This is a genomic window from Solimonas flava DSM 18980 (assembly GCF_000426685.1).
In the GTDB taxonomy this organism is placed as follows: Bacteria; Pseudomonadota; Gammaproteobacteria; order Nevskiales; family Nevskiaceae; genus Solimonas; species Solimonas flava.
The window spans coordinates 1-57,671 of the sequence record NZ_AUFV01000019.1; the positions used below are offsets into that span (position 1 = coordinate 1).

A 57,671-nucleotide genomic window follows, 5' to 3' on the forward strand; every position below is an offset into this window, starting at 1 on the left:
CGCACAGACGAGAGAACACAGATGGCCATGAACGTAGGAAGCGGCAGCGGCTCCGGCGATCCGGAAGTGGTGGTGGACGTCAACACCACACCGCTGATCGACGTGATGCTGGTGCTGCTGGTGATGCTGATCATCACCATCCCGGTGCAGACGCACGCGGTGAAGCTGGACATGCCGCAGGCGACGCCGCCGATGGAGAACGTGCAGCCGCCGCCGGTGGTGGAACTGGAAATCGACTTCGACGGCACGTACATCTGGAACGGCGAAGCGATCAGCCGCGAGCTGCTGAAGTCACGCTTCGTACAGGCCACGCAGCAGGATCTGCAGCCCGAGTTCCACATTCGCCCGAACCGGCTGTCCGAGTACCAGTACGTGGCCGCGGTGCTGGCCGACGCCCAGCGTCTGGGCGTCACCAACATCGGCCTGGTCGGCAACGAACTGCTGATGTGAAGACGCCGGCAAGCGGCGCCACGTCGCACCGTCAACAAGGTTCACGTCGAGCGCGAGTCCGCCGTACGGCCGGGCGCTTTTCGTCGGGTTCGAGAAGGGATTGATCATGAGCGGTACACGCCATTGCAGATTCTCTCTGAGCGCTTCTCTGGCGCTCGCCATCGGCATGATGGCGGCGCTCGGTCACGCGGCAGACAAGCCGAGTCTGCGCCCTGAAGTCAGCAAGCCCCTGCAGGAAGCGCAGACGGCTCTGCAGGCCAAGGACTATGCGACGGCGCTGGCCAAGATCGACGAAGCCGGGAAGATCGCGAAACTGACGCCGTACGAGCGCTACATCATTTCCAGACTGCAGGCGGTTTCCGCAACCGGCGCCGGCGATCTCGAAACGGCGCTCGCGGCTTACGAAAGCGCGCTGGCGTCGTCGCAGATGACGGATGCCGAAAAGCTGCAGGCCTACGATGCCGCGGCCAAGATTGCGTACGCCGAAAAGAAGTACGAAAAGGCGAGCGAGTACATCGGCGAATACCGGCGTCTCGGCGGGACGAGCGCGCAAACGCTGGCCCTGCTGCCGCAAGCGCTCTATTTGTCGAATGACTTCGCCGGGGCCCAAAAGGAACTCGTGGCGCTGATCGCCGAGCTGGAAAAAGCAGGGCAGACGCCGACCGAGGTGCAGCTGCAACTGCTGCTCAGCTGCGCGAACAAGCTGGGTGACAGCGCCGGTTATCTGCCGGCGCTGCAGAAGCTTGCGCAGTACTACCCGAAGGAAACGTACTGGAAGGATCTGATCCTGCGTACGGCGGGAAAGCCGGGCTTTTCGGAGCAGCTGATGCTGGACGTCTACCGGCTGATGAAGGCGACCGGCGCACTCGACAAGGCCGATGACTTCATGGAGGCCGCGCAGTACGCACTGAAAGCCGGTTTCCCCGGCGAGGCCGATCAGTACGTCAAACTCGGATACGAGCGGGGCCTGTTGGGCCAGGGGGAGGACGCCGACCGGCATCGGCAGCTACGCGACACGGTTGCCCGCAAGATCAAGGAAGACCAGAAGCAGCTCGCGGAAGGTGAAAAGGCGGCGGCCGCGCTGGCTACGGGCGATGCACTGGTCGCGACCGGGCTGAACTACGTCGGCTATCAGCAGTACGACAAAGGCATCTCGCTGATGCGCCGGGGCATCGACAAGGGCGGCTTGAAGCGGGCCGATGATGCGAGGCTGCATCTGGGGTATGCCTTGATGCTGGCCGGCAAACCTGCCGAAGCGGGCGAGCTTTTCAAATCGGTTTCGGGCGACGATGGCAGCGCCGATCTTGCCCGGCTGTGGATGCTCGTTCGCATCCCGACCTGAATCGCCGCTCATGCCGCGGGCCGCCCCTCGTCGCGGCATCGCCGAGACCGCATTCGGCTGCCGGGATAAAGTGAAAACGGAAAGTCAGCATTGAAGACTTTTTGAAAAAGTCCGGATAAAAGAAAAATACCGGACGGCGATTCTCCCGGCGCGCCGCCGCCGTCACCGTTCGATGCGGACGTAGCGCGGCGCGATCATGCCTGTTCTGAAAGGTGCTGCACGGTGCATGCCGCGCTTTCGCCTGTGTCGTTTGCGCGCACAGAACCCCAGCATGCGACTCCGATCCATCAGCCTGTTCGTTACGGGTGCTCCATCGGGATGCGCTGCACGAGAGCAGCGCATCTTTTGCATTGAGAAGAGCGATTTCAGGGCGATTTCTGCGGATTGACGTGAAAATTCCCGATATCGAAACGGGCACGGAACTTGCTCTTAGTCTTCGGTCTGCAACGCAGCGGTACATCTTCCGGGTGGTTTTGCTGTGGGAGTGGTCATGGACGTGATGTCCAAGGGGATGCTCGAGGTCGATGAAGATCGGCAATCCACGGGGGTGGATGCCGAGCCCTTGTCGGTCCGGACAGCGATCGAGCGCTATCACGGCGCCTTGATCCAGTTTCTGCGCCGTCGCTTGCGCTGTCCCGATGATGCCCAGGATGTGGCGCAGGAGGCCTATATGCGGATGATGCGCTACGAGGGCGCGCGCGACATCCGCTCGCCGTCGTCGATGCTGTTCCGGATCGCGACGAATGTTGCCAATGACCTGGAGCGCGCCGAGCATGCCCGGCACGTTTCTGCGCAGTGCACGCTCGACGACGTGGAGCTGGTATCGGACCGCCCTTCGCCGGAGCGCGAACTCGTGGCGCGGCAGGATCTGGCCTTGCTCTACGAGGCGATCGTCGAACTGCCGCCGAAGTGTCAGCAGGTCTTTCTGCTGAGTCGCGTCAAACACATGACCTATCCCGAAATCGCCCGGCATTGCGGCATTTCGGTGAAGATGGTGGAGAAGCACATCAGCCGCGCGCTGGCATTTTGTGCGAAGAAGGTAGGGGGAGACGGGAGCACTCCGTCATAGTCTCATGGTAGATGACGAAAAGAACGGAACGATGGATCGGGCTCTAGACGAGGCCGCCGGCTGGCATGCGCGCATGTCGGCAGGCGACTGCTGTGCGCAGGAAAAAAACGACTTCGAACGCTGGCTCGGGGCGAGCGAGGCGCACGCGCGCGCGTACGCGCGCGTACGCGGCGTGGCGGCTGCGCTCGACGAGCTGGGCGGCGCCGACGCGCGCCTCCAGGCGCTGGCCGAGCAAGCCTACCGGGATGCCGGACGCGAGCCGCGCGTGCGCCACCGCCGGCGCATGTTCCTGGCCATGGCGGCGAGCGTGGTTGCGGTGGTCGGCTTGGCTGTTCTTCTCCGCCAGGAGAGGCCGCAGGACGTCGATCTCGTGCGCTACGAGGCGCCACCGTATGAACGCCGTGACATCAATCTGGCGGACGGCTCTCTGGTCAGACTGGACGCCGACAGCATCTTGACCGCCCGGCTATCGGGAGGGGAGCGGCGAATCGACATGCTGAAGGGGCGCGCCGTGTTCGACGTGTATCACGACGCTGCGCACCCGTTCGTCGTGCATTCCGGCGGCGCGAGAGTGACGGCGCTCGGCACGATCTTCGAGGTCAGCCGCACTTCCAGCGAAATCGTGGTGACGCTGGAGCAAGGTTCGGTTCTGGTGGCCGAAGAGGAGCAGGCGACGGGTCAGGGCGAGCGTCTGGCGCCCGGCGAGCAGATCAGGATTCCGTCCGGAGCCGCACCGGTTTCGTGGACACGCCTGAATGTCGATGCCGGACAGGTGACGAACTGGTCGCGCGGCCGTCTGATCTTCCGCAACGCGCCCTTGCGCGAGGTTCTTGCGGAACTCAACCGCTATTCGCCGAAGAAGATCAGGGTCGGCAACTCGTCGCTCGACAGCGTCCCCGTCAGCGGCAGTTTCGTGACCGGCAACAGCGACATCGTCGCACCGGCGCTGGCGGCTGTGCTGCCCGTTGATGCGGTCGACCATGGCAACGAGTTCATCCTCATCGAACGTCGCCGCTAGTTTTCCCGCCAGTTCATCGATACACGCGGCGGGCGCGTGCGGGTCCGGGTCTGGACCAGGCCGCCGGGACCCGCTGCCGTCCGCGACCGATGCGGCACCTGCGTTCCGCCTTTCCCTCCGCCACTTCCGGCGCGCTTGCCGGCAGTGCGGACGAGCAGCATCTCCGGCGTACCGGCGTGGCGTGCGGTTCGCACGCGAGGCAGGCGTCGCGCTGGCGCTAGCCTGTGTGCTGGTCGCTGCAGCCGCGCCCGCTCGCGAAAGCGGAGCGCTGGTCGCGTTTGATATCCGGGCGCAGAAGCTGGTCGACGCGCTCAATGTCTTTGCAGAACAGAGCGGTCTTCAGGTTGTCTACGAAGACGCCCAGCTCGAGCCGCTGGTCGCGCCGGAAGTCGTTGGCTCCATGTCGCCCGAACAGGCTCTGCGACGCCTGCTTGGAGCCGCGCCGATCGAATGGCGGACGCTTGGCAGCCACACGGTCGTCGTGCGGCTGCGCGCGGCGCAGCCCGAGCCGCCGGCCACGGACGCCGAGCGCCGCGGCAGCGGCATGGAAACCATCATCGTCCTGAGCCGGGCGGAGCGGGCCGAGGCCCGGGCGCGGTCCGACGTTGTCAGCGATTCGGCATTCGGATTCGGCAAGACGCTGTCCGAAACGCCGCGCTCGATCTCGGTCATCGACGGCAAGACCATCGATCTGTTCCGCGTCGCGTCGGTCGAGGACATGGCCAGGCTGGTGCCCGGCACGTATACGACGACCCGCTTCGGCATCCAGGGCGGCATCGACATCCGCAATTCGCCGGCCGACACTTTCTTCCGCGGCATGAAGCGCCTGAACCTGCAGGGACATGCGCCGTCGGTGCTGTCGGCGATGGACAAGATCGAGGTCGTCCGTGGGCCACCGTCGCCGATCTACGGCATGAGCCGCATCGGCGGCTATACGAACATGGTGCCGCGCTCGGCGCGCGCGGAGCAGGGCCGCTATCTCGATCATCCGCAGCTCGTGACGCAGGCGCGCTACGGCAGCTATGAGCAGAGGCAGGCGACCCTGGGATATGGCGGGCCCGCCGCCGTCGCGGGGCGTCCCGCCGGCTACTACCTCTATGGCTTCTTCGAGGACTCGGGCAGCTACGCCGAGGACGTGCCGCTGGAGTCGCTGCTGTTGCAGGCCGCTTTCTCGATCGACCGCTTCGCCGGGCCGCTGCGCCTGGAGGCGGGCGTCACCGTGCAGCGCTCGCGCACTTCAGGGGCGATGATCAATCGCGTGACGCAACCCCTGGTCGACCACGGCCGCTATGTGCGCGGCACGCCGCTGATCGACCTCGATCTGGATGGCAGCGGCGCGATCAGCTACCGCGAAATCCATCAGGCCTCTCCGGCCCGCGGCACGCTTGCCGCCGGCAACCAACCACTGCGGCAGTACTGGGCCTGGCCGCTCGACGCCGATGGCCGGCGCCTGCCGCTCGGCCGCGCGTTTCCGACGACCGCCGGCATTCCGCAGTCGATGTACGACTATCTGCAGCTGCATCCCGACAAGGATCCCGGCGGCTGGCTGCGGGCGGCCGGTGCCGGCGGGCCGCGGCCGTCGTCCGGCTATGTGCCGGCCGGTCTCGTACTCGATCCGACCACGATCGCCTACGACCAGCTCAATCTGCGCCGCGCCGCCGCCTACGAGCGCGATCTGCTGGCGCGCTTCGCGACCGTCTACGTCGACCTGATCTACGACGACGATCCATCTCTGCGCTTCAAGAATCAGCTGTTCTTCGACGGCATGGATCAGTACAAGAGCTCGAACCAGCCGTTCGGCGATATCCAGCAGCCCTGGGTGGCGGAGGAGAAGTTCACGTTGATGCTGAAGCCGCAGCGCATGCCGTCGTGGGTCGAACTGGAAACGCTCGGGGCACTCAACTTCCGCTACACCGATTCGCTCAGCCACATCTGCGCAGGCGATTTCAGCAACTCCCGGACCGACGCGATGGCGCCGACCTGGCGCGCGGCGACCGGCGGCATGACGCCGAACACGACGTTCGTGAACTGCGTGGAGAACAGTGACATCGATGCCGGCGGCTATCCGTATACCTCGACCGGCCGCACGAAGTACTCGCAGCTCGGCGCCGGGCTGCTGTTCGACCTGCAGTTCGCCGGCGGCACGGACGTGCTGCTCGGCGCGCGCTGGGACGGCTCCACGGCGCGTAACACCGAAACCGGAGAAGCGTACAACGTCAACACCGGGACTTCGGCGGCGCCGGGCGCGCCGACGACGCGCATCTCGGGCAGGGGTTGGGACAGCGGCCTGTCGTGGTCGGCGAGCATTTCGCAGGATCTCGGATTCGGGATTCGCCCGTATCTGTCGTTTGCCGACGCGAGTGTCCTTCTCGACAACAACGCCAATCGCATCAGCAACAGCGTCATTGGTCGCGGACACATTGGCAGCTCCCAGCTCCGCGAGATCGGCATCAAGTCCGGTGCTTTCGGCGGACATCTGCTTTTCTCCGCCGCGGCCTATGACCAGCGCCGCAGCGACGTCGCGCGGCCGAGCGACCCTTCGCTGTCGGCCGACGTGGCGTCGACGGTCGCGCGCGGCTGGGAAAGCGAGATCAAGTGGCAGACCGATCGCTCGATGCTGTCGTTCTATGCGACGCGCCAGACCGTCACGTTCAATCCGAATCGCGGCGGGGCGATGATGATCGACGCGCGCGCGCTCGGCTTCCAGGACGTTGTCGGCACCGACGGCACGATCATCTATCCGGCGGAGGCTTTCCTGTACGGAGGCCAGTCGATGATCGTGCTGCCCGACGGCATGCGCGGTTATCGCTACAGACAGGGGACTCCGGATTTCCAGATCGGCCTGAACGCGAGTCATCTCTTCAGCAGCGGGCTCGGCGTTTCCGGCGGCTTGCAGTATCTATCGGATTTCTACGCCGGGCGTCTGAAGCTGATCCGGCTGCCGTCGGCGCTCGTCATCAACGCCGGCCTGCGCTACGAGCGCGGCCCTGCGCTCTTGCGTTTCGACATCTTCAACCTTACCGACGAGCGCTATTTCCGCGCGCGCAACACGGATTCCTATACCGACTATCCGCTGACGGCGATGCCGCGGCGAAACTTCAGTATCTCGATGCAGCTCGATTTTTAGGGGCGCGAGGAAAGTTGGGTAGGGGAAGACGAAGTTTTCATCGTCTCTCTGAGCGAAGGCCGTTTCAAAACTGAGTACCGACGGCCGCTCAGATTTAGGGAGATGATATGCGTCGTCGATCCAAGCCTCGCGGCTCCGAGCGTCTGCTGCACGTCGCAACGTTCGGTTTGTTCTCGTCCTACGCTGCACTGGCGCCGGCCCTCGCGCTTGCCCAGGGCGCATCCGCGCCGCCGCCTGCTGCCGCGACGGTTGCGGACAGCGGCGAGATCTCGGAAGTGATCGTCAAAGGCGAGAAGCTCGCGCCGCTCGACATCTCCAGCGGTTCTTCCCTCGGCTTCGACAAATCTCTGCTGGAAACGCCGCGCACGGTGTCGTTCGTCGACTCGGAGCAGATCAGCCTGCTCGGTATCTCCTCGGTCGACGATCTCACGCGTGCGGTGCCGGGCACCTTCACGACGACACGCTACGGCCTGCAGGGTGGCATCAATGTGCGCGGCGTGCCGGCCGACATGTATTTCCGCGGCATGAAGCGCATCAACATGCAGGGGCACGCGCGCACGAACCTGGCGGCGATGGATTCGCTCGAGGTCATCAAGGGCCCGCCGTCGCCGATCTACGGCATGGGCAAGATCGGCGGTTACACCAACATGACGCCGAAGTCGGGACGTGCCGTCAACGGCGGCTATCTCGACAAGCCGAGCGGCTTCATGCAGGCGATCGGCGGCGATTACGATCGCGCCGAGATGTCGGCCGGCGTCGGCGGCGGCTTCGATATCTTCGACCGCAAGGGCGGTTACTACGTCTACGGCCTGATGGAGAACTCCAACTCCTACGTCAAGCAGGTCGGCGTGAAGCAGAAGATCCTGCAGGGCTCGATGAGCGTCGACGATGCGCTGGGGCCTTTCCGTCTGGAGACCGGCGGCCAGTGGCAGAACTCGATCACCTCGGGCGCCTACATGAACCGCGCGACGCAGGCGCTCGTCGATCGCGGCCAGTACGTCGGCGGCATGCCGCTGGCGCAGCTCGATTTGAACCAGGACGGCGCGATCGGCTTCCGCGAAACGCATCTGGGATCGCCGATCACGTGGAAGGATACGGATGGCGACGGCGTCGCCGACACGCCGGCGGTGAGCAGCGGCAACCGTCCGCTATACCAGAACTACGAGTGGCCGACTTGCGACGGCGCGCCGTGCGCGGTCGGTCACTTCCCGACCGTCGCCGGTATTCCGCAGACGATGTACGACTATCTGTCGGCGAACAGCGCGGACGATCCGATCTCGCAGCTGATGCTCGCGCAAGGCGTCGGCGGTCCGCTGCCGGTCTCCGGCCAGCTGCCGGTCGGCATGGTGCTCGATCCGGGGACGTCCGGCTACAAGGATCTCGACTATCGCCGCAACGGCTCCTACGAGCGCGTGCAGGACGCCAAGCTCGGCATGCTGTATTTCGATCTCGTCTACGACCGCGATCCGGACTTCACGGTCAAGGCGCAGTTCTTCAAGGACTACCTGAACTCGTTCAAGAACTCGCAGCTGCCGTACGGCGAGAAGCAGGACATCCATCTCTGGGAAGAGAAGATCACCGCGACCTACCGCATTCCGGACGACAAGCTGCCGAACTGGTTGCGCGTCAACAGCCTCGCGTCGATCAACTACCGCGAGACGCGCGGCGAGATCCGCAGCTCCGGCGGCGACTACGACTGGCGCCAGGACGTGATGTACAAGGACGGCACCTACACGCCGAACACGCTGTTCTGGAACCAGCTCGACGACCAGAGCTCGGCGACCGGTGCGCCGGTGACGACCAACCGCGACAGCAAGTTCAGCGAAATGGGCGTCGGCTTCATGTTCGACATCGACCTGTTCCAGGATGACTCGAACCTGATCTTCAAGGGTACGAACCTGCTGCTCGGCTGGCGCGTCGACGGCTCGCAGGCCAAGGGCAACGACTACAGCCGCTTCAACGAGAACGGCAGCTACGCGTACTACGACGACGAAGGCAATCTGCAGACCAAGGATGCCACCTTGGCGCCGGCGCATGCCCAGCGCTGGGACGACGGCACGTCCTGGAGCGCGAGCCTCTCGCAGCAGCTGCCCTGGGGTCTGCGTCCGTACATCACCTTCGCCAAATCGAGCGTGACGCTGGATGCGTCGAACAACATCATCCAGGTCAGCACGCTGAAGTCGCCGGGCGGCCATATCGGCGAAGCGGAACTGCGCGAACAAGGCCTCAAGGCCGACTTCTTCGGCGGCAAGCTCGGCATCACCGTCGCTCACTACAAGCAGACGCGTACCGACGTTTCCAGCGCCACCGATCCGACCCTGAGCGCCGAAGTTTCGAGCACCGAGACCAAGGGCTGGGAAGGCGAGGTCAAGTGGAACCCGACGCGCAAGGCCTTCATCTCGGCCTACGCGGTCTACCAGCAGCAGCGCTACCTGTTCAACTCGGCGACCACGTACCAGCTCGACGGCCGTTACCTGGGCTTCCAGGATGTCGTCGATCCGAGCACCGGCGCGGTGGTCTATCCGGCCGAGGCCTTCACCTACGGCGGCCGCACGCAGGTCACGGTGCCGACGGCGATCCTCAGCCAGTACATGAAGCCGAACGGCATCCCGGAGCACCAGTACGGCGTCAACGCCGGTTATACCTTCGACAGCGGCATCGGCTTCCTGCTCGGCGGCACGTACTGGTCGGAGGTGTACGCGGATCGCCTGGAGACGATCAAGCTGCCGTCCGCGACCGTGATGAACCTGGCGTTCACCTACGACCGTGCCGACTGGCACTTCAAGGTCAACGGCTACAACGTCACCGACGAGCGCTACTTCCGCGCGCGCAACAGCGCGACGACGCCGGGGCTGATCTCGGTGATGCCCGGCGCCCGCTGGGAAGCCACGGTCAAGCTCGACTTCTGAGTTCGTCACATGACCGCGTTCCGCGCCCACACGATGCCGGCAGATGCCGTGTGGGCGCGGTCGTCCGTTTCAGGTGCGTGCGCGGCCGGCTGAAGCAGCGCCGCGACGCCCGGGATCCTGCAGGGGGAATCGCAATGAGAGCTTTCACCGCCGGCCTGCGCGCCGCGGCTGCCGCCGGCATCCTGGCCTTCGGCGTGTCCGAAGCCGTCGCTGCGCCCGCCACGTCGGGCTTCCATCTGCAGGAGGCGACGATCGCCGACGTGCAGGCCCAGATCCTCGCCGGGCGCCTGAGTTCGACGCAGCTGGTGCGGCTTTATCTGCAGCGCATCAAGGCCTACAACGGCAGTTGCGTGAAGGAGCCGCAGGGCCTCCTCGGGCCGATCGAGACGATCCCGAACGCGGGCCAGATCAACGCGCTGTCGACGCTGAACCTGCGGCCGGCGGCGCGCAAGCAATGGGGCTTCGACGCGCGCAAGGCGCGCAGCCTCACCGACCCCGGGGACAGCGATCCGCAGATGCCGGATGCGCTGGAGGTCGCGGCGCAGCAGGACGCGAGTTTCCGCAAGACCGGCAAACTGGTCGGTCCGCTGCACGGCGTCGTCATGGCGATCAAGGATCAGTACGACACCTTCGACATGCGCACGACCTCGGGCGCCGACGCGTTCTACGCCAACGACCGTCCGCCGGATGACGCGAGCTTCGTACAGCGCCTGCGCGACGCGGGGGCGATCATCATCGCCAAGGCCAATCTCGGCGAGTACGCCTCGGCCGTCACGCGCAGCTCGTTCGGCGGCACGTTCTGCAATCCGTACGACACCGAGCGCAGTCCGCGCGGCTCGAGCGCCGGTTCCGGCTCCGCGGTCGGCGCCAATCTGGTGATGTGCGCGATCGCCGAGGAATCCGGCTCGTCGATCCGCGGTCCGGCCAGCGCCGCCAGCACCGTCGGTATCGCCGCGACCGAGGAACTGGTCAGCCGCGACGGCATGGTCCAGATCGGCATCAACACCCGCGTCGGACCGATCTGCCGTACGGTCGAGGATGCCGCGAAGATTCTCGACGTGATCGCCGGCTACGATCCGAAGGACGAGCTGACGGCGTTCGCGATGGGTCGCATGCCGGCGCAGCCGTACGCCAGCTACGCGACCGCGAAGCGCCTCGACGGCGTCCGCATCGGCGTCGTGCGCGAATACATGCACAAGCCGCTGTTCACCAAGGCCGACGAGCAGACCATCGATCTCGTCAGCCGCGGCGTCGAGGATCTGCGCAAGCTCGGCGCGACGATCGTCGATCCGGGCGAGGGCGATCTGTTCACCGCCTGCATCCATCGCTACGGCCCGCAGGACGCCAACAAGGTCTTCACCGAGAAATTCCCGGCGCTGTTTCCGGTCGCCGCGGACGGCAAGCCGGACGGCGACCACCTGACGCGCCTGCTCGATCTCAAGTTCGCGCCGGAGCGGGTGCCGGAGGCGTTCACGCTGCGCGACTTCGGCCAGGGCGATGCGCCGGGGCAGGCGCGCTACATGCTGAACCTCTACCTGCGCGAGCGCGGCGACGCCGCGATCCGCAGCAACGCCGACCTGATCAGCAAGGCGCGCTTCTTCGACGATCCGCATTTCCGCAGCCCGAAGCTCAGCCGCGAGAGCACCGAGAAGGCGCAGGAGTACGACATGTCCAAGCGCCTGCTGACGCGCTTCGCCGTGCAGCAGGTGATCCTGCAATGCATGGCCGAGCAGAAGCTCGATGCGCTGGTCTATCCGACCGCCGGCGTGCCGCCGGCCAAGCTCGGCGCGCCGGCCGGCCCTGCGGTCAACGGCCGTCGCGGTCTGGACGGCGTCTGGAGCTTCCTCGGTGCGCAGGGTTTTCCGGTCATCACGGTGCCGGCCGGCTTCACCACCGAGGTTTACGACCTGATCCGCGATCCGTCGGCGCCGAAGGTCGAGTACCCGCCGTCGAGCGGCGGCGGTGGCGGTGCGCCGCTGCCGGGCGATGACCACATCCGCCTGGCCGGTCCGGTCGCCGCGCAGCTGCCGGTCGGCATGGACATCGTCGGCCGTCCGTTCGACGAGCCGCTGCTGCTGCGGATCGCGTCGGCCTATACCGCCGCCACGCAGCATCGTCGTCCGCCGTCCGCCTTCGGTCCGCTCAAGAACGAACCCTGAGCCGTCCTTTCTTCCTCCGCCGTTTTTCTCTGACAAGCGAGTGCCTACATGAAACCGTTGCGCCTGCACGTTCCGCTGCTCGCGATTGCCCTGGCCTGCGCCGCTGGCGCCGCGCCGGCGGCGACGCTCGACCTCGATACGGCGACGATCGCCGACGTGCAGGCCGCCTACAAGGCCGGCCTCAGCGCCGAAGCGCTCACCCAGGCCTATCTGGCGCGCATCGCTGCGTATGACAAGAAAGGGCCGGCGATCAACGCCGTCATCACGCTCAACCCGAAGGCGCTAGCCGAGGCCAAGGCGCTCGACGCCGAACGCCGCGCCGGCAAGTTGCGCGGCCCGCTGCACGGCGTGCCGATCGTGCTCAAGGACAATTTCGATACGTACGACCTGCCGACGACGGCCGGCTCGCAGCTGCTGCACGGCTCGCTGCCGCCCGATGACGCCTTCGTCGTCAAGAAGCTGCGCGCCGCCGGCGCGGTGATCGTCGCCAAGGTCAATCTCTCCGAATTCGCCGGCAGCGGCGGCAGCGTCAGCGGCGCCAAGGACCCGGCGGTCATCAAGGCCGGTCGCGTGCCGAACGGCTTCAGCTCGGAAGGCGGGCAGACGCACAACCCGCACGACCTCACGCGCGGACCGTCCGGTTCGAGCGGCGGCACCGGTGCAGCGATCGCGGCGGCGTTCGCGCAGTTCGGGCTCGGCACCGACACCGGCGGCTCGGTGCGCGGCCCGTCCTCGGCCAACGGCATCGCCGGCCTCAAGCCGACGCGCGGCCTGATGAGCCGCGACGGCATCGTGCCGCTGGCGCTGTCGTACGACACCGGCGGACCGATGGCGCGCAGCGTCTACGACGTCGCCGTCGCGCTCGGCGCGATGACCGGCGTCGATGCCGCCGACGCGGCGACCGCGCCGAGCGCCGCGCATTTCAAGACCGACTACACGCCGTACCTGAAGAAGGGTTCGCTCAAGGGGGCGCGCATCGGCATCGCGCGCGACTTCATGGGCCGCGACGCCGGTACCGACGCGGTGATGGAAAAGGCGATCGCCACGCTCAAGTCGCTCGGTGCGGTCGTCGTCGACCCGATCCAGTATCCCGAGTACATGCTGGTGTCGAAGCAGCCGAACTACAACCTGCTGGTCGCCTCCGAGTTCAAGGCGCAGCTCACCGAATACCTGCACACGCTCAAGCCCGGTTTTCCGCGCTCGTTCGACGAGATCGTCGCCAAGGCCAATGATCCGGCGACCCGATACCGCAGCCCGGAGAAGGCCTACGCGCTGAAATACACCGCCGCGCAGGCGCTCGACCTGAGCGACCCGCAGTACCTCGCGCTGAAGAACGAGGAGATGGTGGCGATCAAGGCCGGCATCGACGCGCTGTTCAGCAAGCACAAGCTCGACGCGATCGTCTATCCGACCTCGCCGACGCCGGCGACGCCGATCGTGCCGGACCCGGACAAGCCGGCCGACCCGCGCGCCGCCAGCGGCTCGGCGACCAGCTTCGCCAACCAGACCGGCTATCCGGATCTGATCGTGCCGGCCGGCATGAGCGCCGGGGGCCTGCCGGTGACGATCTCGTTCTTCGGTCCGGCCTGGAGCGAGCCGAAGCTGCTCGGCTACGGCTACGACTTCGAGCAGGCCACGCACGCGATCCGTCTGCCGAAGAACACGCCGGCGCTGGCCGGCGACCGCATCCACTACTGAGGCGCCGCGCATGAACGCTCACCGCAAACCGAAACCGGCGCGCAAGTCCTTCATCGGCGCGCTGGCGCTGACGGCGCTGGCGCTCGGCGCCGCGCGCAACGCGCAGGCCGCGACCTTCCAGCTCGAAACCGCCGGCGTGCAGGAGATCCAGGCCGCCGTCGATGCCGGCGCACTGAGCTACGAAAAACTGGTGCAGCTGTATCTGGCGCGCATCGCCGCATACGACAAGAAGGGGCCGGGCCTCAACGCCGTCATCACCCTCAACGCGAAGGCGCTGGAAACGGCGCGCGCACTCGACGCCGAGCGCAAGACCAAGGGCCTGCGCTCGCCGCTGATGGGCATTCCGGTGCTGGCCAAGGACAACTACGACACCGCCGACATGCCGACCAGCGGCGGCGACTTCCTGCTCGCCGAGTCGCTGCCGTACGCCGACGCACCGACCATCAAGCAGCTGCGCGACGCCGGCGCGATCATCCTCGCCAAGGTCAACATGGACGAGTTCGCGCACGGCGGCGTCGGCTTCTCGTCGCGCCTCGGCCAGACGCGCAATCCGCACGATCCGCGCCGCATCCCGAACGGCTCCAGCGGCGGCACCGGCGCCGGCCTGGCCGCGTGGTTCGCGCCGCTCGGTCTGGGCTCGGATACCGGCGGCTCGATTCGCGGCCCCTCGTTCGCCAACGGTGTGGTCGGTATCAAGCCGACCAACGGCCTGGTCTCGCGTACCGGCATCATGCCCTGCGTGCTGAGCTTCGACACCGGCGGGCCGATGGCGCGCACGGTCTACGACGCGGCGCTGGCGCTCGGCTTCCTGACCGGCGTCGATCCCAAGGACCCGCTGACCAGCACCAGCGCCGGGCTCTACTTCCGCGACTACACGCCGTTCCTGAAGAAGGACGCGCTCAAGGGCGCGCGCCTCGGCGTGATCCGCGACCTGTCGGGCACCGATGCGGAAGTCGACCGCGTGTTCAACGCCAGCCTCGAAGAGCTGAAGAAGCTCGGCGCGGTGATCGTCGACGATCTGCACTACCCGGAAATGGCGCTCGCGCGCACCGCGGTGTCGACGCCGATCCGCGACGAGGTCAAGGACAACTACGTCGCCTATCTCGGCACGCTGCGGCCGGGCTTTCCGAAAACCGTCACCGAGCTGGCCGATCTCGGTCTCAAGCTGACCAAGGCCCAGGGCGAGTTTCACCCGCACCCGAGCGTGTTCAAGCGCTTCAAGGCGCTCGGCGAGACGCCGCCGACCACCAGCCTGGCCTACACCTCGGCCAAGCAGTACGGCATGAAGGCGGTGCAGGGCGCCGTGCTCGGCCTGATCGAGCAGCACCAGCTCGACGCGCTCGTCTATCCGACGCGGCCGAAGCGGCCGGAGCTGATCGATCCGAAAACGCCGGAGATCGTCGATCGCCCGAAGGCGCCGTCGCTGACCAACATCGCCAACGTCACGCAGTTCCCGGACGTGATCGTGCCGGCCGGCGTCACCAGCGACCGCCTGCCGGTGACGATCTCGTTCTTCGGGCCGGCCTACAGCGAGCCGCGCCTGCTCGGCTACGCGTACAGCTACGAACAGGCGACGCGGCACCGCGTGTCGCCGGCGACCACGCCGGCGCTGCCGGGCGAGGTCTTCGAATACTGAGGCCGCGCCGCGCGGCGTAGGGGAGCGGCCGGCGGCGGCCGTCTTCGCAGTGAATGCCGGCGGGCCGGCACAGGGAGTCGCAATGCGCCATTCTCGTCTCGTAGCGGTCGCGCGCGCCGATCGCCGCGCCAGGGCGCTGGCCGGGTCGATGCTCGCCGTGCTGCTGCTCGCCGCGGCGCTGTGCGCGCCGCGGCCGGCCGCGGCGGGGCAGCTGCCGCGCGTCGAGGAAGCGACGATCGCCACGCTCCAGCAGGGCATCCTCGAACGCCGCTATACGGCGACCGACGTCGTGCACGCGTATCTGGCACGCATCAAGGCCTACAACGGTGCCTGCGTGCGCCAGCCGCAGGGCATTCTCGGGCCGGCGCAGACGATCGCGCAGGTCGGGCAGGTCAATGCGCTGATCACGCTCAACCTGCGCCCGGCGGCGCGTCAGCGCTGGGGCTTCGACGCGCGCAAGGCGCGCAGCCAGACCGACGCCCGCGACGACGATCCGGCGCTGCCGGACGCGCTCGAAGCCGCCGCCGCGCTCGATCGCGCCTTCGCCGCCAGCGGCAAGCTGGTCGGGCCGCTGCACGGCATTCCGGTGTCGATCAAGGATCAGTTCGACACTGCCGACCTGCGCACGACCTCGGGCGCCGACGCCGCCTACGCCAACGACCGCCCGCCGGCGGACGCGAGCTTCGTGAAGAAGCTGCGCGAGGCCGGCGCGATCATCCTCGCCAAGGCCAACATGGGCGAGTACGCGAGCGGCGACCGCAGCGCGTTCGGCGGCGTCAGCTGCAACCCCTACGACACCGAGCGCAGCCCGGGCCGTTCGAGCGGCGGCTCCGGCGCCTCGGTGGCCGCCAACCTGGTGATGTGCTCGATCGGCGAGGAGTCCGGTCCGTCGGTACGCAACCCGGCGAAGAACAACAACATCGTCGGTCTGGCGCCGACGCAGGAGTTGGTCAGCCGCGCCGGCATCGTGCCGGCCTCGTTCCTCAACGACCGCGTCGGGCCGATGTGCCGCACGGTCGGCGACGTCGCGCGCGTGCTCGACGTGATCGCCGGCTACGACCCGAAGGACGAGCTGACCGCCTTCAGCGTCGGCCGCCGGCCGGCGCAGCCGTACGCGGCGAGCAGCGCGCCGCAGCGCCTCGGCGGCCTGCGCATCGGCGTGCTGCGCGAGTACATGGACAAGTCGCTGTTCACCGTCGCCGACGCGCAGAGCATCGACATCGTCGAGCGCGGCATCGGCGAACTGAAGAAGCTCGGCGCCACCGTCGTCGATCCGGGCCCGGGCGGCGCGCTGTTCCAGTCCTGCGCGGCGCGCTACACGCCGTCGGCCTTCAACTCCGCGTTCATCCGCCAGTACCCGCAGCGGTTCCCGTTCGGCGAGGACGGCCGCCCGGCGGGCGATCACTTGCCGCTGCTGGTCGCGATGGCCGCCGACCCGACGCTGTTTCCGCACGACGCGAACGCGCCGACGATGCGCGGCATCGGCGGCGAGCGCGCGCCGGGCGAAGCGCGCTACGTGCTCGATCGCTACCTGCAGCAGCGCGGCGACGCCAACATCAAAAGCACCGCCGACCTGATCGCCCGCTCGAAGTTCTACAGCGACGTGCGCGAGGGCAGCGGTTACTCGGACAAGAAGAAGACGCTGCAAGGCAAGAACGCCGACCGCACGCTCGATCTCGCCGGGCGCATGCAGCTGCGCTTCGCGCTGCAGCAGATCGCGCTGCAGTGCATGGCGAGCCTCGAGCTCGACGCCGTGACCTATCCGACCGGCAATGTGCCGGCGCCGCGGCTCGGCGCGCCGACCGAACCGACCGTCAACGGCCGCTCGGCGCTGGCCTGGACGCTGCTCGGCGCCAACGGCTTTCCGGCGATATCGGTGCCGGCCGGCTTCACGACCGAGGTCTACGACCGCGTCGCCGACGCCAGGGCGGAAGGCGGCACGCGCCTGGTCGGGCCGCTCGCCGCGAGCCTGCCGGTCAACATCGACTTTCTCGCGCGTCCGTTCGACGAGCCGACGCTGCTGCGTATCGCCGGCGCCTATGAAGCGGCGACACACGCGCGCCGCGCGCCGGCCGGTTTCGGACCGTTGCGCGAATAGCGTCTTTCTTTACTCCTGCCCGGATCTTTGTCGATGAATGCTGCCTCGCCGCTGTCCCGTTTCGCGCCGATCGCCTCGCTGCTCGGCAGCGCCGTGCTCGGTCTCGCCGCGGTTCTGCCGCTGCCGGTCTGGGGGCTCGACATCACGCGCGCGACGATCGCCGAAGTCGGCGCGGCGATGCGCGAGGACGCGCTGAGTTCGGAAGCGCTCACGCAGGCCTATCTGGCGCGCATCCAGGCCTACGACAAGCAGGGTCCGAACATCAACGCCGTCATCACGCTCAATCCGAAGGCGCTCGAACAGGCACGCGCGCTCGATGCCGAACGCCGCGCCGGCAAGCTGCGCGGTCCGCTGCACGGCATTCCGATTCTGCTCAAGGACAATTTCGACACCCGCGACCTGCCGACGTCCGGCGGCTCGCAGATGCTGAAGGACTCGCTGCCGTATGACGACGCCTTCGTGGTGAAGAAGCTGCGCGAGGCCGGCGTGGTGATCGTCGCCAAGGTCAATCTGCACGAGTTCGCCTACGGCGGCGGTGCACCGAACGGCTACAGCTCGCTCGGCGGGCAGACCCACAACCCGCACGACATCGCGCGCGGGCCGTCCGGTTCGAGCGGCGGCACCGGCGCCGGCATCGCCGCGGCTTTCGCGCAGTTCGGGCTCGGCAGCGACACCGCCGGTTCGATCCGCAATCCCTCGTCGGCCAACGGCATCGTCGGCATCAAGCCGACGCGCGGCCTGCTCAGCCGCGACGGCATCATTCCGCTGGCGCTGTCGTTCGACACCGGCGGCCCGATGTGCCGCAGCGTCGCCGACTGCGCGCTTGCGCTCGGCGCGATGACCGGCGTCGACAAGGCCGATCCGGCGACGGCGGCGAGCGCCGGCCGCTTCGAAACCGATTACACGAAGTTCCTCAAGCCGGGCGCGCTCAAGGGCGCGCGCATCGGCGTGATGCGCGACTTCTTCGGGCAGAGCGCGAAGACCGATTTCGTGATGGAACAGGCCATCGTCAAGCTGCAGGCGCTCGGTGCGACGATCGTCGACCCGGTCAGGCTGCCGGACTTCCTCGTCGCCGGCATCGGGCCGATGCATCGCATGATGATCGACATCGAGTTCAAGGCGCAGATCGCCGATTACCTGAAGACGCTGCGCCCCGGTTTTCCGCGCACGCTCGACGAGCTGGTGGCGAAGGCCCGCGATCCCAGGCTCGGCTACAGCAGCCCGTGGAAGCGCGACAGCATGGCCAAGATGGACAAGGCGGCGCCGATCGACGATCCGATCTATCTCGCCGCCAAGAACCAGGGCCTGGCGCTGACGACGGCGGTGATCGACGGCCTGTTCGCCGAGCACAAGCTCGACGCGATGATCTACCCGAGCGTGACGCGTCCGGCCGCCGAGATCGGCGAGGACCGCGCCGCCGGCGGCGGCCGCGGCGGCATGGGGCCGGCCGCGCTCGCCAACGAGACCGGCTATCCGGACGTGATCGTGCCGGCCGGCATGACGCCGGACGGTCTGCCGGTGACGCTGTCGTTCTTCGGCCGCGCCTGGCGCGAGGGCCAGCTGCTCGGCTACGCCTACGACTTCGAGCAGGCCACGCACGCCATCGCGCTGCCGAAGTACACGCCGTCGCTGCCGACGGACGTGGTCGGACACTGAGCGTGACGATGGACGCGCCGCTCGCCGATTCGCGACGCCGTTTCCTCGCGGCCTGCGCGGCGGCGGGTCTGTCCGGCACGCTGCTGCCCGGCGTGCTGTGGGCGCAGATCGCCGCGCAGGGCACGGCGCAGGTCGACGCGGCGATGATCCGCGCCGCCGCGCAGCTCGCCGGCCTGTCGTTCGGCGACGACGAGATCGAGGCACTGCTCGCGCCGGTGAACCGCAGCCTGGCGCAGATGCGCCGCATCCGCGCCGCCAAGATCCCGAACGACGTCGCGCCGCCGTTCTACTTCAGTCCGCTGACGCCGGGCATGGCGGTCGATCGCCGTGCGCTCGCGCCGCGCTTCAGTGCGCCCGGCCGCGTCGAGCGCCCGGCCGATCTGGAGACGCTCGCGTACTGGCCGCTGCTGCGTCTGGCGGCGCTGCTCCGCAGCCGCCAGGTCACCTCGCTGGAACTGACGCAGATGTATCTGGCGCGCCTGCGCCGCCACAACGAGCGGCTCAATTGCGTGGTGACGATGCTCGACGAGCTGGCGCTCGCGCAGGCGCGCCAGGCCGACGCCGAGATCGCCACCGGCCGCGACCGCGGACCGCTGCACGGCGTGCCCTGGGGCTGCAAGGACATCATCGCGGTGCGCGGCATCCGCACGACCTGGGGCTCGGGCGCGTACAAGGACCAGGTGTTCGACTACGACGCTTCCGTCGTCGAGATCCTGCGCGAGGCCGGCGCCGTGCTGCTCGCCAAGCTCAGCACCGGCGAGCTGGCCGGCGGCGACCAGTGGTGGGGCGGGCAGACCCGCAACCCGTGGAAGCTCGACGAGGGCGCGAGCGGCTCGTCGGCCGGCCCCGGCGCCGCGACCGCGGCCGGCTGCGTGCCGTTCGCGATCGGCACCGAAACCAGCGGCTCGATCCTGAGCCCGTCGGCGCGCTGCGGCGTCACCGGCCTGCGGCCGACCTTCGGCCGCGTCAGCCGCTACGGGGTAATGGCGCTGAGCTGGACCCAGGACCGCCTCGGGCCGATGTGCCGCAGCGCCGAGGACTGCGCCGTCGTGCTGCACGCGATCGCCGTCCAGGACGGCCGCGACCTGTCGGTCGGCGACATTCCGTTCAACTGGGACGCGGGCTCCGACTGGCGTGAGCTGAAGGTCGGCTATCTGCCGCAGGCCTTCGCCGACGCCGATCGCGATGCCGACTGGAAGCGCAACGAGCAGGCCACGCTCGCGCAGCTGCGCGCGATGGGCGTGAAGCTGGTGCCGCTGCGGCTGCCGGACTTCGACACCGAAACCCTGCAGCTCAGCGTCGAGGCCGCGGTGTTCTTCGACGAGCTGCTGCGCTCCGGCCGCTACCGGCAGATGACCAGCACGGCGCGCGCCGAGCGCTTCCGCGCCAGCCGGCTGATTCCCGCCGTCGACTATCTGCAGTCGCAGCGCCTGCGCGCGATGATGATGCGCGAGCTGGCCGCCGCCACCGCCGGCGTCGATGTCTATCTGGCGCCTTCCACGCTCGGCGCCCCGCGTCCGTCCGGCAGCGCCGCTGCCGCGCCGCCGTCCGCCAGCCAGCGCCATTCGCAGATGGCGAACCTGGCGTGCTATCCGGGCCTCGCGCTGCCGAACGGCTGGGCCGCCAGCGGCGCGCCGACCAGCGTGCTGTTCATGGCGCCGCCGTATGCCGAGGCGCGCCTGCTGGCGCTGGCCAAGGCCTATCAGGACGCCACCGGTTTCCATCTCCGCCAGCCGCCGGCATTCGCCGTCGCCTGAGTTTCACGACCTCACTTCCGGATCGCGCCGTCATGACTGTCACGCGTTTGCGTCTGCCGCTGGCCCGCCTGCTGTTCGTCCTGCTGCTGCTGCCGCTGCCGCTGCCGGCGGCGTACGCGGCGCCGCTGAACATCGAAACGGCGACCGTCGCCGAACTCGAAGCGGCGATGGCCAAAGGCTCGATCACGTCGGAGCAACTGGTGCGCGCGTATCAGGCGCGCATCGCGGCCTACGACCAGCAGGGGCCGACGATCAACACCGTCATCAGCGCCAACTCGCGTGCGCTCGACGAAGCCCGCCAGCTCGATCGCGAGCGCCGCGTCGGCACGGTGCGCGGTCCGCTGCACGGCATCCCGATCGTGCTCAAGGACAATTTCGACACTTTCGATCTGCCGACCACGGCCGGCTCCTCGCTGCTCGCCGGCAGCCTGCCGCCGGACGACGCGTTCGTGGTCAGGAAGCTGCGCGCGGCCGGCGCGATCATCCTCGCCAAGGTCAACCTGTCCGAGTTCGCGGCCGGCGGCGGCAGCGTCGGCGGCGCCAGGGACCCGGCCGTGCTCAAGGCCGGACGGGTGCCGAACGGCTACAGCTCGATGGGCGGGCAGACGCGCAATCCGCATGCGCTCGACTACGGTCCGTCCGGATCGAGTGGCGGCACCGGCGCCGCGATCGCCGCGGCCTTCGCGCAGTTCGGCCTGGGCAGCGACACGCGCAGCTCGGTGCGCGGGCCTTCGTCGGTCAACGGTATCGTCGGTCTGAAGCCGAGCAACGGCCTGCTGTCGCGCGACGGCATCGTGCCGCTGGCGCTGTCGCTCGACACCGCCGGGCCGATGGCGCGCAGCGTCGCCGACATCGCCGTGGCGCTGAACGTGATGGCCGGCGTCGATCCGGCCGACGCCATGACGCAGCGCGCCGAGGGCCACGTCGAGAAGGATTACCGCGCGTTTCTGAAGCGGGGCGCGCTGCGTGGCGCGCGCATCGGCATCGCGCGCGACTTCGGCGGCCAGGACGCGGCGGTCGACGCGGTCTTCGAGCGGGCCGTCGCCAGCCTCAAGGCGCTGGGCGCGACGACGCTGGACTTCCGCTATCCGAGCTTCCTGCTGGCGGCCAAGGACGACATCTACTTCACGATCACGCAGTCCGAATTCAAGGCGCAGATCGCCGATTACCTGAAGACCACGGCGCCGCAGTATCCGAAGACGCTCGACGATCTGGTGCGCCTCGCCAACGATCCGAAGACCGGCTACCCGAGCCCGGAGAAGGCTTACGGCTTCAAGTACACCGCCGCGGTCGCGCTCGATCTCGACGACCCGGTCTATCTCACCGCGCGCGATCAGGGCATGGCGCTGGTGAAAGCGACCGTCGATGCGATGCTGCAGAAGTACGGCCTCGACGCGATCGTCTACCTCAGCGTCGCCACCGCGGCCACGCCGATCGCACCGCCGGCCGATCCGCAGCCGGGCAAGCCGGGCGCGTCGGCTTTCGATATCTCCAATCTGTCCGGCTATCCGGATCTGGTCGTGCCGGCCGGCATGACGCCGGCGGGTCTGCCGGTGTCGATCTCGATCCTCGGCCCGGCGTTCAGCGAAGGCCGGCTGCTCGGCTACGGCTACGACTTCGAGCAGGCCACGCACGCGCGGCGTCTGCCGAAGTACACGCCGGCGCTGGCGACGGACACGCTGCGGTGAATGTGCGCCACACGCGGCGACGCATCGCGCTCGGCGTCGCGGCGCTGTGGTCGGCCGGCGCCTGGGCCGCGCTCGATCTCGACACGGCGACGGTCGCCGAGGTCGAGGCCGCGTTCGCCGACGGCTCGCTGACGTCCGAGCAGCTGCTGCGCGCGTACCTGGCGCGCATCGACGCCTACGACCAGCGCGGGCCGACGATCAACGCCGTCATCGCCCTCAATCCGAAGGCGCTCGACGAAGCGCGCCAGCGCGACGCCGAACGCCACGCCGGCCAGATCCGCGGTCCGCTGCACGGCATTCCGATCGTGCTCAAGGACAACTTCGACACCTTCGATCTGCCAACCACGGCCGGTTCGCAGCTGTTGGCCGGCAGCGTGCCGCCGGACGATGCCTTCGTCGTGAAGAAGCTGCGCGACGCCGGCGCGATCATCGTCGCCAAGCTCAATCTGCACGAATTCGCGGCCGGCGGCGGCGTCGGCGGTTCGGTCGATCCGGCCGACTACCGGGCGGCGGCGATCCCCAACGGCTACAGCTCGATGGGCGGGCAGACGCGCAACCCGCACGAGCTGAACCACGGCCCGGCCGGTTCCAGCACCGGCACGGCGGCGGCGATCGCCGCCGGTTTTGCGCAGTTCGGCCTCGGCAGCGACACGACGAGCTCGGTGCGCGGCCCGGCCTCGGCGACCGGCATCGTCGGCTTCAAGCCGAGCAACGGCCTGCTGTCGCGCGACGGCATCGTGCCGCTGGCGCTGTCGCTCGACACCGCCGGGCCGATGGCGCGCAGCGTCGCCGACATCGCCGTGGCGCTGAACGTGATGGCCGGCGTCGATGCGGCGGACCCGATGACGCGCCGCGCCGAAGGTCGCATCGAGCGCGACTACACGGCCTTCCTCCAGCGCGGCGCGCTGCGCGGCAAGCGCATCGGCATCGCCCGCGACTTCGGCGGCGTCAACGCCGGCGTCGACCGCGTCTTCGAGCAGGCCGTCGCCACGCTGCGCGCGCTCGGCGCGACGACCGTCGACTTCCGTTACCCCGCGTACCTCGTCGATCTGCACAACGAGCTGGCCTCGACTATCTGCGCCGCCGAGTTCAAGGCGCAGATCGCCGACTACCTGCAGAGCACCGCGCCGCAGTATCCGAAGACGCTCGCCGAACTCGCACGCCGCGCCAAGGATCCGGCCACGCATTACCGCAGCCCGCAGAAGGCCTACGGACTGCAGTACACCGAAACGCACGCGCCGGCGATCGACGATCCGGCGTATCGGGCCGCGAAGAACGAGGGCATGGCACTGGTGCGCGGCGCGGTCGATGCGGTGCTGAACCACAACCGGCTCGACGCCATCGTCTACCTCAGTTCGCCGAACGCCGCGCCGCCGATCGCGCCGCCGGCGCAGCCGGGTCCGCCGCGTCCGACCGCGTCGGCGTACAACATCGCCAACCTGGCCGGCTACCCCGATCTGGTCGTGCCGGCCGGCATGACGCCGGACGGCCTGCCGGTGACGGTCTCCTTCCTCGGTCCCGCATTCAGCGACGGCGCGCTGCTCGGCTACGGCTACGACTTCGAGCAGGCCACGCACGCGCGGCGTCTGCCGAAGCACACGCCGGCGCTGGCCAGCGATCGCGTCGGCCGCTGAGCGCGCGCCGCCGCCGAGCCCGCGTCTTGGGCGCGGCGCGGCCGCCGGTCGCCGGCGATGCCGCTCGCGGCCTTGCGCTCACCGCGCGGCCGAGGCGGCCGACGTGCTTCAAGACGGATGCGAACCGGCAGGCCGCGCTGGCGCGGCGCCCGCACCGTCGCGCCGGAAGCGGCACGGTGCGGCGCGTCAGCAAAGCTCTGCGTAAGCGCGCCCATCGTCATCGCGAGGCGTCGCCGGCGGCGTCCCTGATTCGCCACGACCGCCGCGCGGCCTCGCGACGACGGCTTTTTCAGACCGGCCTCAACGCAGCGGCCCGAAGGCCGGCGGCGGCGCGCGGTGGTGCGTCGCCGTTTCGTAGGCGGTGCCGATCTTGATCAGCGTCGGTTCCTCGCCCTGACCGGCGAAGAACGTGATGGCGATCGGCATCGGGTGCGCGAGCCGGGTTTTCGGGGTGTTCGGCGCGAGCACCGGCACGTAATCGGTCGCGTCCGGGTTGAGCGCGTACTGCGGCTCGTAGATGACGTCGGTGAAGCCGGCCGGCACCACCACGCGCGGAATCTGGAAGAACGGCGTGATGCCGTCGAGGCTGATGGCACCGACGTTGGGGCCGAGGATCTTCGGCGTCGGCACGGTGTTCTCGGGGTGCACGAAGGCGTCGATGCCGTTCTCGTGCATGACCTTGAGCAGCGCCAGGCGGGCGATGTAGCTGCGCGCCAGGCGCTCGGCCTTGCCGGCCTGCTCGTGGTCCTTGAAGGCGATCCAGTTCTCGGCGCCGGCGCGCGACTTGTCCTCGCGGAACTTGGCGTGGGCGACCCAGTCGGCCCAGGTCTTGATGCGCGCGTCGCCGCGCGCGGCGAGGTAGCGGTTGATGTCGAACGCGAAGTCGGCGCACAGCGTCGAGACGCAGGGCGTGGCGGCGAAGCCGGCGAAGTTGGTGATGTCGACGGCGGCGGTCAGCGGCGCCTCGTGGCGGCTGAGCTTGAGCAGGTAGTCGGCCGAGGTGACGTCCCAGCCGGGCACCGCGAAGTAGAGCTTTCCGCTCGGGTCGCGGCGCGAGAACAGTTCCGGCATCAGGTTCGGCAGCAGCTCGGCGAGCGCGTCGGAGAAGCTGTAGCGCAGGTTGGCGACGTCCGGATCGTCCGGATAGCCCGGCGGCGTCGTCTCGACCAGTTCGGCGCCGAGGCGGTCGCGCAGCACGGTCTTGATCTCGCTGTCGATCTGCGCGGAGATCGCCTCGTGGTTGCGCGTCTTTTTCACCATGTGCTCGCGCAGGATGGCGATGCGCAGGCCGGCCAGCGGCCTGCCGCTCTTTTTCAGCGCGGCGGCGTCGACGATGAAGCTGGCGTAGGGCTGCGCCGGGATCAGCGCGGCGGGCACGGCGGCGAAGGGATCGCGGATGTCGTCGTAGCGGCCGGTCTGCGGGTCCTTGAGCGCATCGAGCACGTGTGCGGCGTCGGCCAGCGTGCGCGCGTGGATGCCGGCGCGGTCGTTGAACCACTGGTAGCCGATGCCGCCGTTGTCCGGAATGATGCCCTTGGTCGTCAGCAGCATGGCGATGCCGCTGCGCGAAGCCGGTCCCTGGCACGAGGCGCCGGACTGTTCGCAGATGCCGATCATCGCCAGATTGGCGGAGATCGCCGGGCCGGAGCCGCTGCTGCTGCCGCGCGGCACGCGCGTGGTGTCGTAGGGGTTGCACGGCTGGCCGGCCCAGGCGCCCATGCCCTGGCCACCGGCCACGAGATTGGTCTTCGCTTTGGCCGCGCCGCCGGCCGGGTTGCCGGGGCCGCCGTTGAATTCGTGCGCGACCGACTTGGCGTAGATGATCGCGCCCTGCGCGCGCAGGCGCGCGACCAGCGTCGCGTCGCCGGGCGGCGCGTCCATCGCGAAGGCCACGTCGTTGTTCGCCGTGGTGCGCATGTCCCTGGTGTCGTACGGGTCCTTGATCGCGGTGACGACGCAGTACATCGGCAGCGCCGCGAGGTCCGGCTTGCGGCCGTACTGGGCGTCGAGCGCGGCGGCGGTTTCGAGCGCGTCCGGTTGCTGGCGGAAGTGCTCGCAGACCGCCGGCGCGCCGGCCGGCAGCGGCGTGCCGGGCGGCGCGTCGAAGGCGCCCTTGCAGGTCACGGAGCGCTCGCCGCGGATGTTGAGCGTCTCCAGCGCGTTGATCTGTCCGGCGTCGGGCAGACCGATGCGCATGCCCATCTGCGCCATGACCGACGGATCGGAAACGGTCGCCTCCATGCGCCCGTAGTCGAGCGGCAGGCCGCGGTAGCGTTCGAGATCCGGCAGCACCGTCGAGGCTTTCACGGTGCGGGTCGGAAACACCAGCGGCTTGCCGGCGCGCACGTAGCCCCGGGCCGGGGCGATGTCGCGGCCGTCCGCGGTGACGAGCGCGGTGCAGACGCCGTTGTAGGCGCGGGCGCGGTCGATATAGGCCTGCACGACTTCGCGGCAGGTGGTCGCGCCCGACTGGATCGCGGCGTGCACGCTGTCGACGGTCGCTTCCTCGATGTGGAATTTTTCCGCCGCGCCGGCCGGCGCGGCGAGGGCGGCGGCGAGCAGCGCGCCGCAGCGAAGACGATGCACAAGGGGCAGGCGGTCGATCACGGCAGTCTCGCAAGCTCGCGCGGTGGCGATGAGGAATAGAAGGGAAAGGCGGTGTCGGGTGAAAACGTGCGTTCGTGCACGGCGCGCGGCCCCGCGCCGTCGGTGCGGCGGCGCGGGGCCTGCGGCGGCGCTTACGGCTCGCCCTTGAGCGGACCGAAGTCCGGCGGCGGCCGGCGATGGCGGGTGGCCGCCTCGTACGCGGAGGCGACCTTGATGACGGTGGCCTCGTCGCCCGGCGCGGCCCAGAAGCCGACGTTGAACGGCAGCGGACTGCCCGGCTTCGCGGGCGCGCTGCCGAACGCGGTGTCGTACTTCCTGCCGTCCTTGCCGAGCACGAACCTGGGGTCGTAGACCGTGTCGATGAAGCCGCCCGGCACGAACACTTCGGGCAGGCCGAGCGTCGCGCCGTAGCCGAACGAGCGGCGCTCCGGCTCGCCCGGGCCGCCGAGCTGCTGGGCGATCACCGTCGACGAGGGATTGACGAAGACGTCGATCCGGTTCTGCTCCATCACCTTCATCACCGCCATGCGCACCGTGTCGCGGCGCTTCATCGTGTAGGTGATGGCGTCGGTGCGGATGTCGATCGCCTTGTTCTCCCAGTTCTTCGCCGCCGCGCGCTTGGCGTCGCTGAAGTACTTGGCGTTGGCGTTGAGCGTCTGCCAGTCGTGAACCCTGGCGTCGCCGCGCGCGAGCAGGTACTGCGCGAACTGGAACGAGAAGGTGTAGCCGCTGACCGCGTCCGGATGCTCCGGCGGGTTGCCGATGATGCGCAGAAGATTGAGGTTCGCCGGCCACGGCGCCTTGTGCAGCGAGGCGGCGACGAGGTATTCGCGGCTCGTCACGTCCCAGCCCGGCACCGCGAACTCCGGCGTGCCGTCGGCTTTCTTCCACGACAGCACTTCGGGCATGTGGAAGGGAATCACCTCGGCCAGCGCGTCCTCGAAGCCGAAGGCCATGTTCGGCAGCGACGGATCGTCCGGGTATTCGGGGTCGACGGCCTCGATCAGCTCGGCGCCGAGCGCCTGCAGCACCTTCAGCTGGGCGTTGACGCCGTCGCTGACCGGCGCCGCGCTCGGCGTCTTCTTGCGCATGAATTCGCGGACCACGCCGATGCGCACGCCGGCGAGCGGCTTGCCGCTGCCCGGCCGGCTCAGCGCGCCGACGTAGGGCGTGTCCGCGGCCGTCATGTGCGTGATCGCGGTGTACGGATCGGCGGGATCGAAGTAGCGGCCGGTTTTCTGGTCGCGGAAGGCGTCGAGGATGGTCACTGCGTCCTTGACCGTGCGGCAGAGGATGCCCGGGCGGTCCTGGTACGGATTGGCGCCGATGCCGCCGGCGTAGGAGATCGTGCCCTTGGTCGGCACCAGGTTGACGACGCCGTTGAGGTTGGCCGGGTTGCGGCAGGAGCCGCCGGTCGTCTCGCAGATCGAGCAGACCACGAGATTGGCGGCGACCGAGGCGCCCGAGCCGCCGCTGGAGCCGCCGGTCTCGCGCGTGGTGTCGTACGGATTGCAGACCGTGCCACCCCAGGTCTCGCGCGCGCCGCCGGTGCCGATATACGGCCGCTCGACCTTGGCGTCGCCGCCCGGATCGCCGCTGCCGCCGTTGTACTCGGAGTTGTGCGCCTGCGCGTAGATGATCGCGCCGGCGGCGCGCATGCGCGCGGTCAGCGTCGAGTCGGCCGGCGCCGCGTCCATCGCGTAGGCGACGTCGCCGCCGCCGGTCGAGCGCATGTCCTTGGCGTTGTAGACGGCCTTGAACGACATCGGCACGCAGTACAGCGGCATGGCCTGGAGATCCGGATTGCGGCCGTACTGGGCGTCGAGCGCGGCGGCGGTTTCGAGCGCGTCCGGCTGCTGGCGGAAGTCCTCGCAGACGGACGGGGCGCCGGCCGGCAGCGGCTTGCCCGGCGGCGCGTCGAACTTGCCCTTGCAGGTCACCGAGCGCTCACCGCGCAGGTTCAGCGTTTCCAGCGCGTTGACCTGGCGCGCGTGCGGGATGCCGACGACCATGCCGTACTGCTGGTAGACGCCGGGGTCGGACTGCGTGGGCTCCATGCGCCCGTAGTCGGGCGTCGCGCCGCTGTACTGGCCGAAGTCCGGCAGCAGTTCCCGGATCGAAACGGTTTGCGTCGGGAACTTCAGCGGCAGGCCGGCGCGGGTCGTGCCTTTCACCGCCGGCGCCTTCCTGCCGTCCGGCGTCACCAGCGCCGTGCACATGCCGTTGTAGGCGCGGGCGCGGGCCACGTAGGCCTCGACGATCTGCCGGCAGCTCACCGCGCCGGACTGAATGCCGCGGTGGATGTCCGCGATCGTGGTTTCTTCCAGATGGAAAGGCTCGGCGGCCTGTGCGGCCGAGCCCAGCACGCCCAGCGCGACGGCCAGCATCAGCCGGCGCCCCCTGTTCTGCATCGACATGTTCCGTCTCCCCGACGATGGCCCGAAGCGGGCGGTTTGCGGGCGAGGGGCAGGGCCGCGCCGAGAGTGCCGGCGGCCCTGCGTTTCTTCGCCTGCGTCGAGCATTGAGACGGCGCCGCTCCGCCGGCCCCTACCGGCGGCGCGGCGCTTCAGGGCATGCGGATCGCCGGCGTCAGCCGCGGCGGCCGGCGCTGCTGCGAGGCCTGCTCGTAGGCGTAGGCGTAGCCGAGCAGCGCGCCTTCCTCGTACGGACGGCCGAGAAAGCCGATGCCGGTCGGCAGGCCGGCGCGGCCGAAGCCCATCGGCACGACGATCGACGGAAGCCCGACCGCGCCGTAGCCGGCCAGCGTCGCCGGTTCCGGTTTGCCGGCGGCGACGAAATCCGGATCGTCGATCCGATAGACCGGATTGCGGATCGGCGGCGCGAAGCTGGCGTGGTAGGGGAACACCAGCGCGTCGACGCCGTAGCGCGCGAACAGCGCGAGCTTGTCGGCGCTCGCCTGCGGCAGGGTCTTGTCGATCAGCTGCCGGTACGCCGGATCGTCGGTCGAGGTTTTCAGCGAGTCCTTGAGCAGGCGCATCACGCTCGCCTCGACCGGCAGCGGCGATCGGGCGACGACCGTCTCGTAGCGTTCGACGAAGGCGGCGACGGTCTTCGGCACCTGCGGGCCGAGCGTTGCCAGGTAGCGTTCCCAGTCGGCCCGGAAGCGGTAGTCGGCGACGCGGCGGATCGCGCGGTTGCCGTCGCCGACATAGGCGGCGACGAAGGCCGGATCGAGGTGGATGTCGACCGTCTGCGCGCCGAGCTTGCGCATCTGCGCGAGCGCCGCCTCGGCGAGGCGGTCGATCTCGGCATCGCTGCCGAAGAAGTCGCGGACCACGCCGAGCTTCTTGCCTTTCAGCGCCTGAGTGTCGAGGAAAGCGCTGTAGTCGACGCGACCGTCTTTCACCGCGTAGCGCCGGTCGACTTCGTCCCAGACCGGCGCGCTGGCCGGGTCGGCCGCGTCGCGGAACGCCAGCGTGCCGAGCATCACGGCGACGTCGCGCACCGTGCGCGCCATCGGCCCGGCGGTATCGAAATCGAGGTTCTTCGGCGCGATGCCGTCGCGGCTGATCAGGCCGGTGGTCGGACGCAGGCCGACCACGCCGTTGTACGCGGCCGGGCCGCGCACCGAGGTGCTGGTGTCGGTGCCGACGGCGAGCATCGCGAAGTTCGCCGCCAGCGCCGCGCCCGAGCCGCTGCTCGAACCGCCGGTATGGCGCCGCGCGTTGTACGGGTTCACCGCCTGGCCGGACACCGAGTTGTAGCTGCCGCCGGCGAATTCGCCCATCGCCGCCTTGCCGAGGATCACCGCGCCGGCCGCGCGCAGCGCGGCGGCGATGTGCGCATCGTCGGGCGGGATCGAATCCTTGAGGATCGCCGAGCCGTTGCTGGTCGGCAGGTCGCCGGTGTCGATGTTGTCCTTGAGCAGCACCGGAATGCCGTGCAGCGGCCCGCGCGAGCGGCCGGCGCGGCGCTCGGCGTCGAGCGCGGCGGCCTGATCGCGCGCCTTCGGGTTGACGGTGATGATCGCGTGCAGGCGGCCGTCATAGGCGGCGATGCGCGCCAGATACGCATCGACGAGCTGCTGCGAGCCGAGCGTGCCGGCGGCGAACGCGCGCTGCACGTCGGCGAGCGTGGCTTCTTCGAGCACGAACGCCGCGTCGCGCGGCGCCGACTCGGCGGCGGCCGGCAGCGGCGCGGCCAGCGCCAGTACGGCGGCCAGACGCAGGGCGGCGCGCACGCTCAGCGCTCCGCCGGTACGGGGCCGAACTCGGCCGGCGCGCGGCGGTGCCGCGTCGCCGCTTCGTAGGCCGCGGCGACCTTCAGCACCGCCGGCTCCTCGCCGGGGCCGGCCCAGAACGAGATGCCGATCGGCATCGGCATTTCCATCTGCGTCTTCTGCGTTTCGTTGGCGCGCGCTTCGTATTTGTCCTTGGCGTCGTTGAGCGCGTAGCGCGGCTCGTAGACGACGCGGTTGAAGCCGGCCGGCACGGTGATCTCCGGAATGCCGAGGTTGGCGCTGGTCGGGAAGCGTCCGACCGGCCGGTCGTTGAGCTGCGGCTGGCTGGCGTAGCCGATCAGCGCCGGCGGGATCGTCGTCGTCGGATTGACGAGGACGTCGAGGCGGTTCTGCTGCATGACCTTGAGCACGACCATGCGCATCACCTCGCGCATCTTGACGTTCTGCGTCGCGCCTTCGGAGAGGATGTCGACGGCCTTCTCCCAGTTCTTCATCGCCACGGTGCGGGCTTCGACGTAGTAGCTGGCGTTGGCGTTGAGGCTGGCCCAGTCGCGCACCTTGGCGTCGCCGCGCCGCATCAGGTAGCGGTAGAGGTCGAAGCCGAACGCGCGCGCCGGCGGGCCGACGTTGATGCTGCGCAGATTGAGCTTGTCGGACAGCGGCGCCTTGCCCTCGCCGGCGGCGACCATGTAGTCGCGCTTGCCGATGTCGTAGCCGGGCACGTCGAACAGGTAGTGGCCGTCCTTGTCCTTCTTCTGCAGGAACTCCGGCATGTGCAGCGGCAGGATCTCGGCGAGCGCCTGGGCGAAGCCGTAACGGAGATCGGCAATGCCCGGATCGTCGGGGTACAGCGGATCGCGCGACTCGAGCAGCTCGGCGCCGAGCCGGTCGCGCAGCACGGTCTTGATCTGCGCGTCGACCAGATCGCTCATCGCCACGTCGTTGGCGCTGTGCCGGACCATGTACTCGCGGACCACGCCGATGCGCAGGCCGGCCAGCGGCCTGCCGCCCGGCGCGGGATCGGCGGCGGCATAGCTCGCGTACGGGGTCTTCGAGATCAGGCCCGGCGGCAGCGCGGTGTAGAGGTCGCGCGGATCGAAGTAGCCGCGCTCGGGGTCCTTCAGCGCGTCGAGCACCAGCGCCGCGTCGCGCACGCTGCGGCACTGGATGCCGGCACGGTCGAGATAGGGGTCGGCGCCGATCGCGCCGCCGTACGGCATCAGACCCTTGGTGGTGACGAAGCCGACCACGCCGTTGCGCCAGGCCGGCTGGCGGCACGAGCCGCCGGTTTCCTCGCAGATCGAGCAGACGACCAGATTGGCGCCGACCGAGGCGGCCGAACCGGAGCTCGATCCGCCGGTCTCGCGCGCGGTGTCGTACGGGTTGCACGACGGGCCGCCCCAGGTGCTGCGCGCGCCGGCGCCGTACTGCGCCGAGCGGACCTTGGCCTCGCCGCCGGGATTGCCGGCGCCGGCGTTGTATTCGGCGAGATTGGCCTTGGCGTAGATGATCGCGCCCTTGGCGCGCAGTTCGGCGACGATCGTCGCGTCTTCCGGCGGCGCGTCCATCGCGTAGGCGACGTCGGCGCCGCCGGTGCTGCGCATGTCGCGCGTGTCGAAGACGTCCTTGAACGAAAACGGCACGCAGTACATCGGCATCTGCTGCAGGTCCGGATGGCGGCCGTACTTGGCGTCGAGCGCGGCGGCGGCTTCGAGCGCATCCGGCTGCTGACGGAACGCCTCGCAGGCCGGCGGCGCATCGGCCGGCAGCGGCGTGCCGGGCGCCGCGTCGAACGCGCCTTTGCAGGTGACGGAGCGTTCGCCGCGCAGATTCAGCGTCGACAGCGCGTTGACCTGACGCGCGTGCGCGATGCCGACCACCATGCCGTACTGCTGCACGACCGACGGATCGGACACCGTCGCCTGCAGGCGTCCGTATTCGATCGGCAGGCCCTTGTACTGCGAGAAGTCCGGCAGGACCTGTCCGACCGCGACGGTCCGGGTCGGGAACTGCAGCGGCAGGCCGGCGCGCACGGTGCCGGGCGCCGCCTCGACCGGCTGGCCGTCGGCCGTCACCAGACGCGTGCACATGCCGTTGTAGGCGCGCGCGCGGTCGACGTAGGCCTGCACGACGTCGTGGCAGCTCGTGGCGCCGTCGCGGATCGCCTGCTGGATGTCGGCGATCGACGCTTCCTCGACACGGAATCCGCCGGCCGTCGCCAGCGCCGGCAGCAGCGCGAAGGTCCAGGCCAGAAGACCGCGATGCCGTGCCCGCCGGTAGATGCCGCTCATCCGTTTGCTCCCGAGTCGTCGATCCAGAACCGCCGCCGCGCAGGCAGAGGCCGGCCCGCCGCACGACGGGCCTGTGCGTTCCGACGGCGCGCGCCGGCGATCCCCCACCCGGGGCCTGAACCGGCCGCGGCGGCGCAGCGCTGGTGCAGGTTTCGTGCCGGGTAGGGCGCCGGCCGTGCGCACCGTCCTTCAAATGCAGAGAGCCCCAGGGAGATCGCCGCATGAACAGTCCGGGCTATGCCGCTTCGCTGCCCGGCGCCAGCGCCGCTGCCGCCGCCGTGCCGGCGCATGCCGGCGCGCAGGCGAGCTGGATCCTCGGGCCGCGCCGCGATCTGCTGTTCATCGTCGCCGCCCCGCTGCTGGTCCTGGTGCTGGCGCTGGCGCTGTTCGGCTGGCGCGGCGCGGCGACGGCGACCTCGGTGATCCTGCTGACGCACGTGGTGATGACGGTCGCCCACCATCTGCCGACCTTCATTCGCGTCTATGGCGACGTCGAGCTGTTCCGCCGCCACAAATGGACCTTCGTGCTCGCGCCGCTGCTGCCGTTCGGCTTCGCGATGGCGGTGCTCACGTACATCAACCTCAAGGGCTACCCGGTCGAGAACATCCTGTACCTGTTCATCGTCCTGGCGCTCTGGGATCCGTGGCATTTCCTGATGCAGCACTACGGCTTCACGCGCATCTATGACCGCCACAGCGGTGCGCCGCCGCAGCTGGCGGCGCGCATGGATCTGCTGCTTTCGGCCTGCTGCTTCATCGCCATCATGCTGCTGTGCGGCGACTGGCTGCCGTCGATCCTCGAGGATCTCTACGTCACCGCCGACCTGCCGCTGCTGATGCTGATGCCGGCCGGGATGATCGCGACGATGGAGCATCTGGCGGTGGTCGCCGCCATCGCCGCCGGCGGCGCCTATGCGTTCTATCTGCTGCACGGCCTGCGTCGCGGCTGGCGCATCAGCGGCATCAAGCTGGCGCTGTACGCGAGCTTCTTCGCCGTGATGTACCTGGCCTACACGCCGAACGCGTGGATGCAGTCCTGGGCGCCGGGCTGGAGCTTCAAGGTCGGCTTCGCCGTGGTCGGCATCGTGCACATGACGCAGTACCTGGCGATCGTCTGGCACTACAACCGCAACCTCGCGCGGCACGAGGGCCGGGCGCGGCCGGGCCTGTTCGCGCGCCTGCATGCGCGCGGCGGCTGGTGGATCGGCGCCGCGTACGTCGCGCTGTGCCTGGCCTACGGCGCGCTGCTGTCCGGCCAGCACGACGCGCGCTGGCCGATGTCGGTGCTGCTGGCGCTGGGCTTCACGTCGACGCTGCTGCACTACTACTTCGATGGCTTCATCTGGAAGGTCCGCCATCAGCAGAACCGCGAGAACCTCGACATGCCGCAGGCGGCGAGCGGCGGCGAAGCCTCGTGGTGGTGCCACGGCAAGCCGCGCACGCCGTCGGCGGTGCTGCTGCGGCAGGCACTGTATTTCGGCGTGCCGATGCTGGTGCTGACGGTCGGCGCGATCGGCGTCTGGCAGCGGCCGAACGCCGGCTACGTAGGGTACATGCTGCAGGCGCACGTCCTGAACGAAGAGGGCCGCGTCGACGAGGCGGCTCGCCTCGCCGAGCAGGCGCTGGCGACGATGACGCGGCAGCTGCCGCTCGCCGAGCGTCTGGCGGAGCTGCAGCCGAGCGCCTCGCGCGACGCCGAGCTGGCGTTCCTGGTCCACGACCACGCGCGCTACGAGCGTCTGCTGCTGCCGACGCTCAGAGGGCAGGCGGTGAGTGTGGACGCGCGCCGGCAGTACCGCCTGGAGATCGAACGGGCGATCACCTGGCTGGAGCGTGCGCTGGCGCGGCCGGGCACGCCGGCGCATCCGGGCCGCGAGACGCTGAGCGCCGACGACGTGCGCCACGTGATCGAGGTGTGGCGTCGCGAGGCGGCGGCGATCGACAGCTGAGCCGAGGGGCACGGCGCCTGGCCGTGCGACATGAACGACATTGCGAACGACATGAAGATCCGTCTTGCGGTACTGCTGATCCTGATCGCGCCGGGCCTCGCCGTCGGCACTGCCGCCGCGGCCGCCGAGCCGCTGCCGCAGGTGCGCCTGTTCACGACCGGCGGCACGATCCAGAGCCGCGGCGCCGACCGCCAGACGCTGATGGAATACAACGCCGGCAAGGTCACGCCGCAGGAGCTGATCGACGATCTGCCGGAGCTCAAGGGCGTCGCCGATCTCAGCTACACCGAGATCGCCAACGTCGGCTCGCCGTCGATGAAGACACCGCTGCTGCTCAAGCTGGCCAGCGAGGTCAACGCCTGGCTGGCGCGGCCGGAGGCGGCCGGCGCGGTCGTCACGCACGGCACCGCGACGCTGGAGGAAACCGCGTACTTCCTCAATCTGGTCGTGCACTCCGACAAGCCGGTGGTGATGGTCGGTGCGATGCGGCCGTTCACCGCGGTCTCGCGCGACGGCCCGTTCAATCTCTACAACGCCGTGCGCGTCGCGGCGACGCCGGCGTCGAAGGGCAAGGGCGTGCTCATCATGCTCAACGACGAGATCAATGCCGCGCGCGACACGACCAAGAGCAACACCTATCGCGTCGAGACCTTCGTCGCGCGCGACCTCGGGCCGATGGGCTTCGCCGATTCCGACCGCGTCGTCTACTACCGCAAGCCGCTGTATCGGCACACCGCCCGCTCCGAGTTCGATGTCTCCGCGCTGAGCGATCTGCCGCGCGTCGACATCAGCTATACCTACCAGGACGCCGACGGCGTCGAGGTCGACGCGTTCACCGCCGCCGGCGCCAAGGGCATCGTGCTGACCGGCGGCGCCGGCGATGCGCTGAAGCGCGCGCAGGACCAGGGCGTGGTCATCGTCATGAGCGACCGCAAGGGCGCCGGCCGCGTGATGACGAGTGCGCGCGTCGCCGCGCGCGGCATCGTCACCGCCGACAACCTGCCGCCGCACAAGGCCCGCATCCTCCTGCGCCTGGCGCTGACCAGGACCACGGATCCGGCCGAGATCCAGCGCATGTTCAACGAATACTGAGAAGGCGGACGAGAGCCCCATGACCCTACGCAAGAGCGTGCTGTGCCTGCTGCTCGCGGTGCCGCTGTGCGGCGCTGCGCAGGCCCAGGAAATTCCCCGGTACGCGCCGCCGCCGCCGCTGCCGGCCGACACCGCGGCGCTGCCGACGGTGGTGCTGATGTCGTACGGCGGCACCATCGCCAGCCGCGGCCAGCCGCGGCTCAACATCACCAACTACGGCGGCAAGGAGAACAAGCGCGTCGATCCGCAGGACTGGCTCGACGATCTGCCGGAGCTGCGCGGCATCGCCAACATCGTGCTCGACGACGCGCGCGGTCCGGCCGACGCGCCGTCGGCGGTCTACGCCGATCAGGTGCGCATCGCCAGGCGCATGAACGAGCTGGTCCAAGACCCGAAGGTGCAGGGCATCGTGCTGACGCACGGCACCAACTCGATGGCCGAGACGGCGTACTACCTGAACCTCGTCGTCAAGACCGACAAGCCGATCGTGCTGGTCGGCTCGCAGCGGCCGTGGACCGGCCTGTCCGGCGACGGCCCGCGCAATCTCTACGACGCGGTCCGCGTCGCGGCCTCGAAGCAGGCCTGGGGCAAGGGCGTGCTGCACTGCATGGACCAGTTCATCAACACGGCGCGCGACGTCACCAAGACCAAGGCGTATCGCGTGCAGACCTTCCAGGGCATCGACGTCGGCGCGATCGGCTTCGCCGATCCGGACCAGGTCGTGTTCTACCGCGAGCCGGTGCGCCGCCACACGAGCGCGTCCGAGTTCGCCGGCCGCGACTATCCGGCGCTGCCGCCGGTCGAGATCGCGTACTCGTACCGCGATGCGCCGGGCTATCCGATCGACGCGATGGTCAAGCGCGGCGTCAAGGGCATCGTCGTCGACGGCACCGGCGCCGGTTCGCCGACCGCCGAGCAGACCGCCGCGATCAAGCGCGCGCAGGCCAAGGGCGTGGTCGTCGTCGCCACCGCGCGTACGCGCGGCGGTCGCGTGCAGGACACGCCGCGGCGCCGCGACGCGCACATCGTGCCCGGCGACAACCTGCCGCCGGAGAAGGCCCGCATCCTCCTGCAGCTCGCGCTGACCAGGACCCGCGATGTCCAGGACGTACAGAGAATCTTCGATGAATACTGAAATGCGGCAGACGCCGCGCCGCCGCGCGGCCTGGCTTGCGGCGCTGTGCGCGGTGCTGGCAGCGCCGCTCGCGCCACCGCTTGCCCAGGCGGCCGCAGGCTACGACCACCACGTGCGGCAGACGCCGGCCAATGCGGTGATCGGCAACTTTCCGGCGCAGAAGCAGCCGATCCTGACGGTCAAGAGCGGCGAGACCGTGCGTATCGACGGCGGCGGCGGCAACCGCTGGGGCGACGAGGACCCGCAGACCTGGCTCAAGGACAACGGCCTGTATCTGAACGCCGAGCAGCGCACCGCGATCGAGGAGATCGCGCGCGTGGTCAAGCAGACGCCGCGCCAGCCGGGCATTCCCGGCGGACACCTGCTGGTCGGGCCGATCGCGATCGAGGGTGCGATGCCCGGCGACACGCTGGAAGTGCAGATTCTTTCCGTCGAACCGCGCATCCCGTACGGCGTGGTCAGCATGCGGCCCGGCCGCGGCGGTATTCCGGACGAGGTGCCGGCGCCGTACGCCAAGCTCATTCCGCTCGATCTGAAGCGCAAGCTCGGTCGGTTCGATCCGGGCATCGAGGTGCCGCTCGGCCCGTTCAACGGCGTGATGGGCGTGCTGCCGGCGGCGTCCGAAGGCAGCAATCGTCGCAGCGGCCCGCCGGGCTTGTTCGGCGGCAACCTCGACTGCAAGGAACTGGTCGCCGGCACCCGGCTGTTCCTGCCGGTATTCCGCCGCGGCGCGCTGTTCTTCACCGGCGACTCGCATGCCGCGCAGGGCGACGGCGAGGTGACGGTGACCGCGATCGAGACGGCCAACACCGTGGTGTTCCGCTTCGTGCTGCACAAGGGTATGCGGCTGAGTGCGCCGCGCGCCGAAACGCCGACGCACTGGATCACCTTCGGGCTCGATCCGGATCTCGACAAGGCCATGCAGATGGCGATTCGCGAGACCAACGCCTTCCTCAAGGAGAAGAAGGGGCTGGAGTTCGAGCGCGCGTTCGCGCTGTCGAGCATCGGCATCGATTTTCGCGTCACGCAGGTCGTCGACGACGTCAAGGGCGTGCACGCGATGATCCCGAAGGCGCTGTTCGTCGACGACAAGCCCAGGCCCATCCGCAGCGGACGGCCGTAGGAAGACACGCGCGGCTGCCGCGCAAACCGCTGCATCGTTCCAAAGGGGGAATACGATGTTCGATACGCAAGCGACGGCGTCCGTGACGGACGCCGGAGAACCGTCCGCGGCGTCGGCGCGTCTGTCGCGCCGCCGCTTCATCGGCGCGACGGCCGGCGCTGCCGGCGGCCTGGCGCTGCTGCGCTTCGCGCCGTCCGCGTTTGCCGCGCCGGCCGACGAGCTGCTGCAGAAGTCGGTCGTCGAGATCGCGGCGCTGCTCAAGGCCGGCAAGGTCAGCGCGGTCGAGCTCGTGCAGCGCTGCTATGCGCGCATCGACGCGGTGAATCCGCAGATCAACGCCGTGGTCGCGACCTGCCGCGAGCGTGCGTACGCCGAGGCCGCAGAAGCCGATGCGCTGCTCGCCGCCGGCAAGACCAGGGGGCCGCTGCACGGCGTGCCGTTCACAGTCAAGGATTCGTTCGACACGGCCGGGCTGGTCAGCACCGGCGGCACGCTCGGCCGCAAGGATTTCGTGCCGGGCAAGGACGCGACCGTGGTCGCGCGTGCGCGCGCCGCCGGCGCGATCCTGCTCGGCAAGACCAACACGCCGGAGTTCACGCTCGGCGGCGGCGGCAAGGGCACGGTCAATCTGGTCTACGGCCTGACCCGGAATCCGTACAACACCGCCTACCAGCCGAGCGGTTCGTCGGGCGGCGCCGGCGCGATCGTCGCCGCCTGCGGCGCGTACTTCGACATCGGCTCCGACTACGGCGGCTCGATCCGCGGCCCGGCTTTCGCCAACGGCATCGCCGGCATCAAGCCGACCTACGGACGCGTGCCGCGCACCGGACACATCGTCGGCTACGGCGGTCCGTTCGACAATTTCCAGGAGACCGGCCCGCTTGCGCGCGAGGTCGGCGATCTGGCGCTGCTGCTGCCGATCCTGGCCGGCCCCGACGGCCGGGACGCGGCGATGGCGCCGGTGCCGCTCGGCGATCCGGCCAAGGTCGCGCTCGGCCAGCTGCGCATCGCCTGGTACGTCAGCAACGGCCAGATGCCGGCCAGCGAGGAAATGCAGACCCTGGTCCGGCAGTGCGTCGGTTATTTCGAGAAGCTCGGCTGCACGATCCGGCAGGACGCACCGCCGAAGATGAAGGAACTGGCCGCCGCGCGCAGCACCTTCAGCGGCGCCGACGGCCGCGCCTACATGCGCCGCCTGCTCGCCCAGCACGGCACCAGGCAAGCCTCGCCGGGGCTGCGACTCGACGGCGCGGTGATCAGTGCGGCCGAGTTCACCGCCGCCTGCGAGCAGATGGACGCGATCAAGAGCGAGCAGCTGGCGTGGCTGGCGCAGTACGACCTGATCGTCTGTCCGGCGAGCCAGCGCGCGCCGATCCCGCTCGACTGGATGCCGCCGGGCGGCCGCGAGGCGCGCAGCGGCATGAGTTACACGAGCCAGTACAACACCACCGGCTGGCCGGCCGGCGTCGTGCGCGCCGGCACCTCGGCCAAGGACGCGCCGGGCCTGCCGATCGGCATCCAGATCGTCGGCCAGCCGTGGCGCGACGACGTCGTGCTCGCCGCGCTCGCGCACATCGAAAAGCAAACGGGCGGCTGGATCGCCCCGTCGATCTGAAGCGGAGGCAGGCGATGAAAGAAATGGACACGATGCACGATGCCCGGGCGGTCGACGCGGCTGACGTGGCGAAGCTCACGGATGTGGCGCCGGCGCTGCCGTCGCGGCGCAGCCTGCTCGGCCTGAAGCCGGCGCTGACGGTCGCGGCCGGTTCGGCGGCGCTGGCCGCCTGCGGTCCGCAACCGGCCGGCGCGCCGAAGCTGGAGACCGGCCGCAGCGGCGCCGCCGCGCCGGCGGCGAGCAGCGACGCCAGCGACGAACTCATCTACATGTCGGCGACCAAGCTCGCCGGCCTGATCCGCGCCGGCAAGGTCACGGCGAGCGAGGCGGTCGAGGCGTATATCGCGCGGCAGCTCGCGGTCAACGACAGGCTCAACGCCGTGGTGATGAACTGCTACGAGCGGGCGCGCGCCGAAGCCAAGGCGTTGGACGCGCGCGCCGCGCGCGGCGAGTGGGCCGGCCCGCTGCACGGCGTGCCGATGACGATCAAGGATTCGCTCGACACCGAAGGCGTGATCTCGACCGGCGCGACCTACGGACGCCAGCAGTACGTGCCCGGCCAGGACGCGACGGTGGTGGCGCGCCTGCGCGCCGCCGGCGCGATCCTGCTCGGCAAGACCAACACGCCGGAGTTCACGCTCGGCGGCCTCGCCGGCATCAGCACGGCGAGCAATCTGCTCTACGGCTCTTCGCACAATCCCTACGATCTGACGCGCAGCACCTCCGGCTCGTCCGGCGGCGCCGGCGCGATCGTCGCCGCCGGCGGCGCGGCCTTCGACATCGGCTCCGACTGGGGCGGCTCGATCCGCGGGCCTTCGCACAACAACGGCATCGCCGGCATCAAGCCGACCTCGGTGCGCGTGCCGCGCACCGGCCATATCGTCGACTACGGCGGCATCTTCGATCTCTGGCAGCAGCTCGGCCCGATGACGCGCCGCGTCGAGGACCTGGCGCTGATCACGCCGATCATCGCCGGCCCGGATTTCCACGACGTGTCGTGCGCGCCGGTGCCGTGGGCCGATCCGGCCAAGGTCGAGCTCAAGCCGCTGAAGGTGGCGTACTGCATCGACAACGGCGCCGTCGGCCGCAGCGCCACCGACGAGGACACCAGGAAGACCGTGCGCCAGGCCGCGCAGTGGCTGCAGGCGGCGGTCGCCGAGGTGCGCGAGGACGTGCCGCAGGCGACGCTGATGAAGCTCGCCGAGGCGCGCCGCCGCTTGACCACCGGCGACGGCTGGGCCTTCTACCAGCGCCTCGCCGACAAGTGGGACACGCACAACATTTCGCCGTCGCGCAAGGCGGCGATGGACAAGGCCAAGCCGGCGAGTTCGGCCGAGCTGATCGAGGCCTGGCAGCAGCACGACGAGGCCAAGTCCGAAATGCTCGACTGGATGCAGGGCTACGACGTCTTCCTCTGTCCGGTCGCCGGCCAGCCGGCGCAGCCGATCGATCAGGAAGCCGATCCGATGGCCGCCGGCAGCAGCGGCGCCGTCAACGGCTGGCCGTACACCGGCGCGTTCAACAGCACCGGCTGGCCGGTCGTCGTCGTGCGCTGCGGCAGTTCGGCGGATGGCAAGCTGCCGATCGGCGTGCAGGTGATCGCCGCGCCGTGGCGCGAGGACCTCTGCCTCGCGGTCGCGGCCTATCTCGAAAGCAAGAGCGGCGGCTGGCGCAAGCCGCCGATCTGAGCCGTTTTGGAAGGTGGTGGGCCTGGGCGCCGCATGCGGCGCCCGATTTTTTTGCGTGCGCATCCGGCGGTTTGCGTGCGCGACCGCGCGCCGCCGCTTCAGTTCTGTCTTCAGTCCTGCGTGGCGACCGACAGCGGCGGCGTGCTCGCCGGCGGCCGGCGGTAGCGCGTGGCCTGCTCGTAGGCGTAGGCGTAGCCGATGAGGCGCGACTCGTCCCAGGCGCGGCCGAGGATCTGCAGGCCGACCGGCAGGCCGGGGCCGAGATAGCCGCTGGGCACCGACAGCGCCGGCCACTGCAGCGTGCTGCCGACGAAGGTCAGGCTGCTCGACAGGCCGGTGACGCCGCCTTTCGGGTTCGCTTCGTCGCTCATGATCTGCGTGTTGCGGTCGCCGTTGACGACCGGCAGCTGCGCCCAGGTCGGAAAGATCACGGCGTCGATGCGGCCGGCGTCCATCGCCTCGGTGAACGCGTCGCGATAGGCCTGCTCGGTCTGCAGGCCCTTGCGCGTCGCCTCGTCGCTGGCGACCGGGCCGGCTGCGGCGACCTCGTTCCAGCGCGCCTGATGCAGCGGATGCACGAGATGCGAATCGGCGATCGCCTGCGGACTCGCGTAGGGAATGCCGGGGTGCGCGGCGAGGAAGCGGATCATGTCGTCCTTCATCCGCGCCGGCGTCTGCGGCGCGCGCGGCAGCGTATCGAGCGCCGGCACGCCGAACGGGTCGACGATCTCGGCGCCGGCCGCCTTCAGCTCGGCGAGTGTGCGTTCGAAGTTGGCGATGATGCGCGGATCGGTGACGTTCGGCCGGAACACCTGGCGCAGCACGCCGAGCCGCGCGCCCTTCAGCGCGTCCTTGCGCAGCGCCGCGGTATAGGTCCGGGCGATGTGGCCCTGCGCGCGCGCCGTCGCCGGATCGCGCGCATCGACGCCGGCGAGGACGTCGAGCAGCACGGCGAGGTCGGCGACGCTGCGCGTCATCGGCCCGGCGGTGTCGCGGACGCTGTTGTTCGGCTGGATGCCGTCGCGCGAGACCAGCCCGACCGTCGGGCGCAGGCCGGCGAGCGCGTTGTGCGCCGCCGGCATGCGCACCGAGCCGCCGGTGTCGGTGCCGATGCCGACCGTCGCCAGGTTGGCGGCGATGGCCGCGCCGGTGCCGCCGGACGAGCCGCCGGTCGCGTAGGCGGTGTTGTACGGATTGCGCGCGTAGCCGGGCAGCACCGAGTTGATGTTGTCGCCGCCGCCGTTGGTGAACTCGGACAGCGAGGCCTTGCCGAGCACGATGCCGCCGGCGGCGCGGATCTTCGCGACCAGTGTCGCGTCGCGCGCCGGCACCCAGTGCTTCCAGCCCTGGAAGCCGGAGGTCATCGGCATGCCGGCGGCATCGATGCAGTCTTTCACCAGCACCGGAATGCCGTGCAGCGGGCCGCTGAGCTTGCCGCTCGCGCGGTAGGCGGCGTCGAGGCGTTCGGCTTCCTCGAGCGCTTTCGGATTGAGGTTGATGATCGAGTTCAGATACGGGCCTTGCTGGTCGTAGGCCTCGATGCGCGCCAGATACGCGGCGACGACCTGGCGCGCGCTCAGTTCGCCGCTGCGGTACGCGGCCTGCAGATCGGCGATGCCGGCTTCCTCGACGGCCAGCGCGTGGGCGGCGCCGCTGCACAGCAGGGCGGCGGCGAGCGCGATGCGGCGCAGGCGGATGGCGGCGTTCATGCGGGCGTGTCCTCGGCGGTTTTTGACTGTCCACTGGAAGGACGCGCGCCGCAGGCGATGCCCGACGTGCGCCGCCGGGGTGGGGGATCGCGCTCCGGCGCCGTCGTAATCGAAGACCAAGGCATCGTCGCGTCACGCGGCGGATGTCATTGCCATCCCGTCACGACCCGTCCGTCCGCCATGGATACGCTGCTCAGGATTCCCCGTTCACGCCGTCGCTTCCTCGTCGAACTCGCGGCAGCCGGTGCGGCGTCGGCGGGATTCGCGGCGAGCCTGCGCGCCGAGGCGCAAGTCGCCGCCGCACGCATCCCGGACGAACTGAACTTCACCTCCGCCAAGCGCATCGCCGCGCTGATCGCCGGCAAGCGCCTGTCGGCGGTCGAGGCGGTGCAGGCGTATCTGAAGCGCATCGACGCGGTCAACCCGAAGCTCAACGCCGTCGTCTATCCGATCCCGGAACGCGCGCTGCAGGAAGCGCGGCAGGCCGACGCGCTGCTGGCGCGCGGGCAGAGCCTCGGTCCGCTGCACGGCGTGCCGTGCACGATCAAGGATTCGCTGGCCACCGCCGGCGTGCGCACGACCGGCGGCACGCTCGGCCATCGCCGCTACGTGCCGAAGCAGGACGCGACCGCGGTGGCGCGCGTGCGCGCCGCCGGCGCGATCGTCATGGGCAAGACCAACACGCCGGAGCTGACGCTGTCCGGCATGACCACCAATCTGATCTACGGCAAGACGCACAACCCCTACAAATACGGCTATCAGCCCGGCGGTTCGACCGGCGGCGGCGCATCGATCATCGCCGCCGGCGGTTCGGCCTTCGACATCGGCACCGATTTCGGCGGCTCGATTCGCGGGCCGGCGCACTTCTGCGGCATCACCGGGCTCAAGCCGGCAAGCGGCCGCGTGCCGCGCACCGGCCACATCGTCGATTACGGCGGCTACTTCGATCCGTTCCAGGTGGTCGGCCCGCTGGCGCGCTGGACCGAGGATCTGGAGCTGATCGCCGCGGTGATCGCCGGCCCGGACTACATCGACGCGGCGATCGTGCCGGCGCCGTGGCTGTCGCCGGCGCAGGTCGATCTCAAGGCGATGCGCATCGCCTATTTCGTCAACAACGGCAGCGCCAGAGCGCCGACGGCGGAGACCGAGGCGGCGGTGCGCAGCGTGGCCGCGCAGTTCGCGGATCTCGGCGTCGAGGTCGTCGAAGACTGCCCGACGGCGCTGATCCGCGAATCGAACGACATCCGCCAGGCGCTAAGCACCGCCGACGGCCGCGCCTGGGTCAAGCGCCTGCTGAAGAAATACGGCACGACCCAGGTCTCGCCGGTCATCAATCTGCTGCCGGCGCCGCAGGCCAAGACGCCGGAATTCACGCGGCTCGCCGAGGCGATGGACGCCAATCGCTCGAAGTTCCTGCAGTGGTTCTCGTCGTACGACCTGATCGTCTGTCCGGTCGACCGTGCCCCGGCGCAGCCGTGGCCGGCCGAGCCGAAGGCGAAGGCGCCGGAGCCCGGCAACTACGGCTACACGCCGGTATTCAACAACACCGGCTGGCCGGGCGCCGTGGTGCGCGCCGGCACGTCGCCGGACGGTTTGCCGATCGGCGTGCAGTTCATTGCCAAGCCGATGCGCGAGGATGTGGCGCTGGCGGCCGCGGCGTTCATCGAGGCGACGCTCGGCGGCTACCGGAAGCCGACGCTATGAGTACCCGGCGCATGCGGGAGGAAGAGACGGTGACGAACGTCGAGACGGACGGCGGCGCCGAGCCGCGCTCGCTGGCGCGGCGCGCGCTGCTCGGTGGCGCGGCGCTGTCGCTGGCGGCCTGCGCGGCCACGCCTAAACCCGAAGCGACGGCGCGGGCGGCGCGGACGCAGGAGGCGGGCGAGAAGCTGGCGGACGACGAACTGCTGTTCATGTCGGCGACGCGGCTGGCGGCGCTGATCCGCAGCGGCCGGGTGTCGGCGACCGAAGCCGTGACGGCTTACTACCGGCGCATCGATGCGGTCAATCCGCGTCTCAACGCCGTCGTGCAGTTCTGCCGCGAGCGCGCCTATGCGGAAGCCGCCGCGTGCGACGCGATGGCGGCCAAGGGCCAGTTCAAGGGCGCGCTGCACGGCGTGCCGATGACGATCAAGGATTCGTTCGACACCGAGGGTGTGATCTCGACCGGCGGCACGCAGGGCCGCGCCTTCTTCGTACCGCCGAAGGACGCGACGGCGGTCGCGCGGCTGCGCGCACAGGGCGCGATCCTGCTCGGCAAGACCAACACGCCGGAGTTCACGCTCGGCGGCATCAGCGGACTCGGCACCACCGCCAACATTCTCTACGGCATGTCGCGCAATCCCTACGATCCGACACGCTCGACGTCCGGCTCGACCGGCGGCGGCGGCGCGATCGTCGCGGCCGGTGGCGCGGCCTTCGATTTCGGCTCCGACTTCGGCGGCTCGATCCGCGGACCGGCGCACGCCAACGGCATCGCCGGCATCAAGCCGACGACCGGCCGCGTGCCGCGCACCGGGCACATCGTCGACTACGGCGGCGTGTTCGACAGCTACCAGCAGGTCGGTCCGCTGGCGCGCCGCGTCGAGGATCTGATCACGATCGTGCCGCTGGTGGCCGGCCCCGACTTCATCGACGCGGCGATCCAGCCGATGATCTGGCCGGACCCGCGCAGGGTCGAGCTGTCACGGCTGCGCGTCGCGTACTACTTCGATCTCGCCGACGACGCGGCGCAGCCGACGCCAGAGATGCGCGCGACGGTGCAGTCCTGCGTCGATTACCTGGCGCGGCTCGGCTGTCCGGTGCGCCGGTCGCGTCCGCCCGATGCCGTCGCCATCCAGGCGCTGTCGACGCGCCTGCGCGAGGGCGACGGCAACGCCTGGCAGAAGCGCCTCGTCGAGAAGTACCACACGACGGTGCCGGGCCCGAACCGCCGCTTCGACTATCCGCTGATCGAGACCGCCGAGTTCACGCGCCTGCTCGAAGCGCGCGACGCCTGGCGCTCGCGGATGATGGCCTGGGTCAAGGATTTCGATCTGATCGTCTGCCCGGCGGCGCTCGGGCCCGCGCCCAAGATCGGCGACCGTTCGGCCGAGGGCCTGCGTGGCGCCTCGTTCACCTCGACCTACAACATTGCCGGCTATCCGAGCGGCGTGGTGCGTGCCGGCACCTCGCCGGAAGGCATGCCGCTCGGCGTGATGCTGACCGCGCAGCCGTGGCGCGAGGATCTCGTGCTCGCCGCGATGCTTTCGATCGAAGCCGAATTCGGCGGCTGGCAGCCGCCGCCTTCATGACCTTCCGTTTCCCGGTTCCCCGCCGCCGTACTCCCCTCCCAAGTGGATTCATGTTTCGTCCATCCCCCCAAACGTGGACGCATGACGGCGGCGGGTTTTTGGGGAACCCCGGCCTACTTCCTGCGCGGCTTTCTTCATCGTCGTGACTCGAACACTGCGTTACCTCGTTCCGGCGGCGGTCATCGTGATGGCCGCCGCCTTCTTTCTGCACGGGCACACGCCGGCCAAGCGCACGGGCGAGCCGATCGCGTCGCGGCCGGCGGCCGCGCCGCGGCCGCCGCTGCAGGTTTCCGTGCTGACGGTACGCACGCGCCGCTTCGCCGATCGGATCGTCGCGACCGGCAGCCTGCGCGCCGACGAAAGCGTCGACCTCAAGCCGGAAATGGACGGCCGCGTCGTCGGCCTCTATTTCGACGAAGGGCAGAACGTCCGTCGCGGCCAGAAGCTGGTGCAGCTCAACGACGCCGAACTGCAGGCGTCGTTGCAGCGCGCACGCTACGAGCTGGACCAGGCCGGGATCGAGGCGCGCCGCGCCGAGCAGCTGCTGGCGATCGGCGCGGTCGCGAACGCGACCTACGAGACCGTCATGAGCACGCTGCAGATCCGCCGCGCCGAGTTGCGTCTGATCGAGGCGCAGCTCGAGAAGACGCAGGTGCGCGCGCCGTTCGACGGCACGATCGGTTTGCGCGCGGTCAGCATCGGCGCCTACGTCAACTCGGCGACGACACTGGTTTCGCTGCAGCGGATCGACCGCCTGAAGCTCGACTTCGCGGTGCCCGAGCGCTACGTCCCGTATCTGCAGGTCGGCGCCGGGATCAGCTTCCGCGTCGCCGGCGACGGCGAGCCGCATCCCTGTACGGTCTACGCGTACGATCCGCGCATCGATGCGGCGACGCGAACCGCCCTGCTGCGCGCACGCTGTCCGAATCCGGGCGGCCGGCTGCTGCCCGGCGCGTATGCGACGGTCGAAATGCCGCTGGCCGCGATCGACGATGCGATCTTCGTGCCGGCCAATGCCGTCGTGCCGGGGCTCGACGAGCATGGCGTCTACGTGCTCAGCGATGGCAAGGCACACTACCGCGTGGTGCGGGCCGGCCTGCGCACGGCCGCTGAAGTGCAGATCCTCGGCGGTCTGGCCGCCGGCGAGACGATCGTCACCTCCGGGCTGCAGCAGCTGCGCGACGGCCAGCGCGTCGAAGCCGACGCCGCCGGCAGCGCCGCGGTGCCCGGCGCCGGCAGTCCGCGCGGATGAAGGATCTCGCCGAGCTGAGCGTGCGGCGGCCGGTACTGACGGTCGTCGTCTCGCTGTTGATCCTGCTGTTCGGCTTCCTCGGCGCGCTGCGCCTGCCGGTGCGCGAGTACCCGGCCGTCGATCCGCCGACGATCTCGATCACGACCAGCTATCCGGGTGCGGCGTCCGAAGTCGTGCAGGCGCAGATCACGGAGCCGATCGAGGAGGCTGTCAATTCGGTTGCCGGCATCGTTGCGCTGACCTCGACGAGCCGCGAGGGCGCCAGCCAGATCACCGCCGAATTCTCGCTGGACACTGATCTCGACACGGCGGCCAGCGACGTGCGCGACCAGCTGTCGCGGGCCACGCGCAATCTGCCGGCCGACGCGAATCCGCCGGTGCTGAACAAGGCCAATGCCGATTCGTCGCCGATCTTCGGTCTGGCCCTCAGCAGCCGCCAGCGCAGCCAGCTCGAACTCGGTGCCTATGCCGACAAGCTGCGCGAGCGCCTGCAGACGGTGCCCGGCATCGCCAGCGTCGACCAGCCGGCCGAGAAGCGCTACGCGATGCGCCTGTGGATGGATCCGCTGCGTCTGGCCGCGTACGGCATCTCGCCGCTCGACGTGGCGAGCGCGCTGTCGCGCGAGAACGTCGAGCTGCCGTCCGGGCGCATCGAAGGCGGAACGGTCGAGCTGCCGGTGAAGACCCTGTCGCGGCTGAATACCGAGCAGGACTTCAACGACATGCTGGCCAAGCACGACGGCGACCGCATCGTGCGCTTCTCCGACATCGGCTATGCCGAACTCGGCGCGCAGAACGAGCGCGGTGCGCTGAAGATCGGCGACACGCCGATCGCCGGCCTGTACTTCCGCCAGCAGCCGGGCGCCAACCAGATCAGCATCGTCGACGAGCTGCGCCGGCGCCTCGACCAGATCCGCGCCGAGGTGCCGAAGGACATCGACGTGCAGATCGCCTACGACAACACCTCGTACGTGCGGCGCTCGCTGCTCGAAGTCAGCGAGACGATCTTCATCGCTTTTGCGCTGGTGGTGCTGGTGGTGTTCGCGTTCCTGCGCGAATGGCGCTCGACGCTGATTCCGGTGCTGGCAATCCCGGTGTCGATCGTCGGCACGTTCGGCGTCATGGCGGTCGCCGGCTTTTCGATCAACACGCTGACGCTGCTCGGCATCGTGCTGGCGATCGGCCTGGTCGTCGACGATGCCATCGTCGTGCTCGAAAACGTCTACGCCAAGATCGAGGCCGGCATGGCGCCGCGGCGTGCCGCGATCGAGGGTACGCGCGAGATTTTCGTCGCGGTGATCTCGACGACGATCACACTGGCCGTCGTGTTCATGCCGCTGCTGTTCATGGGCGGGCTGTCGGGCCGCCTGTTCCGCGAGTTCGGCGTGACGATCGCCGGTGCGGTGCTGATCTCGGCGCTCGTCGCGCTGAGCCTGACGCCGATGCTGGCGTCGCGGCTGCTGCGTCCGCATCAGGCGCACGGCTGGCTGTTCGAGCGCACCGAGCCGCTGTTCTCGGCGCTGGAGCGCGGTTACGCGACGAGTCTGCGCGGCTTCCTGCGCCGGCGCTGGCTGGCGTTCGGCGTGCTCGGGCTGGCCGGACTGGCGATCGTCGCCCTGCTGCAGGTCCTGCCGCGCGAGCTGTCGCCGCTCGAGGATCGCGGCCGCGTCTGGCTGCGCGCGACGGCGCCGGAAGGCACCGGCTACGAAAGCATGCAGGACTTCATGGACGAGCTGGCGCACGCCGCGGCGGTGCGCGTGCCCGAGGCCGGGTTGATGATGACGCAGGTGCCGGGCTCCGGAAACGTCGCCGGCGCGCAGGGCGCCGTCAACAACGGCTTCGTTCGCATCTTCCTCAAGGAACGCGATCAGCGCACGCGCTCGCAGCAGCAGATCGCCGCCGACCTGCAGAAGATGGTGCGCGGCTTCAGCGCGGCGCGCGTCAACGTCACCCAGGAAGCCAGCATCGGCGAGCGCCGTTCGACGTCGAGCGGGGTGCAGTTCGTGCTGCAGGCGCCAGGCTTCGATGCCCTGCGCGAGCGCCTGCCGGGCTTCGTCGAGCAGGCCCGGCAGAGCCCGGTGTTCAGCTTCGTCGACAGCGATCTGAAGTTCAATAAGCCGGAAGTGCGGGTAACGATCGACCGTGCCAAGGCGCTGACGCTGGGCCTCAGCACCGAGCAGATTACGCGCACGCTGCAGGCCAGCCTGAGCGGTAGCCGCATGGGCTATTTCATCAAGAACGGCAAGCAGTACGACGTCATCGGCCAGCTGACGCGCGACTTCCGCTCGCGGCCGTCGGACCTGCGCAACATTCCGATCGTCGGGCTCGACCCGATGCGCCCGGTGACGCTCGACAACGTGGTATCGCTGCATGAGGACAGCGCGCCGCCCGAGCTGTACCGCTACAACCGCTACAACGCGGCGACGGTGTCCGGCACGCTCGCCGACGGCTACACGATCGCCGATGGCATCGCTGCGTTCCGCGCCGTCGCCGGCAGCACGCTCGACGAGCGCTTCACGACGGAGCTGACCGGCGCGGCGCGCGACTTCGAGCAAAGCGCGTCGTCGCTGGCCTACGTCTTCGTGCTCGCGCTGGTGCTGATCTATCTGGTGCTGGCCGCGCAGTTCGAGAGCTTCGGCGGTCCGTTCGTGATCCTGCTGACGGTGCCGCTCGCGCTGGCCGGCGCGCTCGCGGCGCTGTGGGCGTGCGGCCAGACGCTGAACATTTTTTCGCAGATCGGCCTGATCATGCTGATCGGACTCGTCACCAAGAACGGCATCCTGATCGTCGAGTTCGCCAATCAGCGGCGCGCCGACGGCGCGCTGTCCGCCCTCGAAGCGGCGCAGGAAGCGGCGAACGCGCGCCTGCGGCCGATCCTGATGACGAGCCTGGCGACGGTGCTCGGCATCCTGCCGATCGCGCTCGCGCTCGGCGCCGGCTCCGAGAGCCGGGTGTCGATGGGCATCGCCGTGATCGGCGGCCTGCTCTGCGGCTGCGCGCTGACGCTGTACGTGATTCCGGCGATGTACGCGATGCTGCTGGGCCGTCGCGGCGCCGCCGCGACGGCCCGGCCCTGAGCGCCGCGCGGGCGCGTTACCAGATCGCGATCCGGCGCTCGCCGCTGCGGACCATTGCGTCGCCCGGCTTGCAGTCGAAGGCGGCGGCGAAGGCCGGCATGTTCGACGGCGCGCCGATCGCGCGGAAGCGGTCCGGCGCATGCGGGTCGGAGGCGATCACCAGCTTTTCCATCTGCGGCGTGAAGCGGCTGCGCCAGGCAGTCGCGTAACCGAAGAAGAAGCGCTGGTCGCGCGTCAGGCCGTCGATCTTCGGATCGGGCTGGCCGGCGTCGGCCATCTGCAGGGCGTCGTAGGCGATGTTGATGCCGCCGAGATCGGCGATGTTCTCGCCGAGCGAGATGCGGCCGTTGACCTTGGTGCCGTCGGCCGTGGCGTAGCCGTTGAACTGCGCGATCAGCTTCTGGCTCAGCGCCTCGAAACGCTTCTGGTCGGCGTGCGTCCACCAGTTCTCGAAGTTGCCGCTCGGGCCGAAGCGCGCGCCCTGGTCGTCGTAGCCGTGCGTCATTTCGTGGCCGATCACCGAGCCGATCGCACCGTAGACGAGCGCGTCGTCGGCCTTGGGGTCGAAGAACGGCGGCTGCAGGATCGCGGCCGGGAACACGATCTCGTTCTGCAGCGGGTTGTAGTAGGCGTTGACGGTCTGCGGCGTCATCGTCCATTCGCTGCGGTCGACCGGCTGGCCGATCTTGCCGAGCTGCCAGCGGTAGTTGAAGGCCTCGGCGGCGAGCGCGTTGCCGAGGTAGTCGTCCGGCTTCGTCGCCAGGCCGCTCCAGTCGCGCCATTTGTCCGGGTAGCCGATCTTGGGCATGAAGGTCTGCCACTTGGCGAGGGCCTTCTGCTTGGTCTCGTCGCTCATCCAGCTGAGCTTTTCGATGCGCGCCTTCAGCGCCGTGCCGAGATTGGCGACGAGCTGCTGCATGCGCGTCTTCGACTCGGGCGGGAAGGCGAGCTTGACGTAGAGCTGGCCCATCGCCTCGCCGGCGCCGGTGTTGATCGCGCCGAGCACGCGCTTCCAGCGTGCGCGCTGTTCCTTCTGGCCGCCGAGCGTCTTGTTGTGGAATTCGAAGTGCTCGGTGACGAACGCGCTGCTCAGATACGGCGAGGCGCCGTCGACGAGGTGGTAGCGCAGATAGCTCTGCCACTGCGCGGCCGGCACGTCGGCCAGCATCTTGCTCACTTCGGCGTGGAACTCGGGCATCGACAGCGAGAACATCGCCGGCAGCGCGACGCCCTGTGCGGCGAAGAACGCCGTCCACGGGAAGTTCGGCGTGAGCTGGTCGGCCTCGGCCGGCGTCACCGGGTGGTAGTAGAGGGCGACGTCGCGCGACAGGTCTTCCTGCGATTTCGAAACCTTGGCCAGACGCGTTTCGAAGGCCATGACGGTCTTGGCCTGCGCCGCGGCGGCGTCGGCCGGCACGCCGGCGAGTTCCAGCACCTTGGCGATGTGCGCGACGTAGGCGGCGCGGATGTCCTGCTTGTCGGCGGCGAAGTAGTAGGTCTTGTCGGGCAGACCGAGGCCGCCCTGCGAGGCGTAGGCGATGTTCTGCGCCGAGTTTTTGAAGTCGGCTTCAGGCGCGAAATCGAACAGCGGGTTCTGGCCTTCGGCGGCGATCTTGCGCAGGTAAGCGGCGATCGCCGCGCCGTCGGCGAGCGCGTCGATCGCGGCGAGGCGCTCCTTCAGCGGCGCGATGCCGACTTGCTCGACCTTCTGTTCGTCCATGCCGGAGGTCCAGAAGTCGGCAATGATCTTGTCGATGCCGGTGTTCGTGGCCTGGCCGGCGAGGTGCTCGGCGATCTGATGCTGCACGTCGAGCGAGCGTTCGCGCAGCGCCGCGAACGGCCCCCACCAGACCTGATCGGCCGGAATCGGGTTGGCGTCGAGCCACTTGTCGTTGCTGTAGGCGGCGAAGTCGTCGCAGGCCTTCTTGCTGGTATCGAGGTCGGCGGTCGAGAAGCCGATCACCGGCGTCAGCTTGCTCTCGTCGAGCGTCCAGGCGGCGGCCGGCGCGGCGGCGGCCCGGGTCTGGCTGTCGTCGGCGGCGCGCTTGCACGCCGACAGGCTCGCGGCGCAGGCCAGCGCCAGCAGGACGGTTTTGCCTTGCATGAAAAATCCCCCGGGGTTCGATGGTGCCCGGGGGACTGTACGGTGCGTCGCACCCGGGCGATAGAGTGATCGCCCGGGGTGCGACGTGGCGACTCAGTTGAACTTCGAGAAGTCCGGCTTGCGCTTCTGCATGAACGCGGTCAGCGCCTCGAGCGCTTCCGGCTGCTTGAGCATCGGCACGAAGTGGTTGACCTCGACGCCGATCACTTCCTTGACCTGCTCGCGCGTCCAGCGCTTGAGCAGCGCCTTGGCGGTGCGCATCGCGTTCGGCGGCTGCGCGGCGAGCTTGAGCGCCTGGACGCGGGCGTGGGCCTGCACCTCGGCGTCGGGCAGCACTTCGTTGACCAGGCCGTATTCGCGCGCCTTGGCGGCGGAGAACATCTCGCCGAGCAGGATCAGCTCGGCGGCGCGGGCGTGGCCCATGATCGCCGGCGCGATCAGGCTCGAGGCGAACTCGGGGCAGATGCCGATGTTGACGAACGGCATCTGGAAGCGCGTCTTCTCGCCGGCATAGACCAGGTCGCAGTGCAGCAGCGCGGTGGTGCCGATGCCGATCGCCGGCCCGGCGACGGCGGCGACGATCGGCTTGGTGGCGTCGACCATCGCCTGCATGAACTGGGCGATGACGTTGCCGCCGGCGTTCTCCGGCGTGTTGAGGAAATCGGCGAGGTCGTTGCCGCTGCTGAAGCAGTCCGGCGTGCCGGTGAACAGGATCGCGCGCACCTCCGGATTGTGGTTGGCGGCGCTGAAGGCTTCGCCCATCGCCTTGTACATCGCGCCGCTGATGGCGTTCTTCTTGTCGGGGCGGTTGAGGCGGATCGTCAGCACGCGGTCCTGCAGTTCGGTGACGATGTGGTCGGTGCTCATGCGCGTTCCTGGCGGGTTCTAAAGTGGAACCGCTAGTGTAGCGGCAGCGCCACCGGCATCGACCTCGTTCGGGTGGACGACGCGAGGCGACGGTAATCGCGAATGCCGCGGCGGCTCGGGCCGTTACGCGGTGCGCCGCGGCGAGACGTACATGGTGATGTCGGCTTCCATCACCGCTTCTCCGGCGCGGTTGGTGACGCGTACCGGCACGATGACGTCGCCGTGCAGCGTCGCCTCGAACGGCGGCGCTTCGGCGCGCGCGAGCAGGGCGCCCTCCGCCTTCTTCAGATAGCGCACGCTCATGCCGCGCGGAATCCAGCGCAGCGAGGTCGGCAGCGAGGCCTCGACCATGGTGCCGGCGGCGAGTTCGCACATCGCGCACAGGGCGATCGCGTTGACGGTGCCGAGGTGGTTGTGGACGGCGCGGCGGTCGCGGATCGCGACTTCGCACAGGCCGCTGCGCAGCTCGCGGATGTGCGGCGAGATCGACGCGAAGTAGGGCGCGCGCCAGGTCACGGCGCGGGAGAACAGGCGCGTGCCGAGCGGATAGCGGCGCACGCGGGCGTACAGGGAGGCGAGGCGATTCATGCGGGTGTTCCTCAGGCGGCCATGGCGAGCTTGGGGGCCAGCGCGTCGTGCAGCCAGCCGAGGGTGGCTGGCCACAGCGCCTGCGACGCCGGCCGGAAGAAGCCGAAATGGCCGACGCGGCGCAGGCCGTAGGCGCGGCCGTCGAGCACGCGCACGTCGCGTTCGGCGTTGCGGTAGAAGTCGGCCAGCGCCTGCACGGCGGACAGCGGCGCATAGAACGGGTCGTCGGCGATCGCGTAGAAGCGCATGCGGCCGCGGAACGCGTCGAAGTGTTCGCGCAGCGGCTGGCCGCGCTCGTCGCTGATGTAGTGCGGGCTGCGGCACCAGCGCGCCCATTCGTGCGCCACGCCGCCGGGCAGCTCGTGGCCGATCAGTGCGGCCGGCACGCGGCCGGCGGTGTGCGCGGCGATCGGCAGCACGCCGTACCAGAGCGCGGCCATTGCCGGCTGCAGGCGGGCCGGCCACAGCCGCCAGTAGCCGCTTTGCGAGGCGACCGCGAGCGCCGCATCGACGAGCCGGTTGTTCGGCGCCAGGCCCAGCAGCTGGCCGCCGGCCGAGTGGCCGATCGCCGCGATCGGCAGCCGCGGGTAGCGTTGCGCGAGCGTCTGCAGCATCGCCGCCAGATCGCGTTCGCCCCACCAGCGCATGCGCAGCTGCGACGGCCGGGCGGCATGCCAGCGGCTGTCGCCGATGCCGCGATAGTCGTAGCTGAGCACCGCGTAGCCGTGCTCGGCGAGGTACCGGGCGTAGGCACGGTAGTAGCGGCGCGGCACGCCAGTCGCCGGATTGATCAGCGCCGCCGCGCGTGGCGCGCGCCCGGGCTCGAACAGCGTGGCGGCGAGCGGATGGTCGTCGCTTGCCAGAACGGTCAGCTGGATTTCGCGCATGTCGCGCTCCACAAAAGAGGGTGCCGGCGCAGTGTCGGCGCGCGCGTGCCTCGCCGACAAACGAAAACGAGCGCCCCTTCGCGTGAAACGCCTTCATCCGGGCGGGTGCCCGCACGGCCTCACGCGAGCAATGCGGGCAGCTCCGCCTGCAGCCAGTCGCGGAAGGCGCGGACCTCGTGGCGGTCGTCGTCGTGCTCGCGGTACAGCAGGTAGTAGCGCTGCGGGATCTCGGTGTGCAGCTTCGGCCAGGGCTGCGCGAGCTTGCGGCGATGCAGCCAGGGATTGACCATCGGCACCAGGCCCAGCGTCAGGCCGAGGCCCTGCTCGGCGGCGCGCAGGATCGCCAGATAGCTGTCGAGCCAGAGGTCGTTTTTCGGCGGCCCGAAGTCGATGCCGGCGAGCCGCGCCCAGTCCGCCCACGCATTCGGCATCGGGCTGGAGTGGATCAGCGTGACGCCGTCGAGATTGCCGGGGCCGCGGCGGCGCAGCTCGCGCGCCAGCGCCGGCGCGCACACCGGCACCGCCGACATGCTCAGCAAGGGCACGCAGCCGAGTTTCGGCCAGCGCCCGTCGCCGAAGCGCAGCGCGATGTCGAGGTCCTCGTGCAGCAGGTCGACCGGCCGCAGCGTGGTCTCGATGTGCACGTCGATGTCCGGGTGCTGGGCGCGGAACGCGCTCAGCGCCGGCAGGATCACCTCGCTGCCGATGAACGGACCCATGCTGATCTTCAGCCGCGCGCGGCCGTGGCGCTGGGCGACGCGGTGGCTGCCGTCGCGCAGCCGCTGCAGTGTGTCGCGGACGACGGCGAGGTAGTCGCGGCCGCCGTCGCTGAGTTCGAGCGAGCGGTTGCCGCGCCGGAACAGCGCGAAGCCGAGGAAGCCTTCGAGCGCCTTGATCTGATGGCTGATCGCCGAGGCCGTCAGATGCAGCTCCTCGGCGGCGACCTTGAACGACAGCGTGCGCGCCGCGGCCTCGAAGGCCTGCAAGGTGTGCAGCGGCGGCAGACGGCGGAATTTCACGGGCGCAGGGCCGGCGTGAAGCGCTGCTCACGCCGCCGCTCGCCCCGTTGTGTGCCGTCGTGTTCCTCGGCCAGCGCGCAGCCGGCACGCGCGCAGAGCCGCCGCACCGCGTCGAGGCCGGAAAAGGTCCATGACGCGACCGAGCGCTCGCCTCGCTGGTGACAGCACGCGAGCGCGGTGTCGGGCGGCGGCGCGCCGGCCGTGCTGCCGCGCAGCGCGTCGCCGGCGATGAACCGGCGTGGGTGCGCGGCGCGCGCTTCGGCATGCAGACCGCCGCTCGCGATTGCGCCTGCGATCCGTCCGTCACACGGCGCGGTCCACCGCCCATCGCGGCCGTCGTCGTGGCGATTCATGAATTCGCCGGGGGCGCGGGCGACGCGTGCTGCCAAGAACGCGCCAAGGCGCCGGCGCCGGGCGTGGTTCAGGCCATGCCGTTCGGCGCTGCGGCCGATCGTGCGCGGTGCGTCGTCGCGATGGAGCGTGATCGCTTGCATGCGCGGATTGTCGCCCGGGCGCCGCGCGCGACGCTACGCGGCGGCGCGGGTCTGCTCGATCGGGAAGATCAGGCAGGTGGTGACGGCGTGCGCGAGCAGCTTGCCGTCCTCGCCGAACACGCGACCTTCGGCGGTCGCCAGCTGGCGGCCGCGGTTGATGACGGTGCCGACGCCGCGCACGCGCATGCCGGGCAGGATCGTGCGCGTCAGGTTCACCTTCAGCTCGACGGTCGTGTAGCCCTCGCCGACGGCGAGCGTCGAATGCACGGCGCAGCCCATCACCGAGTCGAGCAGGGTGCAGGCATAGCCGCCGTGCACGCTGCCGAGCGGATTCAGGTGCTGGCCTTGCGGCGCACCGTGCATCACGACTTCACCGGCGGCGGCGCTGCCCATCGTGATCGCCATGATCTCGGTGATCGGCGGCGCCGGCAGGCGGCCA

36 protein-coding genes (1 of these 36 running past the window's edge) are annotated in these 57,671 nt (G+C 69.6%); 24 read left to right on the plus strand and 12 right to left on the minus strand.

What is annotated here, in order from left to right:
• Window positions 1-21: 21 nt before the first annotated feature.
• The 14 genes from K343_RS0117105 to K343_RS0117170 all read left to right on the plus strand — a co-directional run bounded on the left by K343_RS0117105 (window position 22) and on the right by K343_RS0117170 (window position 24,241).
• On the plus strand, window positions 22-450 hold the full coding sequence (locus K343_RS0117105; protein ID WP_028009103.1) for an ExbD/TolR family protein: 429 nt from the start codon (window positions 22-24) through the stop codon (window positions 448-450).
• 106 nt (window positions 451-556) lie between these two features.
• Window positions 557-1,792 (plus strand): tetratricopeptide repeat protein, encoded by a 1,236-nt coding sequence (locus tag K343_RS0117110; RefSeq protein ID WP_245585228.1) that lies wholly within the window; start codon window positions 557-559, stop codon window positions 1,790-1,792.
• A 490-nt stretch (window positions 1,793-2,282) separates the two neighbouring features.
• On the plus strand, window positions 2,283-2,861 hold the full coding sequence (locus K343_RS0117115; protein WP_051278652.1) for an RNA polymerase sigma factor: 579 nt from the start codon (window positions 2,283-2,285) through the stop codon (window positions 2,859-2,861).
• 31 nt (window positions 2,862-2,892) lie between these two features.
• On the plus strand, window positions 2,893-3,879 hold the full coding sequence (locus tag K343_RS0117120) for a FecR family protein (RefSeq protein WP_161628917.1): 987 nt from the start codon (window positions 2,893-2,895) through the stop codon (window positions 3,877-3,879).
• 181 nt (window positions 3,880-4,060) lie between these two features.
• Window positions 4,061-7,006, plus strand: a complete 2,946-nt coding sequence (locus K343_RS0117125; protein WP_161628918.1) for a TonB-dependent siderophore receptor — start codon at window positions 4,061-4,063, stop codon at window positions 7,004-7,006.
• 107 nt (window positions 7,007-7,113) lie between these two features.
• Complete coding sequence (locus K343_RS0117130; protein ID WP_084615962.1) at window positions 7,114-9,915, plus strand: TonB-dependent receptor; 2,802 nt, start codon at window positions 7,114-7,116, stop codon at window positions 9,913-9,915.
• A gap of 134 nt (window positions 9,916-10,049) precedes the next feature.
• Window positions 10,050-12,074, plus strand: a complete 2,025-nt coding sequence (locus K343_RS0117135; RefSeq protein WP_051278654.1) for an amidase family protein — start codon at window positions 10,050-10,052, stop codon at window positions 12,072-12,074.
• 48 nt (window positions 12,075-12,122) lie between these two features.
• On the plus strand, window positions 12,123-13,772 hold the full coding sequence (locus K343_RS0117140) for an amidase family protein (protein WP_028009110.1): 1,650 nt from the start codon (window positions 12,123-12,125) through the stop codon (window positions 13,770-13,772).
• Window positions 13,773-13,782: 10 nt separating this feature from the next.
• Window positions 13,783-15,408 carry an amidase gene (locus tag K343_RS0117145; protein WP_028009111.1) on the plus strand — a complete coding sequence of 542 codons (1,626 nt, stop codon included), beginning with the start codon at window positions 13,783-13,785 and terminating at the stop codon, window positions 15,406-15,408.
• A gap of 82 nt (window positions 15,409-15,490) precedes the next feature.
• Window positions 15,491-17,506 (plus strand): amidase, encoded by a 2,016-nt coding sequence (locus K343_RS0117150; protein WP_084615963.1) that lies wholly within the window; start codon window positions 15,491-15,493, stop codon window positions 17,504-17,506.
• 33 nt (window positions 17,507-17,539) lie between these two features.
• Window positions 17,540-19,162, plus strand: a complete 1,623-nt coding sequence (locus K343_RS0117155; protein ID WP_051278657.1) for an amidase family protein — start codon at window positions 17,540-17,542, stop codon at window positions 19,160-19,162.
• Window positions 19,163-19,170: 8 nt separating this feature from the next.
• Window positions 19,171-20,919 carry an amidase gene (locus K343_RS0117160; protein ID WP_043113064.1) on the plus strand — a complete coding sequence of 583 codons (1,749 nt, stop codon included), beginning with the start codon at window positions 19,171-19,173 and terminating at the stop codon, window positions 20,917-20,919.
• Between the two features lie 32 nt (window positions 20,920-20,951).
• Window positions 20,952-22,607: an amidase family protein gene (locus K343_RS0117165; protein WP_043113066.1), complete on the plus strand. Its 1,656-nt coding sequence runs from the start codon at window positions 20,952-20,954 to the stop codon at window positions 22,605-22,607.
• Window positions 22,604-24,241 carry an amidase family protein gene (locus K343_RS0117170; RefSeq protein ID WP_028009116.1) on the plus strand — a complete coding sequence of 546 codons (1,638 nt, stop codon included), beginning with the start codon at window positions 22,604-22,606 and terminating at the stop codon, window positions 24,239-24,241. Before K343_RS0117165 ends, K343_RS0117170 begins: the two co-directional genes overlap by 4 nt.
• Before the next feature lie 300 nt (window positions 24,242-24,541).
• Here the strand turns inward: K343_RS0117170 and K343_RS0117175 are convergent, their stop codons facing one another.
• From K343_RS0117175 to K343_RS0117190, 4 genes are all read right to left on the minus strand, one after another.
• Entirely contained in the window at window positions 24,542-26,848 is a 2,307-nt protein-coding gene (locus K343_RS0117175; protein WP_028009117.1) for an amidase family protein, read from the minus strand.
• A 131-nt stretch (window positions 26,849-26,979) separates the two neighbouring features.
• Window positions 26,980-29,265, minus strand: a complete 2,286-nt coding sequence (locus K343_RS0117180; protein WP_028009118.1) for an amidase family protein — start codon at window positions 29,263-29,265, stop codon at window positions 26,980-26,982.
• A gap of 149 nt (window positions 29,266-29,414) precedes the next feature.
• Entirely contained in the window at window positions 29,415-31,049 is a 1,635-nt protein-coding gene (locus tag K343_RS0117185) for an amidase family protein (protein ID WP_028009119.1), read from the minus strand.
• Between the two features lie 2 nt (window positions 31,050-31,051).
• A complete protein-coding gene (locus K343_RS0117190) occupies window positions 31,052-33,340 on the minus strand; it encodes an amidase family protein (protein WP_028009120.1) in 2,289 nt (762 codons plus the stop codon).
• A 221-nt stretch (window positions 33,341-33,561) separates the two neighbouring features.
• Between K343_RS0117190 and K343_RS0117195 the strand changes: the two genes are divergently transcribed.
• From K343_RS0117195 to K343_RS0117220, 6 genes are read left to right on the plus strand one after another with little or no spacing between them, the layout of a single operon-like run.
• Entirely contained in the window at window positions 33,562-35,289 is a 1,728-nt protein-coding gene (locus tag K343_RS0117195; protein WP_028009121.1) for a hypothetical protein, read from the plus strand.
• Window positions 35,290-35,319: 30 nt separating this feature from the next.
• Window positions 35,320-36,381, plus strand: coding sequence for an asparaginase (locus K343_RS0117200; RefSeq protein WP_211226333.1), 1,062 nt, complete (start codon window positions 35,320-35,322; stop codon window positions 36,379-36,381).
• A 19-nt stretch (window positions 36,382-36,400) separates the two neighbouring features.
• Window positions 36,401-37,516, plus strand: coding sequence for an asparaginase (locus tag K343_RS0117205; RefSeq protein WP_028009123.1), 1,116 nt, complete (start codon window positions 36,401-36,403; stop codon window positions 37,514-37,516).
• Window positions 37,506-38,639 carry an acetamidase/formamidase family protein gene (locus tag K343_RS0117210; protein ID WP_028009124.1) on the plus strand — a complete coding sequence of 378 codons (1,134 nt, stop codon included), beginning with the start codon at window positions 37,506-37,508 and terminating at the stop codon, window positions 38,637-38,639. Before K343_RS0117205 ends, K343_RS0117210 begins: the two co-directional genes overlap by 11 nt.
• Window positions 38,640-38,694: 55 nt before the next feature.
• A complete protein-coding gene (locus K343_RS0117215; RefSeq protein WP_051278659.1) occupies window positions 38,695-40,254 on the plus strand; it encodes an amidase in 1,560 nt (519 codons plus the stop codon).
• 14 nt (window positions 40,255-40,268) lie between these two features.
• The gene (locus K343_RS0117220; protein WP_245585229.1) at window positions 40,269-41,942 is read left to right on the plus strand and encodes an amidase; all 1,674 of its coding nucleotides are present in this window, start codon (window positions 40,269-40,271) and stop codon (window positions 41,940-41,942) included.
• A 110-nt stretch (window positions 41,943-42,052) separates the two neighbouring features.
• Here the strand turns inward: K343_RS0117220 and K343_RS0117225 are convergent, their stop codons facing one another.
• Window positions 42,053-43,651, minus strand: a complete 1,599-nt coding sequence (locus tag K343_RS0117225) for an amidase family protein (RefSeq protein WP_028009127.1) — start codon at window positions 43,649-43,651, stop codon at window positions 42,053-42,055.
• Between the two features lie 180 nt (window positions 43,652-43,831).
• Between K343_RS0117225 and K343_RS0117230 the strand changes: the two genes are divergently transcribed.
• The 4 genes from K343_RS0117230 to K343_RS0117245 all read left to right on the plus strand — a co-directional run bounded on the left by K343_RS0117230 (window position 43,832) and on the right by K343_RS0117245 (window position 51,273).
• Window positions 43,832-45,355, plus strand: a complete 1,524-nt coding sequence (locus K343_RS0117230) for an amidase (protein ID WP_084615964.1) — start codon at window positions 43,832-43,834, stop codon at window positions 45,353-45,355.
• Complete coding sequence (locus tag K343_RS0117235) at window positions 45,352-46,944, plus strand: amidase (RefSeq protein WP_245585230.1); 1,593 nt, start codon at window positions 45,352-45,354, stop codon at window positions 46,942-46,944. The genes K343_RS0117230 and K343_RS0117235 overlap by 4 nt, the downstream gene beginning before the upstream one ends.
• Window positions 46,945-47,086: 142 nt before the next feature.
• Window positions 47,087-48,196: an efflux RND transporter periplasmic adaptor subunit gene (locus tag K343_RS22705; RefSeq protein WP_154662636.1), complete on the plus strand. Its 1,110-nt coding sequence runs from the start codon at window positions 47,087-47,089 to the stop codon at window positions 48,194-48,196.
• Window positions 48,193-51,273, plus strand: coding sequence for an efflux RND transporter permease subunit (locus K343_RS0117245; RefSeq protein WP_028009130.1), 3,081 nt, complete (start codon window positions 48,193-48,195; stop codon window positions 51,271-51,273). The genes K343_RS22705 and K343_RS0117245 overlap by 4 nt, the downstream gene beginning before the upstream one ends.
• A gap of 16 nt (window positions 51,274-51,289) precedes the next feature.
• On the opposite strand, the gene K343_RS0117250 is transcribed toward K343_RS0117245, so the two are convergent.
• The 7 genes from K343_RS0117250 to K343_RS0117280 form a co-directional block, all read right to left on the minus strand.
• Complete coding sequence (locus K343_RS0117250) at window positions 51,290-53,377, minus strand: M13 family metallopeptidase (protein WP_028009131.1); 2,088 nt, start codon at window positions 53,375-53,377, stop codon at window positions 51,290-51,292.
• Window positions 53,378-53,470: 93 nt separating this feature from the next.
• Window positions 53,471-54,244 (minus strand): enoyl-CoA hydratase, encoded by a 774-nt coding sequence (locus K343_RS0117255; RefSeq protein WP_028009132.1) that lies wholly within the window; start codon window positions 54,242-54,244, stop codon window positions 53,471-53,473.
• Between the two features lie 123 nt (window positions 54,245-54,367).
• The gene (locus K343_RS0117260) at window positions 54,368-54,832 is read right to left on the minus strand and encodes a hotdog fold domain-containing protein (protein ID WP_028009133.1); all 465 of its coding nucleotides are present in this window, start codon (window positions 54,830-54,832) and stop codon (window positions 54,368-54,370) included.
• An 11-nt stretch (window positions 54,833-54,843) separates the two neighbouring features.
• Entirely contained in the window at window positions 54,844-55,719 is an 876-nt protein-coding gene (locus K343_RS0117265; protein ID WP_020650121.1) for an alpha/beta hydrolase family protein, read from the minus strand.
• Between the two features lie 119 nt (window positions 55,720-55,838).
• Window positions 55,839-56,738 (minus strand): LysR substrate-binding domain-containing protein, encoded by a 900-nt coding sequence (locus K343_RS0117270; protein ID WP_020650122.1) that lies wholly within the window; start codon window positions 56,736-56,738, stop codon window positions 55,839-55,841.
• A complete protein-coding gene (locus K343_RS22710) occupies window positions 56,735-57,232 on the minus strand; it encodes a hypothetical protein (protein WP_051278665.1) in 498 nt (165 codons plus the stop codon). The genes K343_RS0117270 and K343_RS22710 overlap by 4 nt, the downstream gene beginning before the upstream one ends.
• 33 nt (window positions 57,233-57,265) lie before the next feature.
• Window positions 57,266-57,671 carry the 3' portion of a PaaI family thioesterase gene (locus K343_RS0117280; protein ID WP_028009135.1) on the minus strand. The gene runs 101 nt beyond the window's last position, so the window shows 406 of its 507 coding nt (coding positions 102-507); the start codon falls outside the window, past its right edge; its stop codon occupies window positions 57,266-57,268.

Coding starts and splice junctions, on each gene's coding strand:
- K343_RS0117265 (WP_020650121.1), bottom strand. CDS start 55,719: ATGCGCGAAATCCAGCTGACCGTTCTGGCAAGCGACGACCATCCGCTC.
- K343_RS0117245 (WP_028009130.1), top strand. CDS start 48,193: ATGAAGGATCTCGCCGAGCTGAGCGTGCGGCGGCCGGTACTGACGGTC.
- K343_RS0117200 (WP_211226333.1), top strand. CDS start 35,320: ATGAACGACATTGCGAACGACATGAAGATCCGTCTTGCGGTACTGCTG.
- K343_RS0117225 (WP_028009127.1), bottom strand. CDS start 43,651: ATGAACGCCGCCATCCGCCTGCGCCGCATCGCGCTCGCCGCCGCCCTG.
- K343_RS0117160 (WP_043113064.1), top strand. CDS start 19,171: ATGGACGCGCCGCTCGCCGATTCGCGACGCCGTTTCCTCGCGGCCTGC.
- K343_RS0117235 (WP_245585230.1), top strand. CDS start 45,352: ATGAGTACCCGGCGCATGCGGGAGGAAGAGACGGTGACGAACGTCGAG.
- K343_RS0117255 (WP_028009132.1), bottom strand. CDS start 54,244: ATGAGCACCGACCACATCGTCACCGAACTGCAGGACCGCGTGCTGACG.
- K343_RS0117110 (WP_245585228.1), top strand. CDS start 557: ATGAGCGGTACACGCCATTGCAGATTCTCTCTGAGCGCTTCTCTGGCG.
- K343_RS0117215 (WP_051278659.1), top strand. CDS start 38,695: ATGTTCGATACGCAAGCGACGGCGTCCGTGACGGACGCCGGAGAACCG.
- K343_RS0117155 (WP_051278657.1), top strand. CDS start 17,540: ATGAATGCTGCCTCGCCGCTGTCCCGTTTCGCGCCGATCGCCTCGCTG.
- K343_RS0117105 (WP_028009103.1), top strand. CDS start 22: ATGGCCATGAACGTAGGAAGCGGCAGCGGCTCCGGCGATCCGGAAGTG.
- K343_RS0117230 (WP_084615964.1), top strand. CDS start 43,832: ATGGATACGCTGCTCAGGATTCCCCGTTCACGCCGTCGCTTCCTCGTC.
- K343_RS0117260 (WP_028009133.1), bottom strand. CDS start 54,832: ATGAATCGCCTCGCCTCCCTGTACGCCCGCGTGCGCCGCTATCCGCTC.
- K343_RS22710 (WP_051278665.1), bottom strand. CDS start 57,232: ATGCAAGCGATCACGCTCCATCGCGACGACGCACCGCGCACGATCGGC.
- K343_RS0117120 (WP_161628917.1), top strand. CDS start 2,893: ATGGATCGGGCTCTAGACGAGGCCGCCGGCTGGCATGCGCGCATGTCG.
- K343_RS0117210 (WP_028009124.1), top strand. CDS start 37,506: ATGAATACTGAAATGCGGCAGACGCCGCGCCGCCGCGCGGCCTGGCTT.
- K343_RS0117130 (WP_084615962.1), top strand. CDS start 7,114: ATGCGTCGTCGATCCAAGCCTCGCGGCTCCGAGCGTCTGCTGCACGTC.
- K343_RS0117115 (WP_051278652.1), top strand. CDS start 2,283: ATGGACGTGATGTCCAAGGGGATGCTCGAGGTCGATGAAGATCGGCAA.
- K343_RS0117140 (WP_028009110.1), top strand. CDS start 12,123: ATGAAACCGTTGCGCCTGCACGTTCCGCTGCTCGCGATTGCCCTGGCC.
- K343_RS0117145 (WP_028009111.1), top strand. CDS start 13,783: ATGAACGCTCACCGCAAACCGAAACCGGCGCGCAAGTCCTTCATCGGC.
- K343_RS0117220 (WP_245585229.1), top strand. CDS start 40,269: ATGAAAGAAATGGACACGATGCACGATGCCCGGGCGGTCGACGCGGCT.
- K343_RS0117250 (WP_028009131.1), bottom strand. CDS start 53,377: ATGCAAGGCAAAACCGTCCTGCTGGCGCTGGCCTGCGCCGCGAGCCTG.
- K343_RS0117165 (WP_043113066.1), top strand. CDS start 20,952: ATGACTGTCACGCGTTTGCGTCTGCCGCTGGCCCGCCTGCTGTTCGTC.
- K343_RS0117205 (WP_028009123.1), top strand. CDS start 36,401: ATGACCCTACGCAAGAGCGTGCTGTGCCTGCTGCTCGCGGTGCCGCTG.
- K343_RS0117180 (WP_028009118.1), bottom strand. CDS start 29,265: ATGTCGATGCAGAACAGGGGGCGCCGGCTGATGCTGGCCGTCGCGCTG.
- K343_RS0117195 (WP_028009121.1), top strand. CDS start 33,562: ATGAACAGTCCGGGCTATGCCGCTTCGCTGCCCGGCGCCAGCGCCGCT.
- K343_RS0117135 (WP_051278654.1), top strand. CDS start 10,050: ATGAGAGCTTTCACCGCCGGCCTGCGCGCCGCGGCTGCCGCCGGCATC.
- K343_RS0117150 (WP_084615963.1), top strand. CDS start 15,491: ATGCGCCATTCTCGTCTCGTAGCGGTCGCGCGCGCCGATCGCCGCGCC.
- K343_RS0117190 (WP_028009120.1), bottom strand. CDS start 33,340: ATGAGCGGCATCTACCGGCGGGCACGGCATCGCGGTCTTCTGGCCTGG.